This is a genomic window from Novosphingobium sp. ERW19 (assembly GCF_012641315.1).
Taxonomy (GTDB): Bacteria; Pseudomonadota; Alphaproteobacteria; order Sphingomonadales; family Sphingomonadaceae; genus Novosphingobium.
The window spans coordinates 222,088-278,991 of sequence record NZ_JABAIC010000003.1 but is presented as its reverse complement, the minus strand read 5'-3'; the positions used below and the strand labels follow the sequence as shown (position 1 = coordinate 278,991).

Genomic DNA, 56,904 nt, shown 5'->3' with positions numbered 1-56,904 from the left:
TTCCACGTCCGGCTCGACAAGGCGGTCCAGCGGGAGGATCGCCGCAAGCAGCGCCGCAACCCAGATCACGCCCGCGCCGGTCCGCGCCAGCAACCGGGCATCGGGGCCGACTGCAAAGGGAAACAGCATCGCCACCGCCAGGAAGAACAGCAGCGGCAGAACCGCTCCGCCTCGCCCTTGGGCACCGCGCGTAAGCAGCACCAGATCGCGCACAAAGATCGGCCAAAGCTTGCGGATCACGGCTGAAAATCCAGCAATTCGATCACCTTTACCGCATCGAGAGAAAGCGGTTGGTGCGAGGCAATGATAACCGCCCCACCGGCATTGCAATGCGCCTTGATCGCCGCCTGCGCGATGCACGACCAATGGGTGTCGAGCCCGTTGAGCGGCTCGTCGAGCAGCCAGATCGGCGCCCCGCTTGCCGCCACGCGGGCCAGCGCCGCCCGCTTGCGCTGTCCGGTGGAAAGATAGCGCACCGGCACGTCGAGCAGGTCGGCCAGCCCGAAGTCTGCATCGCCCTGTGGCGCGCGGTCGATCCGCTGCCAGAAGGCCAGCGCCTTTTCCAGCGGTTCGTGCCCGTCCAGCGCCAGCCGCTCGTCCGAAAGCGCAAGGGCGCCATGCCGCTCCACCGAACCCATGAACGGCCGCAGCAGACCTGCCAGAATGCGGATCAGGCTCGATTTGCCGATTCCGTTAGGCCCGGCCAGATGTACCACCTCGCCCGCAGCCATGGCAAACGACAGCCCCCGGAACAGAAGCCGGTCCCCGCGCCTGCAGGCAATATCCGTGGCGACGAGACCGCACTCTTGCATGGAAAGACGCGATAGGGGAAACGGCGGCAACTGCCAAGGATGCCAAAGGACCAAGCATGACCGTCGCCCGCCTTACCGATGCCGAACGCGATTCGCTGCTGGCCGAACTCCCGGAGTGGCAATTGCGTGAAGACGGCCGCGCCATTGTGCGCACCTTCCGCTTTGCCGATTTCTCGGAAAGCTGGGCCTTCATGAACCGCGTCGCCCTCTACGCCGAAAAGGCCGACCACCACCCCGAATGGTTCAACGTCTACAACCGCGTCGAGGTGACGCTGACGACGCACGATGCCGATGGCCTCTCGGCACGGGATGCCGCCATGGCGCGGGTGATGGAAGGTTTTCTCTAAGCAGGCCCTACTTCCCCAACGGACGCCCGCCAGACCGCATCTGCTTGCGCAAAGCCCCCGGCATCCAGCGGGAGGCGAATGCGAGCCGCCGCGCAGTCTTGCCGACGAGCGTATGCACCCTGTCGCCATGCACCGCCGCCCACGCTGCCTCGGCCACCTCGCTTACCGGCGTGATTTCCAGCCCTGCGCCGCGCACGCGGGTGCGGATATCCTCGTTGCTGGCGCGATTAGGCGCATGGTCCAGCAAGGGCGTCTCGATGAAGGAGGGCATGAGGCTGCGCACCTTGATGCCGTACTCGGCCCATTCACCGTCCAGCGATTCGGTCAGCGCCCTCACTCCGAACTTCGTCGCGGAATAGACCGAGGCCCCGGGTGAACCATAGATCCCTGCCGCACTGGCGGTGTTGAGCAGGCAAGAGCCCGGCGCGCTCGCCCGCAGCCACGGAAACGCCGCCTGCGCGCCGAAGATCACCCCTTTGAGATTGATGTCGAGCGTGCGTTCGATCTCCTCAGGCGTCAGATCGACAATGCCGCCGCCGATGGGGATGCCTGCGTTGTTGAAGACGACGTCGATCGGGCCGCCAGCCGCTTTGGCACAGTCGGACAAGGCAGTATCCCAAGCCGCGCGGTCGCGCACGTCGAGACGGTGGCACGAGCTTTGCCCGGCGGGAAGCTGCGCGGCGGTTTCGGCCATGCCGGCCTCGTTGATGTCCGCGATGCCGACGAACCACCCGCCTTGTGCAAAGCGCTGCGCGACGGCACGGCCGATGCCCGATGCGCCGCCGGTGATGAAGATCGTCTTGCGTGCCATCGGCACCTCCCCCTGCTCACATTGCTGTCAGCAGGACACTACAGCGCCGGATTGTTATAGCAATGCCAGGTGAAGATCGCCGCTGCACCACGATGCGGGCGCCAGTCCCCGGCCAGAGCGCGCGTTTCCTTCTCGCTCGGCCGGCCCGCCAGGCCCAGCAGCTTGCCAAGGCCGACCTGCACGGCCAGATCGCCCGCAGGCCAGATGTCCGGGCGCCCTTCTGCAAACAGAAGGTAAATCTCGGCTGACCAGCGGCCGATCCCCTTGATCTTGATCAGCTCCGCAATCGCTTCTTCGTCATCTTCGGGCAGCGCATCGAGATCGAGCTCGCCCGACACGACCAGTTCACACAAGGACCGCGCATAGCCCTGCTTCTGGCGGGACAGGCCGCAGGCGCGCAAGGCATCGAAATCAGCGGCGAGCAAGTCGTGCGGCGGGATATCCTCTCCCAGCAGCGCTTCAAGCTTGTTCCACACCGAAGCGGCGGCAGCGACGCTGACCTGCTGGCCAACAATGGTGCGCAGCAAAGTGCCATAGCCGGTCGAGCGGATGCGTGGTTCGGGATAGCCGACCCGCTCTATCGCACCCGCCATGGCAGGGCTGCGTGCGGCGATATGATCGAGACCTTCGCGGATCGCGTCTGCCGTCAGTCCCACCCTAGTTCTCCGCAACAGTGTTTTGGCCGGATCGGCAGTTGCCAAAGCCGAAATGGCGCGATAGCAGCCCCGTCCAAAGGCGAACAGGGGGCGCGGGTCATGCGTTGATGCCCGTCGCCGCATTTGGAGAACGAACGATGCCGAAGATCGTGGTTGTCAATCGTGCGGGTGAAGAGAAGACGGTAGAGGCCGATGCCGGCCTTTCGGTGATGGAAGCCATCCGCGACAACGGGTTCGACGAGCTGCTCGCCCTGTGCGGCGGCTGCTGCTCCTGCGCCACCTGCCACGTCTATATCGACCCTGCCTTTGCCGACAAGGTTGCGCCGATGAGCGAGGACGAGAACGACCTGCTCGACAGCTCGGACCATCGCAACGAAACCTCGCGCCTGTCGTGCCAGGTGCAGATCACCGGCGATCTCGACGGTCTTCGCGTCACGATCGCGCCGGAAGACTGATCTATCCAGCCTTTGCGCCGCTTGAAGGGCCCGCCTCCAGCAGGAGCGCGGGCCTTTTTCATGTCAGCCGCACCGGTGAACGGCAATGTTGGACCACCCTTTTGCAGAAAGTGGATCGCTTCGTCGATTTTTTGGGGAACGGTTTCGCGCCTCAGGCGTACCGCGGCGCTTCTGCGCCTGCCTGGCGGCCTTTGTGGCATGCGGCAACGCATCATCCATGCGATTTGGCTAGTTACAGAGGAAATTAAATTACTCCATATCGAAAGTTATTGGCATACAATTCCATTTTGTGACAAAATGTTTCAATGCGAAATTTCTCTAGGTTTCTCATTGCGTTGTTACATGAACACCACACTAACTATCGTTTAATGTGAAACTACGTGTTTCTGGTTTGAAAGCGCAGCTTGGCCTCGTCAGACAGGCGCCTCTCTCGCATCCATACCCCGGCTGACCGCAAATGCGGCGGCATATGGACTGGGCGCGCGGGCCTGTCGCCGTTCCCCACGGCGGCAGACGTTCAGGACAAGAGGACTGCCACGTGAACATCAAGTATCTCTCCGCGCTCCGTTCGGGCGCGACCCCTCTGGCGATCGGCATGGCGCTGCTCTCCACCGCAGCCTTTGCGCAGGATGCGGCAACGACGGCTGCACCGCAGAGCGTCGACTGCAGCACCACACCGGATGATCCCAGCTGCGGCGACACCCAGGCGATCGTCGTCACCGGTTCGATCCTGCGCCGCACCGACACCGAGACCGTCTCGCCGGTCACCACGGTGACGCAGGAGAACCTTGACCAGCGCGGCATCTCGACCGTGCAGGAAGGCCTGCAATCGCTGGCGGCCAACAACGGTCCGGCGCTGACCAACTCGTTCACCGCCAACGGCGCGTTCGCGGCCGGTGCCTCGGCGATCTCGCTGCGCGGCCTTTCGACCAACTCGACGCTCGTGCTGTTCGACGGCATGCGGGCGGCCTATTACCCGCTGGCCGATGACGGTTCGCGCAACTTCGTCGATCTCAACACCATTCCGGACGACATTGTCGACCGCGTGCAGATCCTGCGTGACGGCGCCTCGGCGGCTTATGGTGCCGACGCCATCGCAGGCGTGGTCAACATCATCACCAAGCGCGAATTCAAGGGCGTGCGCGCCCGTGGCGAAGCCGGCCTTTCCGATCGCGGCGATGCCTCGCAGTATCGCCTGTCGCTGACCGCCGGCGTGGGCGACATCGACGAGAACGGCTACAATGCCTACGTCTCCGGGTTCTACTACAAGAGCAACAAGCTCATGAACCGCGACCGTCCCTATCCGTTCAACACGGATGACCTGCGCGGCGTGTGTTCGCCCGATGGCGAGTGCGGCAGCGACGACCGCATCAATTCACCCACCGCCACCAGCTTTACCGGTGCCGGCGGCCCGCTTGTCGTGCGTCCTTACGATCCCACCAACACCACTGCACTCGGCCGCTTCCAGTTGCTCAACAACGTCGGCTGCGACAGTGCTTACACACTGACGGCTGCGCAGCTTGCCGCCAGCGCGGCAGCCCCCTTGCAGACCTGCACCGTAGACCTCACCCGCAAGTACGGCGTGATCCAGCCGGAAATCGAGCGCTGGGGCGTCTCTGCCCGCGTCACGGCGGCCCTCAGCGACAGCATCGAAGGCTATGCCGAATTCAACTTCCTGCAGAGCAAATCGGCCTACACAGGCCTGCCCGAAGCGATCTCGCGCAATGCTAACGCTGGTATCCTGTTCCCAGGCTTCTCAACGTCGAACAATGCAGCCAGCCGCGCGCCCGGTTCGTTCGCGCTGACCCTGCCGGTCTATGTCTGCGCCAACGGTGTGGGCGACGCTAGCGGCCTCAACACGGGCTGCAACGCCACCAACGGCACGCTCAACCCGAACAACCCGTTCGCCGGTGCCGGACAGCTTGCCCGCATCCAGGGCCGTCTGTTCGACCAGCCCACCTACAATGAAACCCGCAACCGGGCCTATCGCGGTGCGATCGGCATCAAGGGCGACCTGACCGACAACATCAACTTCGACTTCGGCGCGACGGCGATGCACGACGACCTGCGTCGTACGCAGAAGGGCTATGTCTACATAGCCAACCTGCTGACGGCCATCGCGCGTGGCACGTACAACTTCGTTGACCCGACGCAGAACACGCAGGAGCAGAATGACTTCCTGCGTCCAACCCAGATCCTGAACGCCACCTCCGATCAGGTCCAGTTCCAGGGCACGCTCGGTGCGGATCTGTTCGAACTTCCGGGCGGCAAGTTGCAGGTCGCAGTGGGCGCAGGCGCCCGTTACGAAGCGGTCGACGCGCCTTCGGGCAACCCCGACTACTTCGGTCCGACGCAGCGCTACTTCACCCTCAATGCCTTCGGCACCAAGGGCAGCCGCTGGGTCTATTCGGGCTTTGCCGAAATCAACGCGCCGGTCCTCGACAAGGTCGAAATCAACCTTGCCGGGCGCTATGACAAGTACTCGAGCGGCCAGAACGCATTCAGCCCCAAGGCTGGTATCAAGTTCAAGCCGATCGACGAACTGCTGATCCGCGGCACCTGGTCGAAGGGTTTCCGTATCCCGTCGTTCGGTGAGGCCAACGCCCTGCCGACCACGGGCTTCGTGACCAACGGCGCGGGTATCTTCAACGATGCCTATCTGGCGCAGTACGGCTGCAACACCGGTGCAACCACCGATGACAATCCGAACGGGTACAGCACCTGCCCGACCTACATCCGCTCCGGTTCCTACGGCCAGACCACGCTGGCCTCGCCGAACCTGAAGCCGGAACGGTCGCGCAGCTTCACCGCTGGGTTCGTGTTCGAACCGGTCCGCAACTTCACGCTGTCGGTCGACTACTACAACATCAAGAAGACCGGCGTGATCACGCAGCCTTCCAATTCACCTGCGCTAGAGGCCTACTACACCGGACAACCGATCCCGGCGGGCTACACCGTGATCGCCGATGCAGTCAGCCCCGACTTCCCGAACGCGACGCCGCGCCTCGCCTTCATCCAGTCGCAGCTGATCAACGCGAACACGCAGACCGTCTCAGGCCTCGATTTCCAGATCGACGGCCGGATCAACCTGACCGACAATATCCGCTTCACCAGCCATCTCGAGGCAAGCTACATCATCAAGCTGGAATCGGACCTGACCAACAGCGGCGGTGGCTTGGAGCGCTATGACGGTACGCTGGGCAACTTCAACCTGACCGCAGGTTCGGGTACGCCGAAGTGGCACGGCTACTGGCTGAATGGCCTGCAGTTCGATGACAACCTGGAGATCAACACCACAGTCAACTACTTTGGTGGCTACAACCTCTCGGCGATGGATCAGGGCGATCTCTACAAGGACTGCGGCCAGAACCCCGGCTACAGCCCCTCGGGCTGCGACGTGCCGCGCTACATCACGTTCGACCTGCAGACGCGCTTCAAGGTCAACGACCGCTTCACGCTGTCGCTCACCGCGCTGAACCTGTTCGACAAGATGCCGCCGGTCGACGTCGTGACCTATGGCGCGCACCTCTACAACCCGATCCAGGGCGGCCAGGGCATTCTGGGCCGTTACTTCAAGGTTGGTTTCCAGGCTGATTTCTAAAGGTCTGGTGCCACGTGTCCGACTTGGGGGCAGCATCGCAAGATGCTGCCCCTTTTTTTGCTCCCGAAGGGCACGCGCAAGAACGCCCCCGCTTTCGCGGAGGCGTTTTCGAAGTCGGCGCTAATGGAATTAGAGGCGCAGGCCTGCGGTTTCGTCGAGGCCGGCCATCAGGTTCAGCGATTGCACTGCCGCGCCACTGGCGCCCTTGCCCAAGTTGTCCAGTACGGCAACCAAGCGGGCCTGTTCGCCGTCGGCGCTGCCCATGACGTGAAGGGCAAGACCGTCCCATGGCTCCATCGCAGCGCGCAGCAGCATCTCGCCGTCGGCAGGAAGATCCTGCGCCACGGTCACCACCTGCGAGCCGTCATAGAACTGCGTGAGAGCAGCGCGCAGCAATTCGGCTGGCACGTTGCCGGGCATGACGCCCAGCGGCAGCGGAATCTCGACGACCATGCCGCGATGGGCATTGACCACGGCCGGGCTGAACAGCGGGGCGATGGCCGTGCCGGTGTAGCGCTGCATTTCGGGGATGTGCTTGTGGCCGAAGGTCAGTCCATAGCCGCGCCAGGCGATGTCGGTGTCCTGCTCGAACCGGCCGATCAGCGCCTTGCCGCCGCCGGAGTAACCCGTGACCGCGTTGCAGCTGTAGGGCCATGCGGCGGGCAGGAGACCATTGTGGACGAGCGGCGCCAGCAGGCCGATGAAGCCGGTCGGATAGCAGCCGGGGTTCGAAACGCGCTTGGCTTCCGCAACCGTCTCGCGCCCGACGATCTCGGGAAAACCGTAGGTCCAGCCCTCGGCCACGCGGTGTGCGGTCGAAGCGTCGATCACCTTGGTGCGATCATTGCGGATCATCGCCACGGCATCGCGTGCAGCGTCATCGGGCAGGCACAGGATCACCACGTCGGCATCATTGATCGCCTCGGCGCGCGCGGCATCGTCCTTGCGGCGCGCATCGTCGAGCGCAATCAGGGTGAATTCGCTGCGGCCCGCAAGCCGCTCGGCGATTTCGAGGCCAGTGGTGCCGGCGGCCCCGTCGATGAAGACTGACGTGGTCATGCGGAAGCCTCCAACTGGCTCATCTCGACATAGCCGACGAGCAGATCGGATCGGGCCTGCCCCCAGGCCCAGCCGCCTGCCATGTCGAGAACGTCGAACACTTCGCCGGCCGCCAGCGCGCGCAGTTCCGCCGCATCCTGCTTGCCCGCCGCGCGAAGCACCGTTTCGGCCTTCACGCCATGCGCCATCGGCACCGCATAGTGCGGCACGAAGTATTTTCCGGCGAGACCGATATGCGCAAGATCGCCGCGCACGGGCAGGTGCGGCTTGTCCGAACGATCAGCCGCTCGCGAAAGCTGGAGCTGGCCGGTGGGCAGTTCGGTGGAAAGAGGCATGGCTTCGACGGTCAATTCACGGTGTCCCCGCAGCAGGAAAGCCGGGCGATTAGCGGCGCCCGCGTCATCAGGCAAGCTATGGTGCACTTGTCCGCCCCTCAGCCGTAGCGTGCCTTGAGCAGGCCCCACGCCGCACGCAGGCCCAGGGCATCGCCACCCTTGGGTCGGCCGGGCTTTCCAACAGGGCGCCAGGCGAAAGTATCGAAGTGCACCCAGTCGATCCCCTCGCCGACAAACCGGTCAAGAAACAGCGCGGCAACACTGGCGCCGGCAAATCCGTTGGCCGGCGAATTCTGCAGGTCCGCGACGTCGGACTTGAGGTACTCGCGGTAGCCTTCGTGCAGGGGGAGTTGCCAGCAGGGGTCGTCGAGTTGCCGTCCTGCCTCGAGGAGTTGGGTGGCAGTTGGAGATTGCCGCGCGAACATCGCCGGGAGGTCCGGCCCCAGCGCAACGCGCGCCGCGCCGGTCAATGTGGCGAAGTCTATGACGAGTTCCGGCTTCATTTCCGTCGCGCGGGTCAGCGCGTCGCCCAGTACCAGCCGCCCCTCGGCGTCGGTGTTGGTGATCTCGACCGAGAGCCCGGCACGCGACCGGAGGATGTCGCCCGGCCGGAACGCGTTGCCGGAGATCGCGTTTTCAACCGCAGGAACAAGCACGTGCAGCCGGACCTTCAAGCCCATCGTCATGATCAGACCGGCCAGCGCCAGCGCATGCGCCGCCCCGCCCATGTCCTTCTTCATCAGCGCCATCCCCGAGGAAGGCTTGATATCGAGCCCGCCCGAATCGAAGCACACGCCCTTCCCCACGATCGCAACGCGCGGGTGCTTTGCATCGCCCCACGTCATCTCGATCAGACGCGGGGCGTGGCTGCGCGCGGCGGCACGGCCGACGGCGTGGACCATCGGGTAGTCATGCTCGAGCGCATCGCCCGAGACGACGTGAACCTCCGCGTGATGACGCTTGGCGAGCGCGCGCGCCTCGGCTTCAAGCTGAAGCGGACCCATGTCCTCGGCGGGGGTGTTGACGAGATCGCGGACCACGAGGACGGCAGTTGCCTCAGCGATCGCAGGCTCGATCAGCGCCACGTCCTTGGTCAGCAGGATGCGCGGTTCTGCGTCCTTGGCGTCCTTGCGGTAGCGGTCAAAGCGGTACTGGCCGGTGATCCAGCCGTGAAGCGCCTTCCCGGGCTCCCCGCCTGCGCGGCGATAGGTGCCGCCGGGGAGCACGTCGGCAAGCTTGGCCATGCACCACGACGACAGGTCATTGACATTGGCAACGCCCGCCACGGCGAACCAGCTATCGCCATCGGGGACGATAGCGTGTTCGTAGCCGCCGCCTTCGAACTTCTGCGCGGAAAGGGCCGCGCGCTGGCCTGCGTTAAGCCCCTTGAGGAAGTCGGCAAGGGTAGCCTTGTCGACGAGGTGGAGCGCCGTTGCCGGTTGGCCGCGATCGGGCTGGATCAGTGCTTGTCTGTCGGTCATCTTGGCCAAGGTCATGCCGCATGGCGCGGCGCGTTGCGAGAGGAATTTGCCTGATGCGAGTGCTGTTGCTGACCCCGCTGGCGCTGCTGGCCGCCTGTTCGGCAGAGAAAGCCCCTGCCCCGGCGCCGAGCACTGAGGCGGCCGTCGCCGCGCCGATGCCGCCGCAGCCGCCTGCACAGACGCCAGTTACCGCGCGCGAGGTGCACGAGGAGAACGACCTCTATGTGTTCGACTACTCCTATCCGGCAAGCGCGGGGACGGTCCCGGCCCTGAAGGCCTTGCTGGACGGCAAACTCGACGAAGCGCGCACGCGTCTGAAGGCCGAGGCGCAGGAGGGGCGCAAGGCGGCGACCGAAGGTGGCTTCCCGTTCCGCCCCTACAGCCACAGCGTGAAGTGGGAAGTGGTGACGGACCTGCCGGCGTGGCTGAGCATGTCGACCTTGGTGGGCTTCGATTCAGGCGGAGCGCACCCGAACTATATGTTCGACGCACTGCTGTGGGACCGGATTGCAGCCAAGCGGCGAGCGGCGGTGGAGCTGTTCACTTCCAAGGCAGCGCTGGCCGCAGCCCTGCGCGAGCCGTTCTGCAAGGACCTTGATCGCCAGCGTGCGAAGAAGCGCGGGGGACAGGATGGGGGCTTGCCCGAGTTCGACGAGTGCATCGATCCGACCGAACAGACGGTGATCCTCGGCTCGTCCAACGGCAAGGCGTTCAACCGCATCGGCATTCTGATCGCGCCCTACGCGGCAGGTCCCTATGTCGAAGGGGATTACGAGGTCACGTTGCCGGTGACGCAGAAGGTGCTCGATGCGGTTCGGCCCGAATTCAAGGCCGCCTTCGTCGCGGGATGAAATGGCCTCTGCGAACACCTCGCAATTTGCCGGCATTGTCGCTACATGGGTGGCATGACCGAATATCTGACTGTTGACGACCACGACGTCCTGCTGCGCGACGGCACGATCAAGCTTCATGGGCCTGCGGGCTTCGAAGGGATGCGCAAGGCTGGCCGCCTCGCCGCCGAGATCCTCGATGCACTGGCCCCGCTGGTCGTGCCCGGCGTGCGGACCGACCATCTTGACGACGTGGTCCGGCAGATGACTCTGGATGGCGGCGCCGTCCCGGCAACGCTGGGCTACCGCGGCTATACCCATTCGTGCTGCATCTCGATCAACCACGTCGTCTGCCACGGCATCCCGTCGGACAAGACGCTCAAGGACGGCGACATCGTCAATATCGACGTGACCCCGCTGCTCGATGGCTGGCATGGCGACAGCAGCCGCATGTACCTCGTCGGCGACGTGCCGTTGAAGGCAAAGCGCCTGGTCGACGTGACTTACGAGTGCCTGATGATCGGGATCGAGCAGGCCAAGCCGGGTGCGCGGCTCGGCGACATCGGCGCGGCAATCCAGGCCCATGCCGAAAAGCAGCGCTATGGCGTGGTGCGCGAGTTTTGCGGCCATGGTCTGGGCCGCCTGTTCCACGATGCGCCCGAAGTGGTCCACGCCGCGCGCGCCGGAACCGGGCCGGAACTCAAGCCGGGCATGTTCTTCACGATCGAACCGATGATCAACCTCGGCAAGCCCGGCGTGAAGATCCTCGACGATGGCTGGACGGCCGTCACGCGCGACCGCTCGCTCTCGGCGCAGTTCGAACATTCGATCGGCATCACCGAGGATGGTTGCGAGATCTTCACCGCAAGTCCGAAGGGTCTGGACAAGCCGCCCTACGCAGCTTGACCATATCAGGTCTGCCTAAAAATAAGGCAGCGCATGCGCAAAATTTGTGCATGATTTGAACAAGCTCACGCAATCTTGCGTATGGAAGCCTTGCGCATTCGATTCAAATCTTGCCGAGCCCCTGATTTTACGGCTTTCGCGTTGCAGCGCGATGGCCTAGTGCTTGCCCTCAGCGCGTGGCACGATTCTTGTAACGTCGTTGCCACACACGGGATGAATTGCCGAAACGCCGCCCTTGGCGCTTCGGCCCGCGTTGCAGGGGTCTGAACGACGTGAAAAAGGTCGAAGCGATCATCAAGCCCTTCAAGCTCGATGAAGTGAAGGAAGCGCTGCACGAAATCGGCGTATCGGGCATCACGGTGACCGAAGCCAAGGGCTTTGGCCGCCAGAAGGGCCATACCGAACTCTATCGCGGTGCCGAATACGTCGTCGATTTCCTGCCCAAGGTGAAGCTCGAGGTCGTCGTGGGCGACGCGCTGGTTGACCGCGTGGTCGAAGCGATCGCCGCCGCAGCGCAGACCGGCCGCATCGGCGATGGCAAGATCTTCGTGATCCCGATCGAGAGCGCCCTGCGCATCCGCACCGGTGAGCGCAACGACGACGCTATCTGATTACAACACCAGAACAAGTTTGATGCCGCGACGGGCCTGACCCGCCGGGCAGCATAGCGGGGGTGGGCCTGTGGACGGGCAAGCCTCCAGACGACAACCACCCCAGATACCCTCCGGAGCTCTCCACCGGAGGCAATGAAGAAGAAGGACCAGCGATGGCAACTGCAAAGGACATCCTCGCCCGCATCAAGGACGAGGAAATCGAATGGGTCGACCTGCGCTTCACTGACCCGAAGGGCAAGTGGCAGCACCTGACCATGGTCTCGACCGTTCTCGGCGAAGACGAACTGGAAGACGGCCTGATGTTCGACGGTTCGTCGATCGAAGGCTGGAAGGCCATCAACGAGTCGGACATGATCCTCAAGCCCGACCTCGACTCGGTCTATGTCGATCCGTTCTCGGCCTCGCCGATGCTGATCATCTGCTGCGACATCGTTGAGCCGTCGACCGGCGAACTCTACGCCCGCGACCCGCGTTCGACCGCCAAGCGCGCAGAAGCCTTCGTCAAGTCGGCCGGTTTCGGTGACACCGTCTACGTCGGTCCGGAAGCCGAGTTCTTCCTGTTCGACGACGTCAAGTTCTATGACGGCTATGACGGCAACGGCTTCAAGATCGACGACATCGAGCTGCCGACCAACTCGGCCAAGGACTACGAAGGCGGCAACCTCGGCCACCGTCCGCGCGCCAAGGGCGGTTACTTCCCGGTCGCTCCGGTCGACAGCTGCGTCGACATCCGCGGCGAGATGGTCCGCACGATGATCGAAATGGGCCTGCCCTGCGACAAGCACCACCACGAAGTGGCCTCGGCGCAGCACGAACTCGGCCTGACCTTCGGCACGCTGGTGCAGACGGCTGACCGCATGCAGGTCTACAAGTACGTCGTGCAGCAGGTCGCCCATGCCTATGGCAAGACCGCCACGTTCATGCCGAAGCCGATCAAGACCGACAACGGTTCGGGCATGCACACCCACATCTCTATCTGGGACGGTGGCAAGCCGCTCTTCGCAGGCAACGGCTATGCCGGTCTGTCGGAAATGTGCCTGTACTTCATCGGCGGCGTGATCAAGCACGCCAAGGCGCTGAACGCCTTCACCAACCCGACCACCAACAGCTACAAGCGTCTGGTGCCGGGCTATGAAGCCCCCGTGCTGCTCGCCTACTCGGCCCGCAACCGTTCGGCCTCGTGCCGCATCCCTTACGGCGCTGGCGCCAAGGCGAAGCGCGTCGAGTTCCGCTTCCCCGACGCGATGGCCAACCCCTACCTGTGCTATGCAGCGCTGCTGATGGCTGGCCTCGACGGGATCAAGAACAAGATCCACCCTGGCGAAGCCATGGACAAGAACCTGTACGACCTGCCGCCGGCAGAACTCGCCCAGGTCCCGACCGTTTGCGGCAGCTTGCGTGAAGCGCTGGAAAGCCTCGAAGCCGACTACGACTTCCTGCTCCAGGGTGGCGTGTTCACCAAGGACCAGATCGATGCGTACATCGAACTGAAGTGGCCGGAAGTGATGCGTTGGGAAACCACGCCGTCGGCCGTCGAATTCGACATGTACTACTCGCTCTGATCCACAAGATCAGCGAGAAGCCGAAAAGGGGCGTCCGGGAAACCGGGCGCCCTTTTGGTTTTAAAGGCCGCCTGCAGCGGGAAACGCCCGAGATTGTGATTTTATCCACAGGCGCCGGAGATTTTGCGACGAAGCGAGACGAGCTGTGATTGCCGCAGGATGAACGGAGGGCGCCAAGACTCCTCGAATCCCCCGAAATCCTTAGTGATGCTGCCCATGATAAAGAACGCGGTCGCAGCATTCCTGGCATTCTTCGCAGTCGTCGCCCTGCCGACCGCTGCCCAGGCCCGCCTTCAGTGCGTGACCTACGCCCGCCAGATTTCGGACGTCCAGATCAGCGGCAACGCCCGTGACTGGTGGAACAACGCCGCAGGGACCTATGAACGCGGCCAGCAGCCGAAGGCAGGCGCCGTCCTCGCCTTCAATGGTACGCGCGCGATGCCCTATGGCCACGTCGCCGTCGTCCGCAAGGTGGTTGACGATCGCCACATCCTGATCGACCACGCCAACTGGTCGGGCCCGGGCATGGTCGAAAAGGGCGTGATGGCGGTTGACGTTTCGGCCGCTGGCGACTGGAGCGAAGTGCGCGTGTGGTACGCGCCGACCAAGTCGGTCGGCCTGCGCGCCAGCCCGGCCCATGGCTTCATCTATCCCCGCACCATGACGGCGGACGCTTCGGGCGCCACTTCGGCCAAGGGCTGAAGCCGCACTAGCCGCACCTTTGCCACCGACAAGGCGGCAATTGCATTTGCAAGTCACGCGGCGGGCCTGCACTCTTCCCTGAAAGGAGAGCTGCCCATGCCGTTCCGCCATACCATTATCGCCTCGGCACTTTGCCTCATCGCGACGCCAGCAGCAGCTGCCGATCCGATGACCGACGCGCAGGTAGAGGAGCTTTCCGCGGCAATTTTCAACGACATCATCGCCGGCAAGCCCGCGGTGGCTATCGACAAGGCCGACCAGCTGATTGCTGCGTTCAACGTCCGCCAGGCAAAGCGCGCACTCGCGTGTGCAGAATCGCACGAGCAGGCCGAAGCGCTGGCGAAGAAGAACGATGCCGAAGTGACGTTGGAGCTGACGATCGTCGGCCCGGCATGGTGCGACGGATACTTCTACAAGGGCTATGCGCTGATCGATCTTGGCCGTGGGCGCGAAGCGCTGCCGTGGCTGCAACTGGCGCATGACCGAGCCCCGCTCAACGCGCACTACACCAACGAACTGGCGGAATGGTTCAAGGCGCAACGCGATTGGCAGCGTTCGTTCGGACTGTTCGAAGAAGCGCTGAAGTCAGCCGACACCGCACCGGAGGGCCAGCGCGCGCCATACAAGGCGCGGGCACTGCGTGGCATGGGCTTCAACAAGATCGAGATGGGCCAGCTCGACGATGCCGAAAGGCTGTTCAACGAGTCCCTGACCTACCAGCCCGACAGCCCGGCGGCAGCCAACGAGCTCAAGTACATTAAGCAGATGCGCGGCGAGCCCAATACCTGATCAGGCAGTACGGCGGTTTTCCATTGCTGCTGGCTCCAGCAGGGCGCGCGCTTCCTCCAGCGGCATGGCCTGCCAGAACAGGTGGCCCTGGATCATCTGGCAGCCGGCAGCCTGAACCAGCGCGCGCTGCATCGGCGTTTCGACGCCTTCGGCCACGACTTTCATGCGCAAGGTGTGCCCCAGAGAAACGATCGCGCGCAGGATCGAGTGCGCATCAAGATCGGCTTCGATGTTCTGCACGAACGAACGATCGATCTTGATCCGGTCAAACTGGAACGAGCGGAGGTAACTGAGCGACGAGTAGCCGATCCCGAAGTCATCGAGGGCGATGCGGAAGCCGCGATACTTCAACCCTTTGAGCACGTCGACCACATGCTCGCTGCGATCCAGCATGACCCCTTCGGTCACTTCGAGCACGAACCGGCGCGGATCGGCCCCGGTTTCGCGGACCAGTCGGTCGATCTCCGGCAGGAAATCGCTCGCCATGATCTGCAGCGGCGACAAGTTCACCGAGATGTCGCAATCCGGCCAGTCGCGGCAATCCTCGAAGACCCGGCGCAGGACCCATTGCCCCAGCGGCATCATCAGACCTGCCTGCTCGGCAATCGGCACGAACAGGCCCGGACGGATCGGTCCGCGCTCGGGATGCGACCAGCGCAGCAGCGCCTCGAAGCCCTCCACTGCACCATCCGTGGCGTTCACGATCGGTTGATAGGCCAGCGCGAGTTCGTCGCGATTGATCGCGCGACGCAGCTCCATCTCCATGTCGCGCCGCAGCTTGACCGAAGCATCCATGTCGCGCGTGAACCTGCGGTAGCGCGCCCGGCCCCGCTGCTTTGCCCGATAGAGCGCGATGTCGGCACGCCGCAGCAGCTCGCCGGGATCCTCGCTCTGCTCCGGCCCCCAGCTTATCCCGCAAGACAGGCTGACTTCGAGATTGTTGCCCGAAATCACGAACGGTTCGAGGGCCAGCGCCATCAATTGCCGCCCAAGCATGTCGGCTGCGGCGCGCCCGCCCGTGGAGCGCCGCAACAGCACGAATTCGTCGCCCCCGAAGCGGGACAGGAAATCGCCCGGTGGAAGCGAACGGCGCAAGCGCAGGGCCACCTGCCGCACCAGCTCATCGCCGACATGGTGGCCAAGCGTATCATTCACGACCTTGAAGCGGTCGATATCCAGATAGGCGATGAAAACGTCGCCCAGCTCCGGCCGCTCGATACAGGCCGACAGTTCCTGTCGCAGCCGCTGCATGAAATGGGCGCGATTCGGCAGTCCCGACATCGCATCGTGCAAGGCGTTGTGCTGCGCCTGCGCTTCACTGGCAATGAGTTCGCTGGTCGTCCGCCGCATCCGGCGCACGATGATCGCGCCGCCGGCCACGACACCCATGAAGAACAGGATATAGACTGCAAGCAGCGGAGCCGTCTGGCGCAGGATCGCCGGACCCGGGGGCTTTGCGATCCACGAAAACCATCCGATGCGCTCGCCCTCCAGGTTCGTGACCTCGAGCGAGTTGCGCTTGGCGTCCTCATCCGGCGTCTGGTCGAACCGGACATCGTCGAGCAACAGCGCCGACTGGAGATCGGCAATCATGCGCGCATCGACCTGGCGCACTAGGACAATGTAATCCGGGGGACCCTTGAGCAACGAGGCCGTCACGTCCGGGACTATCGAGGCCGCCGCTATGAGTGCGGGCTGCTTGTCAAAATTGTCCATCGAAGCTGCGGCGCGGCCGATCGGCAGGCCCTTGTCAGTGTACGGCCAGCGTACATCGCCCAACTGCCGCCATTCGCCGACTTTCTCTGATCCCGGATCGTCCTTCAGGGATTGTCCGATCAAGCCTGCAACCTTTGACCCGATCTGTTGGTAGCGGCAGTCTTGCGTGATCTTGCCGGCCTTCCAGCAGCGCACCAGCGTGCCGTCGAACCTGACATGGTAAATCCGGTCGATGCGATGGCTGCCCCAGAAGTAGCCCGCCAGGTAGTTGCGCGCCCAAGCCTCGGCGTCGGACGAGTTGAGCTTTACAACGGCCTCGTCCCACATGATCTGAAGCCGATCGGCTTCCATGATCTGGCGCTCGCTCCGCTCGATAAAGCGATGGACCAGCCGCTGCTCTTCCTGGCGGGTGAAAACATCGGCAATGTTGGTCGAATTGACGAAAGCCGCAACCAGCGCGGTTGTCAGCGCGACAAGCGCGAGAAAGGTGCCCACGACGATCCATACGGCGCCGCGTGCCCCGGTGTGGCGATGCCGCGGCGCGGCGCGACTGAGGGTAGGTACCGTCCCCATCCGACCTTCTCTAGAGGCCGCTTCCGAAGAAATCGTTATCAATCCGGAAGTTCGTTCTCGTAGACGCCATCGGAAGCGCTATTCGGAACCCGGCGCGAATTGGCGGGTTGGGATATCAGGCGGGCGCGGGCGGGAGGAACGCAGCGGAGATCGTCACATGCTTCTCACCATTGCCTTGATTCTCTTTGTCCTTTGGGCGCTTGGCGTGTTCGCCTTCAAGGTTACCGCAGCCTTCATTCATGTCGTCCTGGTCATCGCCATCCTGATCGGGCTGGTCCACCTCTTTCGCGGGCGCAGGATTTGACGCGGCAATATGACATGATCCGGCAGGCCTGACCGGTTGCGGAATGCAACGCACGCACCTACTTTTCCGAAGGCAAAGGGCCGGACGATCGGTTCGGCCCGCTCACTTCGGGAGAGACGGCAATGCGCGAGAGGCTGCAGCACTACATCGACGGCAAATGGGTCGACAGCGAAGGTGGCACGCGCCACGAAGTGATCAACCCGGCAACCGAAGAGCCGATTTGCGCAATCACGCTAGGGACGCAGGCCGATGTCGACAAGGCAGTGGCCGCTGCACAGCGTGCGTTCAAGACCTTCAGCAAGACCACGCGTGAAGAGCGCCTTGCCCTGATGGATCGCATCGTCGCCGAGTTCAAGAAGCGCGCACCCGACCTTGCCGTTGCGATGGCCGAGGAAATGGGCGCTCCGGTCAGCTTTGCCGGCACGGCACAGGTCGGCGCGGGAATCGGCGGATTTCTGGGCACGATGGCTGCGCTCAAGAACTTCAACTTCATGGAAGACAACGGCGCCTACAAGGTCGCTTACGAGCCGATCGGCGTTGTCGGCATGATTACCCCGTGGAACTGGCCGCTCAATCAGATCGCGCTGAAGGTTGCACCTGCGCTGGCGGCAGGCAACACGATGATTCTGAAGCCTTCCGAAGAGTGCCCCACCAATGCGGCCATCTTTGCCGAGATCCTTGACGCGGCAGGCGTTCCGCCCGGCGTCTTCAACCTCATTCAGGGCGATGGGCCGGGCGTAGGCACGGCAATCAGTTCGCACCCCGGTATCGACATGGTCAGCTTCACGGGTTCCACCCGCGCCGGCATTCTCGTCGCCAAGGCAGCCGCCGACACGGTCAAGCGCGTGCATCAGGAGCTTGGCGGCAAGTCGCCCAACCTCGTCCTGCCCGACGCCGATTTTGCCAAGTATCTCCCGTCGACCGCTTCGGGCCCGTTGGTCAACACCGGCCAGTCGTGCATCTCGCCGACCCGCATCCTTGTGCCCAAGGAGCGCGAGGCCGAAGCCGCAGCGTTCGTTTCGGCGATGTATTCCGCAACGCCAGTCGGCGATCCGCTGCAGGAAGGCCAGCACCTTGGCCCGGTGGTGAACAAGGCGCAGTTCGACAAGATCCGCGGGCTGATCCAGTCCGCCATCGACGAAGGCGCGAAGCTCGAGACCGGTGGGCCCGACCTGCCTGCGAACGTCAACCGTGGCTACTACATCAAGCCGACCGTGTTCTCCGGCGTCACGCCGGACATGCGCATCGCGCAGGAGGAGATCTTCGGCCCCGTTGCCACGATCATGACCTACGACGATCTCGAACAGGCCATCGAGATTGCCAATGACACCGCCTATGGCCTTTCGGCCTGCATCACCGGTGACCCGGCCAAGGCGGCGGAAGTGGCCCCTGCCCTGCGCGCCGGCATGGTCGCGATCAACAACTGGGGTCCGACGCCGGGCGCTCCGTTCGGCGGCTACAAGCAGTCGGGCAATGGCCGCGAAGGTGGCCTCTACGGCCTGAAGGACTTCATGGAAATGAAAGCGATCAGCGGTTTGCCGGCCTGATCCACCACAATAAACGAAAAGCTGGAGGGGCTGCTCGCAAGAGTGGCCCCTTTCGCTTTGTGGGTATCAGTAGTCCTTGCTGACCTTGAGGTTGAGGCTTTCGTCGCCAATCGTCGAAACCGTACCCAGCAGGGCTAGCCAGCGGGTTATCCGAAATTCGACGGATGTCGCGTTGTAGCCCGCGCCATCGGTCACGAGTTCGACGAAGAAGCGGCGTCCGATGTACTTGCCCACGGCAATACTGGTCCCCGATCCCACTGTCGGGTCGGCGCCGACAATACGCAGACGGTCGAGGCCAATCGCGGCACGCAGCTTGTTGATCGGGTCAAGCCCGCCACCACCGCGCAAACTGGCCAGGGCCGAAGCCAGTTGCACAGCTTCGGGCGCGGAAATCTGCGAGATCGAGCTGCCGAACAGAATGCGGCTGAGCAGTTCCTCCTCCGGCAGCGAGGGTGTCGACGAGAATGCGATGATCGGCTTGTTGCCGGTGCCGGTGATCGAAATCTTGGCGTTGATATTGTTGGCATCGCCCTCGGCGATGATGTCCAGTTGCGGGTCTACCGGGACTTCACCGGTAAAGCGGATGCGCCCGCGCGTCAGTTCAAAGCGCTTGCCGGCAAATTCATAGCCACCTCGCACCAGATCGGCGGTGCCGATGATCTGCGGCGCGGCGGTCGTGCCGCGCAGGCGAATATCGGCGCCCCACTCGCTTTCAAGACCAAGCCCGCGCACATCGATGCGATTGGCGCCCGATGCGTCGATCAGGAAGCGCCAGGGCGCTGCGGCAGCCCTGGCCGGGGCGGCATCGGCAGGGGCATTGATCTGGCGCGTGGCGATGACCGGCAGTTCCTGCACCGCGCTCGCCCGGCCCAGTGCCCAGCGCGCACTTTCGATCCGCACCCGGCCGGCAATGGTTCCGCCCACGCCATTGCTGACGATGCGCAAGGGCCCGGTGACGGTCGCCGCCATGTCATCGCGCGAGATCAGTTGCGCGTTACGTGCAGAGAGCTTGAGATCGATCGTCGGACCATGTTCGGATAGTTCCGCAAGCCCGATCGTGCCACTTCCGCTGACCCTGCCGCCATTGGTGGTTACCCCGGAGAAACTCGCCAGCTGCAGCCGGGAATCGGTAAAGGTGCCCGTCACTTCGACCTGCCGGAGATCGGTGCCGGTAAGCGTGCTCTGCACACGCAACCCTTTCGAGGCGACCGCGCCCTGCAGTACCGGCGCGGTAATGGAACCCGAGATATCGGCCCGCACGCCCAATGGCCCGGTAAGATCGAAAATCTCCACGCCTGACAGGCGCCAGAGCGATTCCGCTGGTCCGGAATAGCGGAGCTGCCCGGCAAGCCGTCCGCTCTCGAGCCGGTCCATGAAACCGCCGCCGCGCGGCAAACCATTGACCACGGCCTGCAGACGACCGCGAATGTCATTGCCCTCGCGGATCACGGTTCGCATCTGCAAGGTTTCCGGATCGAGCTTGGCGACAAGCGCCAGATCGACGGGACGCGAGGTGAGGACCAGCCCCGAGCGCGACAGGCCCCGCACCATCAGCGCAGCATTGCCCGAAGGCGCGCCTTGCCCGTCATTGTTGTATTCAACGATGCCGGAAGCGACGCCGCCTAGGCCAAGATCGGCCACGACGATGTCCGCCACTGAAAGCGGCATGCGCGATAGCAGAAGACGCAATTGCGTCGGCCCGCCCAGAACGTGGCCTTCGGCAATCAGGATACCGCGCCCGAAGCCGATCTGGGTGGGGGAAAGACGCCAGCCGTCACCCTCACGCGTCAGGATCGCACGGCGCGGCATGCTGACTTGGCGCCCGGCGTATTCGCCCGAAACATAGGTCACGATCTGGTCGGGCGAGAAGGCAGCAGTGCCTTGCAGCGCGAACTGCGTACCTCTCCGGCCCGAGACCGAAGCGGTTACCGAACCACTCCCGTCCTGCAGATAGGCCGAGGCGGCAAGCTTGCCGATGAAGACCTTGCCCATGCCGATACCTTCGGCAAGCAGCGTGCCCTCGATGGTCGAATGCCCATCCTTGATCAGGCCGGTTGCGTCGATCTTGGCGTTACCGATGGACAAGGGCCGCGCCCCGCCGAACCGCGCATTGCGGGCGATGACGTTGGCATCGAAGCCTTGTCCGCCTGCACGCGGGCTGAGCAGCACCGTACCATTAAGTCCGCCGCCTGCCAGCGCGATCTGTCCGGCGACGCCGTCATTGCCAAGCGTGACACCGCCGGTCACGTCCGTCTGCCATACCCGGAACTGCTGGATGTCTATCCGGGTGCCCTGCCCAGGTGGCATGAACAGGCCCAGTGTCCCGGTGAACGGCCCCAGCGTGGAATCGCCTGCCGTCTCGAAACGGAACCCGTCCGCAATGGGCGAGAGCGCCACGCGCACGTCTTTCAAACCAGCAGCAGGAAGCGGGCTCGCGAACACCAGCACGGCGTTCGGACCTTCGTTGGTCATCGCCGCCTGCACGGTGAACGCCCCGTAATCGGCATGACGGCCACTGCCGGTCAGCGATGCCGCGCCGCCCGGCAGCACTTTGCCATCCAGCGCCATCTGCAGCTTGGCCGAAGTTATCCGAGCCTTGCGGAACGTCACTGGAATGCGCTCCCCCAGCGCAAGGCCGCCGGTGAAGCGCACGCCACCGCCGGTGAGCGTCTGCAATGTCGCGTTGTCGATCCGCGTCATACGCCCGGCAAGGTTTGCCTGCAGGGTCCACGGCACGCCATTGCCGATCTTGAACAGGATCTTCGCCGTGCCGTCGACTGCGCCAAGGTTCTGAATCGCGAATCCTCGAGCCACCACCGGCCCTGCCAGGGCATAGCCGCCGCGCGCCATGTCGCCGCTCAGCGCAAGGCGCGCGGCCAGGCCCTTCATCGTCAGCGCAAGATTGTCCGAAGTCAGGCGATTGCCGGCAAACACGAGATCACCATTGACGCGCGCACCGGGGAAGCGCGGATCGATCATGGCATTGCCGGTGACGACCCGCTGCGCGCTGACATTCAACGGCAGTACAAACCGCTTGCCGTCCCATGTCGCCGTGCCGGACGAGCGCAGGCCCTGCGCATCGAGAGTGCCGAGCCGCAGCCGCTGCACCGCCACTTGATGTTCGATGGCAAGATCGGAGAACGCACCATCAAGCGTTGCGTCGATCGCCACCCCAGCAAGCTGCGGGGCAGAAACCAGCCGTTCGGGCCTGAGCACCAATGCCCTGACCTTCAGATCTTCAGCCTCGTTGTTCGCAAGATCAAGCTTGCCCTCAGCCCGGACCTTGAAGGCATCACCTGCGGCGCGCAGCGTGCCGATAAAGGTCTTGTCGGCAAAGGTTCCGTCATACAGCAGCGAGAGCGTCTGCCCGACCGCTTGCCCCGCCGTGCCCTTGAGCATCTCGCCCGGCCAGACCTGGCCACCAAGGCTGTAGGCACCAGCGCGATTTGCGAGTTGAAACGCGGCCAACCGTTCCTCGCCAATGGTCGCGTAAGCCACGCCGTCCCAGCGCGTCCAACCGCCCTTGCCGCCAACACGCGCACGAATGTCGCTATCCGCGCCCAGCATCTTGGCCATCATGCCGTCGCGTGGCGCGTCGTAGGCAAGCTGGAGATCGAACTTGTTGCGATCAGGCTCGCTGTCGAGCCTGAACACCACGCGATCGCCCGCGACCTTTCCGTTGACGTCGACGATGGCGTGGCCCCCGCGGATATCCGCCTTGGCAAGCACATCGACGCGGCGCTTCTGCCCTGCCATGGCCGGAGATACCGTGAGGTTGTCGATGACCAGTCTATCAACACGGATGTCGAAGTTCGGGAGAATCGGCGCGTCAGGATCTTCGCTGGGCCGCAGCCGGGGCGCCCGGCGCAGCACGCCGCGATGCAAGGCAAGCAACCGCACGTCGAGCCCGGTCTTCAGCCAGGCAAGCGGTCGCCAGTCCAGTTCAGCTTCGGGCACGGTCAGGAAAACGCCTTCCGGATCGCTCACCCTGATGTCGCGCAGCTTCGCGGCTCCGTAGATGGACCCGTCGATCCGCCCGATCTCGATCCTGAGACCCGAACCTGGCGTGATGGCGGCAATGCGGTCCGCAAGCAGCCGGTGGCCGAGCGAGGAATCGAGAATGACCAAAGCAGCCAGCACCAGCGCGATGCCCGCCACGAACAGGATTGCCAGCCGCCGCGCCGCGCCGCGCACGAAACGCGACCTGCGCGATCGTATCGGCTTTGCCGGCTCGGCTGCAGGCTGGTCTGGCAGAGGCACTTCGTCCGCCATCAGAACGCCTGACCCAACGCGACATAGACGCCGATGCGGCTGTCGCCCTTCGACGGATTGAGCGGCGTTCCCAGATCGATGCGGATCGGGCCGAAGTTTGTTTCATAGCGCAGGCCGATGCCCGCGCCCACCTTGATGTCCCGCAAGCGCGGCGTCGTCGTCGTGTCCACTGCACCGGCATCAACAAACGGCACCAGGCTTACCGCGCCGCCCAGCAGTCCGGTTTTCACGCGCGCTTCAAGCGAGAATTCGCTCAAGGCGCGGCCTCCGCTCGGCTCGCCCGCCGTGTCGCGCGGGCCGATGAGCTGGAAGCCATAACCTCGCACCGACCCACCGCCGCCGGCATAAAACCGGCGCGACGGCGCGATGTTGGTGATCTCGGTTCCTAGGATCGTGCCGAACCGCACGCGCCCTGCCACCACCAGCTTCTCGCCCACCGGTTGGTAATAGCTGGCATCGAGCTGCGCCTTGCCGTAGCTCGACTTCACGCCATTCTGCACCGAGATTTCCGGAGAGACGCGCAGGCCCACGCGGAAACCGCGCGTCGGATCGAGCAGGTCGTCACTGCCGTCATAGGCTGCCCGCATCGGCAATGCGCCGATGAAATAGGTCTTGCGCGCCTGGCGGGCGAGGATCGCCGCAGCATCGCGTTCTCCCGTGGCAAGGATCTCGAGGCCTGCCGAGAACACCCATGGCTTCTGGAACAGCAGCGTCTGCTGCCGCTCAAGCCCGGCGGTAAACGAAACCGTCCGCGCCTCGAAAGCGCTGCTCGTCTGGTTGCGCGCATAGAGATCGGCATTGAGCACGAGATCGCGCGTCAGGAAATTGTTGCGGCGGAAGGTCAGGCCGGCAAGCTGCTCCTGCGTGCCTGCAACCCCGCGTACGCGCACCATGCCTTCGGGCGGGAAGAAGTTGCGGTGCTCCCAGCTGGCCTCGACACGGAAGCCCTCCCCGCTCGAATAACCGATCAGCCCGGCAATGGTCCTCAAAGGCGCAGGGGTGAGCGTTACATCGACGTCAACCGTTCCTGGCGTCTGCCCGTCAGGCTTTGCCACCTCACGAGCCTCGACCGTCAGCGAGGAAACCAGCCCGGTCGCCAGAATCGCCTGCCGCAGATCGTCGACTTCCGACCGTTTGAAGCGTTCACCCGGATCGAAGCGCGCAATCCGCTGCAGATGCTTGGCACTCAGGAAGCGATCGCGCGAGGAGTTGATCTTGCCGAACTGATAGACCCCGCCCGGCGTCACAGGCACCGTCAGATCGCCCTCGCGCCGTTCATGGTCGATCAGCAGGTCAGGGTCACCCAGCTTGGCGAAGGCATAGCCTGTCTCGCCCAGCGCCGTCTGCAACGAGAGGCGCTCGGCCACGATCCTGTCGCCGTTGATCGCGTCGCCGGGCTGGATCTTGAATGCCCCGCGCAGGGCCTCGTAATCGGGACCTGTCGACGAAAGCTCGCCCAGCGCAATCTGGCCGACCTTGTATTGTGGCCCCGGTTGCACGTCGAAGCGCACGATCACCTTCTCGACATCGATCGGCCCTGCAGCTTCGCCCTCGGCGCGATCACCAAGTCCCCCGAGGGTCTGGTAGATCTGCGCATCGTAATAGCCGTAGACGCGCATGACCTCGGCCAGCGTCTCGCGATCGGTCCGGGCGCGCCGGACGATCTGGGCAAGGTTGTCCTCGTCGTCGTCGAAGGATTTGAGGCTCGACAAGCCGGCAAACCGTTCGACGATGTCGCCTGCATCGGCAATGGCGTCCGTGCCGCGCGGGAACGCGACCTCCACCTGCTTACCCACGCGCGATACATCGGCATCGGCCAGCCGGACGCTGGCGGGCGCGTCACCCTCTTCCTGCCCCGGCAGGGCGTCGACCGCCGCATCGGTGGACTGCTCGGCCACGTCGATATCGGGATCGGGCGTGAGAGGCTGAATATCGGGAATTTCACTCCCGTCCGGCCACGGAATGGTCATGCCGGGAAGGTCCGGCATGGCGGTATCGGTCTCGATCTGCTCGATCACGGTCGCAGGCGGCGCACCCGTGCGCGCGGCTTCGGTATCAAGCGCCCAGGCATCCGCATTGTCGAGCGCGGAATCGGGGATCAGCGCCTCAAGCTCCTGATCCGCATCGCGCGATTGGGCAAAAGCCTGCACCGGCAGGGCCAGCAGCAGGACCGCCGCCAGGATGCGCGCCAGCGAAAGGTCAGGTGTGGGCGTAGCGCTCCTGCGCGCCATGAACCCCATCCTTGAGGCTGCCTTCGATGCCGCTTCGGGCAAGCTCGGCATCGGCCCCCTGCCGTGCAGCGACGGCGCGCTCGATGGCGCTGGCCTGTTCAGCAGGTTCGAACCGTTCCCAGCCATCGCGGCCCAGTTTCTCCATCGGGCGGAAGCGCACCTTGTATTGCATGCGCTCCGATCCTTCGACCCAGTAGCCGAGATAGACATACGGCAGGCCGACCTGGCCTGCTCGCTGGATATGGTCGAGGATGATGAAAGTGCCAAGCCCGGACCGCGTCTCGTGTTGTGGATCGTAGAAACTGTAAATCATCGAGAGGCCATCGCCCTGCTCGTCGGTCAGACAGGCCCCTACCAGTCTGCCCTGCGAACCGTCGGTGGTCGGCTCCCTGTATTCGATCACGTAACTCTTGACCGGGGTGTGTTCCACCATGTCCGCGAAGTCCATCTCGTCCATGGCTGCCATCCCCCCGCCCGGGTGACGCACGGCGAGATAACGCTGCAACAGCTCGAACTGTTCCGGAGTTGACCAAGGTTTGCACACACTTACGACAAGATCGCGGTTGCGCTTCCAGATCCGCTTCTGCGTTGACGAGGCGGTGAACGAACCGGCCACCACCCGCACCGAGATGCACGCTGTGCATTCGACGCAGCTGGGACGGTAGGCAACGGTCTGGCTGCGACGGAAGCCGATGCGGCCCAGCGCATCATTCAATTCATCCGCATTGGGGCCTTTTAGCTCGGTGAACACCTTCCGTTCGCTTCGCCCCGGCAGGTACGGACACGGCGCGGGGCTGGTTACGAAAAAGCGCGGGAAACGGACGGGCGCGGTCACGGCGGGGCTGATGCTCCTGAGGCCGGACTATCCGGCGTGTCAGCAACAAACATGCCTCAGCCGGGCAAATCCTAAAAGCCCGTTAACTACCTTTTCCTGCACAAATCCGCGCCATTTCCCGACCGGAATGGCGATTTGACCAAGGCCGACAGCACGAGTCCCCGGTCAGGACAGTCCTCGCTGCAAAAGTTAACGCCGCCCGCCGCAGCTGCGCAAGGTCAGCCCAGTTCGACCTGCTCGAGATCGTAGCCCTTGGCACGCAGCCCTGCGACCAGCCTGTCGATCTGCTCGCGGTCCCGCGCCTCGCACTCGATCTCTGCCGTGAGCCCCTTGGCGGGCAGCGAGGTGAAGATGCGCTGGTGCCAGACTTCGAGGATGTTGACCTGATGCCGGTTGAACTCCTCGACCACCTTGAACAGCGCGCCCGGGCGATCCTGCAAGGTGATGCGCAGGCGACCAAGTCGGCCGGACCGTGCCAGATCGCGCAGCAGCACGTTGGCCAGCAGGCGCGTATCGATATTGCCGCCGCACAGCACGATGCCGACCTTGCGCCCGGCAAACCGCTTCTTGTGCGTCATCACGGCGGCCAGTCCGGCTGCGCCGGCGCCTTCGACAACGGTCTTTTCGATCTGCAGCAGCACCGCAACGGCGCTTTCCAGCGCGGCTTCGCTGACCAGCACGACATCATCGACGATGCTTGCCAGAACCTTCGAGGTAAATTCGCCCGGCTCCTTCACCGCGATGCCTTCGGCCAGCGTATCGCCACCGCAAGGCAGATCGAGATGCTTGAGCTTGGCATACATCGACGGGAACAGTTGCGCCTGCACGCCGACCAGCCCGATGCCCGGCTTGATCCCGCGCGCGGCAGTGCCCATGCCCGAAAGCAGGCCGCCGCCGCCGATCGGAACCACCAGCGTTTCGATTTCCGGCGCGTCTTCCAGCATTTCCAGCGCGACGGTGCCCTGCCCGGCCGCGACACGCGGATCGTCGAACGGGTGAACGAAGGTCAGGCCCAGTTCGCCTTCCAGCTTGCGCGCATGCGCGTAGGCTTCATCGAAAGTTTCACCCTCGAGCACGACCTTGCCGCCCACGGATTCGGTCTGCATCACCTTCACCGTCGGCGTCGTGCGCGGCATGACGATGGTGACGGGCATTCCCAGACGCGTGCCATGATAGCTCAGGCCCTGGGCGTGGTTCCCGGCCGAAGCCGCGATCACCCCGCGCGAACGCTGCTCCTCGGTCAGCTGCAACAGCGCATTGAGCGCACCGCGCTCCTTGTATGCGGCCGTGAACTGCAGGTTCTCGAACTTGAGCCAGATGTCGGCCCCGGTGATGTTGCTGAGCGTCTTGCTGTAGAGCGTGGGCGTCCGCACTACCTGGCCCGAAATTCGCTCCGCCGCCGCACGAACATCGGCGAGGGTCAGCAGGGATGATCCCTGGGTTTCGGGCTTGAGCGCTACGTTTTCCATGGCCGCGCCCTAACGGAAAGCGGCCTCCAAGAAAACCTCAAGCTTTGGCGGAATCGGACCCCAACTCTGTCAGCCAGCGAAAACCGGCCACTGGAATCATGGCAACGAGGATCGCCGCGCTGTCTGCCACCCAGTCACGCCAGTCCGAGTCGCGGTGAAGGAAGGGGATCAACTGCACCACTTCGATGCCGGCCCCGACAACCGAAAGCCACACCGTGGCACGCAGCAGCGATGCCCTCGGCCAGCCCACGCCAGCGAGCAGCGAGAGCGTGAAGAACGCCAGCATATGCGCGAACTTGTCGCCAAGATTATCGATCGGCAGGCTCGGCGGCTTGGGCAAGACTGCCATGACCAGCGCGAACACGAACGCTGGCCAGAAGGCAAGCCGGGCGACGCGGGAGAGGAGGTCCATCAGGCGCTGCATCGCCAACAGCTATGCTTTGCCCTCGCCCGGCAGGCAAGCAGCCACTCTCGCTCAGCCACTGGCGCTCAGCATCTGGCACTCAGCATCTGGCACTCGGCAGCAAACCGGATATGAATGCGTATCATGAGCGACCAGACACCAGCATCGACCGGGGCAGCAACTGCCCCCGCAAACGTTTCCTTCCTTGGCCTTGGCGTGATGGGCGGCGCGATGGCTCGGCATCTCGGCCAGGCGGGACACACCCTCACGATCTACAACCGCACCACCGCGCGTGCCGAAGCCTGGGCGGCGGCCAATCCCGGCATTTCCGTCCGCATTGCCACCAGCCCTGCCGAGGCTGCTGAAGGCGCCGACGCCGTCATCACTTGCGTCGGCAACGACGATGATCTTGCCGATGTCGTGCTCAGCCCCAACGGCGTGTTCTCGACCCTGAAGCGCGGTGCGCTCTACATCGATCACACCACTGTCTCGGCCCGCATCGCCCGTCAGATTGCGGTCGAGGGGCGCGATAAGGAGCTGCTCTGCGTCGATGCCCCCGTGACCGGCGGGCAATCGGGTGCCGAAGCGGGCACGCTTGCCATCATGTGCGGCGGCAGCGCCAAGGCGGTCGATGCCGCGCGGCCCATCCTTGCAGCTTATGCCAAGCGCGTCGTCCATGTCGGCAAGTCGGGTGCCGGGCAGACCGCCAAGATGGCCAACCAGATGTGCATCGCGGGCACGCTTGCCGGCCTGTCCGAAGCGATCCGCTTTGCCCAGATCGCCCATCTCGATCTCGAAAAGGTGTTCGAGGCGATCTCCGGCGGCGCTGCGCAGTCGTGGCAGATGGACAACCGTTTCCACACCATGGCCAAGGACGAATTCGACTTCGGCTTTGCCGTCGACTGGATGCGCAAGGATCTCGGCCTCGCCATGGACGAGGCGCGGAACCTTGGCGCCAGCGTGCCGGTCACGGCGCTGGTCGACCAGTTCTACGTCGACGTGCAGGCCATGGGCCATGGGCGTGAAGATACCTCGGCGCTGATCCGTCGCCTCCCGCGCCGGGCCAAGAAAGCATGAAGCGCCTCACGCTCGCCGCTCTTCTTCTTGCCACAGCTCCATCCGCCTATGCCGACACCCTGATCGACAACGTGCGCGGCACCACGATTGGCGCCGATGGCAAGCCGGAGCAATTCACCGGCCTCCTGTTCGACAGCACAGGCATCGTCACGCGGGTGATCCACGCCGGGGCCAAGAAGCCCAAGCCGCGCAAGGAATACCAGTACCACATCGACGGCAAGGGCCGGGTCATGCTTCCGGGCATGATCGATGCGCACGTCCACGTGATGGACATTGGCTTTGCTGCGTTGAGCCTCGACCTTTCCGACACCACCTCGCTTGCCGACGCTCTCAACCGGATTGCCAAGTTCAGCGCCGAACACCCCGATCGGCCGTGGATCATCGGACGTGGCTGGAATCAGGAAAAGTGGCAGCTTGGCCGTTTCCCCACCGCTGCCGAACTTGACGCGGTTACTGGCGGCAGGCCGGTCTGGCTGCAGCGCGTGGATGGTCACGCTGGCTGGGCCAACAGTGCGGCGCTCAAGGCTGCAGGTGTCACGGCTGCAACCAGCGACCCGGCAGGCGGCAGCATCGATCGTGCCCCCGATGGTGCCCCGCGCGGCGTGCTTGTCGATGCCGCGATGGAGCTGATCGAGGCAAAGGTCCCCGCACCGCGCCCCGAAGACCGCGATCTGGCGTTCGCCAATGCCCAGCAGATCCTGTTCAAGCGCGGCGTCACCGCCGTGGCCGACATGGGCACCGGGATCGAGGACTGGCAGGCCTACCGCCGCGCGGGCGATGCCAACAAGCTCTATGTCCGGATCATGGCCTATGCCCGCGGACCTGAGCAGATGGTTCTGATCGGCGGCCCCGGCCCCTCGCCGTGGCTCTATCAGGACCGCCTGCGCCTCAACGGCGTGAAGCTCTATGTCGATGGCGCGCTCGGGTCGCGCGGCGCCTGGCTCAAGGCGCCCTATGCCGATGCACCCGCCACGCGTGGTCTCCCGCAACTGAACCAGACCCAGCTCGGCAACCTGATGAGCCGTGCGGCGATGGACAACTTCCAGGTTGCGATCCACGCCATCGGTGATCAGGCCAACGCCACCGTCATCGGCGCAATCGCCGACCTTTCCGAAACCTACAAGGGCGACCGGCGCTGGCGCATCGAACATGCCCAGATCGTCGATCCGAAGGACATCGCCCGTTTCGCGGCGAGCGGCGCCATCGCCTCGATGCAACCGATCCACCAGACGTCCGACCGCGTGATGGCGCAAGCGCGGCTCGGCCCTGATCGCCTGGCCGGCGCGTATCCGTGGAAGTCGCTCAAGGCCGCCGGCGTGCGCCTTGCCTTCGGGTCTGACGCTCCGGTCGAACTGGCGGACCCGTGGGCCGGGCTTGCCGCAGCCGTCAGCCGTCAAGGGGTGGACGATCAACCCCCGGGTGGCTGGCAACCACAGGAGCGCGTGACGCCTGCCGAAGCGCTGGCGGCCTACACCGCCGACGCGGCCTATGCAGGATTTGCCGAAAGAAAGTTCGGCCGCCTTGCGCCCGGACTTCGCGCGGACTTCGTGCTGGTCGATACCGATCCGCTCACCGCAAATCCTGCACAGCTCAGGGCGACGAAAGTCGTGGAAACGTGGATCGGCGGGGGCATGGTCTGGTCTGCCGAAAAAGGGCTGGAAACCGAAACGCCTTCAAAACGTTAGGGTGGCGACGCGGAAGGCTTGGGGGGCGCTCTTTCCGGATGCTGCCCAACGGCTGCGTCGCGGAACCCGCCCTCTCACCCAAGGTTTCGCGAGTCCCGATGGGCTCTGATTGCCGATTAGCGAAACGGGGGCCTGACCGCCCCCGTTTCTTTCTGTCAGGGCAGGAGAGGCGGTGTCTCGCCCGCGGCCAAGGCCGCAGCTTCAGCTTCTTCCTCGGCCCTGCGCTTTGCATCGGCCTTTTCGGTGAAGCGCATGAGCAGCAGCGTTCCCTCGAACAGGATCAGCAGCGGAATCGCCAGCATCAGCTGCGAAACGACGTCAGGCGGCGTCGCCACCGTTGCAACGGCAAAGATCACCACGATCGCATAGCGCCGCGCCTTGACCAACTGGTCGCGGCTGACGATCCCTGCGCGGTTCAGCAGCATCAGCAGCACTGGCAGCAGGAAGCTGATCCCGAAGGCGAGGATGAACTGCATGACCAGGCTCAGATAATCGCCCGTGCCCGGCAGCGCCTCAAGTTGCAGGCCACCCTTGTTGCCCTCAAAGCCCAGAAACCATTTGAACGCGGTCGGCATCACCACGAAGTAGGCAAGACTCGCCCCCGCCGTGAACAGCACCGGCGTTGCCAAAAGGAAAGGCAGGAACGCCCGCTTCTCGCGCGCATAGAGGCCCGGTGCGACGAACGCCCAGAGCTGGTTGGCGATCACCGGGAAGCTGACGAAGAACGCCGCGAACATCGAAACCTTCAGCTCAACGAAGAACGCCTCGTAAAGCTTGGTGTAGATCAGTTTGCCCTGCCCCGGCGGGAAGGCATGGACCAGTGGTTGCGCCAGCAGCGCGAAAATGTCGTCGGCAAAGTAGAAGCTGACCGCAAAGGCAATCGCCAGCGCATAGACACAGCGCAGCAGCCGGGTGCGCAATTCCAGCAAGTGATCGAGCAGCGGGGCCTGCGTCTCGTCGATGTCCGAGATCATGGCAGCGGCGCTTCCGGTCTGGCGGTCTTTTCCTCAGGCGGCATCGGCCCGATCATCACCGGATCGGCGGGCGCATCAGAAGGCAGCGGATTGGGGAACGGATCGTTCTGATCCTCGGCGGCAGCCACGGTCTGGCCTTGCGCGGCGGCGGCGGCTTCCTGGGCCGCGGTCTCGCGCATGATCCGCTCGTTCTGTTCCTTCCACTTGCGCTCCATCTCCTCCATTTCCGCCTCGCGGATCATGGTCTCGATGCCGGACTTGAAGTGGTTGGAGACGCGCCGCATCTTCGCCACCCACCGCCCTGCGGTACGCAGCGCCATCGGCAGGTCCTTCGGGCCGATCACCACGATCGCCACGATGACCAGCACCAGAAGTTCGGACGCGCCGATGTCGAACACGGCCCTGTCGCCTTGTCTTACAGGAGCTTACTGAGCCTGATCGGTCGAGGTCGGCGCAGGCGCCGGTGCCGGAGGCGGCACCTGCTGCTGCTGGATCTGCGCAGGCGGCGGCGTGACCGGCTTGTTGTCCTCGTCGTTCATGCCCTGCTTGAAGCTTTTGATGCCCTTGCCGAAATCGCCCATCATTTCGGAAATGCGGCCACGGCCGAACAGGACCAGCACGACCAGCGCAAGCACGATCAGGTGCGGAAGGGAAAGACCACCCATGTCACTAACTCCTTTGCGTTCCCTAGATAGGGACCGCGCGCCCCACATGCCAGTTTTTCCGTCGCGTCAGTCGGCGTCTTCCCCGCCTGACGGATCAATCGCCCCCGTGTCCCCATCCTCGCCGCCCGTCAAGACGGCAAACGCCTCTTCGACCGGATCGAGCAGCCCGGCAGCGCGCAATTCCTCGATTCCGGGCAGGTCGCGCCGCGAACTCAGGCCGAAGTGCGTGAGAAATTCCGGAGTCGTCGCATAGATCGTCGGCCGCCCGGGCACCTCGCGCCGCCCGGCGATGCGAACCCAGCCCGCCTCCAGCAGCACATCCAGCGTGCCCTTGGCCGTCTGCACGCCGCGAATCGCCTCGATCTCGGCACGGCTGACGGGTTCGTGATAGGCAACGATCGCCAGCGCCTCGGTCGCCGCCCGGGAAAGCCGACGCGGCTCTTCCTTTTCGCGGCGCAACAGATGGGCAAGATCGGCTGCCGTCTGGAAGTGCCAGCGCCCGCCGCGCTCGACGAGATTGATCCCGCGCTCGGCATAGGTCTGCGCCAGCGTTGCCAGCGTATCGCCCACCGCCGCGCCGCCCAGATGCGCAGAGATTTCCAGCGCGGTCATCGGCTGCTCGGCGGCGAACAGCGTTGCTTCCACCGCACGTTCCAGATCGTCGGGCTGCCCACTCATGCCGCTCGTCCTGAGCTTGCCAAAGGGGTGGCCCTCAGCATCAACGGCCCGAACGCTGCATCCTGCGCCAGTTCGGCGCGGCCCTGCTTGGCCAGCTCCAGCGCCGCGAGAAAGCTCGAGGCCAGGGCAGACTTGCGCAAGGCAGGATCGGCCTCCAGCGGCAGGAAAGCCCGCAGGTCGGTCCATTCCACCGCGATGCCCAGCATCTGCGACACCCGCGCCAGCGCGGCGTCAAGCGTCACCACCGCCCGCTCGCGCACCATGTGAACCACGGGCTGGCTGCGCAGCTTGATCGCCCCGTAGGCCTGGATCAGCGAGAACAGATCGGACTTCCACAGCGCCCTTCGGTCGACGCGGAGGCCCTCGGGACTGCCCCGCAGGAACACGTCGCGGCCGGTGCGGTCCCGCCCCATCAGCCGCGCGCCTGCCTCGCGCATCGCGCCCAGGCGCTGCAGCCGCAACTGCAGCTTGAGCGCCAGTTCCTCGGGACTCGGCTGCACCTCGGGATCGCGCGGCAGCAGCAGCAATGACTTGAGATAAGCCAGCCACGCCGCCATCACCAGATAGTCCGCCGCCAGCTCCAGCTTCAGCGCCTTGGCACGATCGATGTAGTCGAGATACTGGCCGACCAGCTCAAGGATCGAGATCGTGCGCAGATCCACCTTCTGCCGTCGCGCCAGTTCCAGCAGCAGGTCAAGCGGCCCTTCCCAGCCATCAAGCTCGAGATAGAGCGCCGCGTCGCCGGTTGGTGCAGTGGCAATGCCGTCCCAGACCTCGTCTCCGTCAAACAGCGCGGGGGCGACGTCGCCTGCCATCACGCAAGTTCCAGCAGCCGGTCACGAGTGGCAAGGAGCGCAGTCTGGGCCGAGATATCCGCAGGTCCATCGAACGCTGCCGTGCCCTGCAAGGCGCGCTCCAGCCGCTCTGCCGTCGTCGCACTCATCGGCGCGAGACCTGCGGCAATGCCGATCATGTCGTCCATCTTCGCCCAGCAATTGAGCGCAAGGTCGCACCCCGCCGCCTGCGCGCGCACGGCCCGTTCGGGCACCGTGCCGCCCAGCGCCTGCATATCGAGATCATCGGTCAGCAGCAGTCCGTCAAAGCCGATCGCCTTGCGGATCACCTCGCCTATCACGAAAGACGAAAGCGTTGCCGGGTTCTCGGCATCCCACGCGGTGAACCGCAGATGCCCGGTCATCGCAATCGGCGCATCCTTCAGCGCGCGGAACGGCGCGAGGTCCAGTTCCAGCTCCTCGGCACTCGCCGTAACAACCGGAGTTTCCTTGTGGCTGTCGACCATCGACCGGCCATGGCCCGGCATGTGCTTGACCACCCCTGCGACCCCTGCCCGCGCCAGTCCGTCAAGCGTTGCCCGGCCCAGCGCTGCCACGCGCATCGGCTCGGAACCCAATGCACGGTCGCCGATCACGTCATGCGCGCCGGGCTGGCGCACGTCGAGCAGCGGCAGGCAATCGACGCTGACGCCCACCTCGGCCAGATCGAGCCCCAGCGCATGGCCATTGGCCCGCGCCGCCTCGATCGCGCTGGCAGGAGCCACGTCGTAAAGCCGGTCAAAGCGCTCGCCCGGCGGGTAAGCCGCCCAGACCGGAGGCTTCATCCGCGCAACGCGCCCGCCTTCCTGATCGATGCAGATGAAGGTACGGTCCCGCCCGTGCAGCGCGCGCAGGTCATCGGTAAGCGCACGAACCTGCGCCCGGCTTTCGACGTTGCGCCCGAACAGGATGTATCCCGCCGGGTCCGCATCGCGAAAGAAGGCGCGCTCGTCATCGGTCAGGGTCAGGCCCGAAAGCCCGAAGATCGCTGGCAGCATGGCTTTGAACTTGCGGTTTTCAGGCACTTTGACAACCCTTCCCGGCGCACTCACCGGGGATAATTCACCGGCTTGCCACCGGCATGAGTACAGGCCCGATCATGTGCGAGATGGCGCGCTCGATCCAGGCCTCGTCGGATGGCTCGGCTCCGGTCATGCTCCGCACAAGTTCAGCATTGCCAAATGTGATGAGCGCGGACCCGATCAGGCTGAAATAGGCCACCTCGGGTCCTGCCCCGGCCAGCCGCCCCTGCCTTGCCAGCGCTTCGAAAAGCGGGGCAAGCAGTTCCCAGACTGGGCGTCCGAATGTATCGACAAGCCATTCGTGGCGCTCGGACGCGACGGAGAATTCCTGCAACATCAGCCGCGTCAGGCGTGGCTCCTCGGCGAAGGTGCGCAGGAAACCGGGCAACACGCGCTGGGCGGCGGCAACCGCATCGATCAGCGTATCTCCCGACAGATTCTCTCGCAGATGGGCCTCACCCTTGCGCGCAAAGGCGTCCAGCACTTGCCGCCATAACATGAGCTTGGTGGGGAAGTAGTAGGCCAGATGCCCCTGCTCGATCCCAGCAGCCGCGGCAATCGCCCGCGTGCTGGCGGCGGCAAACCCGACCTCGGAAAACACCCGCAACGCTGCCTCGAGCACGACGCGGCGGTTCTCCTCGCCATCATAGCGGGCAGGTTTGAGGATCCGGTTCTGCGCATTGTGCTTCATGGCCCTTGGCATGGCCGGTGGCGGGCAGGTTGGCAAGGCATGTTTGTCGCTTGACAAATATCCTTGTCGAACGACAAACAAAGCGGAGCAAAAGCCGATTCATGGGAGCCAGGAATGTACCCGCTGACCACCACGCAGCACTATCCCCGCAATCAGTGGTGGGTCGCCGCCTACTCGGCCGAGGTCGGGGAAGCGCTGATGATGCGCGAGATCCTGGGAGAGCGCGTGCTGCTCTATCGCACGCAAGCCGGAGAGGCGGTGGCGATGAGCGCGATCTGCCCACACCGCGCCTATCCGCTGGAACAGGGCCAGCGTGTTGGCGATGCGGTACAGTGCGGCTACCACGGTTTCACCTTTGGTCCGGATGGCACATGCCTGCGCGTGCCGAGCCAGCCAGGCGTGCCGCAAAAGTCATCGCTGCGCCGCTATCCTGTGGTCGAAACTGCTGGCCTGGTCTGGGTGTGGACCGGCGATGTTGACATGGCCAGTTCCGCCCAGCTTCCCGATCTCGCCGCGATGGGCCTTGGCCGCGACGACTGGGCGGTCGAACAGCATGCACTTGTGACGATCAATGCGCGTTACACCCTGCTGATCGAGAATCTTCTCGATCTGAGCCACGTCAGCTTCATTCACGCCACGACCATCCCGGGCGGTGAAATGGTTGCCTCGATCCCGGTGTCGGTCGAGGAAACCGCGCAAAGCATAACAGTTGTCCGCAAGGGGCAGAACCTGCCCGCCAATCCCCTGATAAAGGTGCAGTTTCCGGGTCAGGAAGATCCGGTCAACCAGGACTTCGACGCCGAATACATCTCACCCGCGCTGGTGCGGACCGGCGGCGCCATGTCCGATGCAGCCAGTGGTCGGCCGCTCGGCACGCAGAACTATATTCACCTGATCACGCCTGCATCGCCAACGCGCGTGCACTACTTCGTGAACACCGCCCGCGACTTTGCCGTGAACAACCCCGCGCTGGGCCAGATGCAGATCGCCATGGGCACCAAAATCCAGCCGGAAGACATTGCCGCAATCGAGGCAATCGAACTGGTCCTGCAATCGGACGCGACGCTGCCAACCGAAATCAGCGCCCGGGTGGACAACGGCGCTTTGAAAGTGCGCCGCCGCCTCGAAATGCAGATCAAGAGCGAGCAGGCGACCGCCTAGCGCCTGCAGAAGCGCTGGCAGGGGGACACGATCAGCGCTTCACCTGGCACTTCAGGCCACCGGCCTGCAACCGTGAGCAGAGCGCGCTGGCCGAGGCGAGATCACCGGCTACGGCCTGAAGGCGATAGACAGTGCCGATGTCGGCCTTGCCCTCGACCACGCGGTGCGAGAGGCCCTTAAGGGCTTCATGGTTGGCAATGAGCTTCTGCCAGCCGGCTTCCGCCGCTGCATTGGACGAAAACGCGCCAACCTGCACGCCGACGCCACCGGTTGCCGCGGCCTGTGTGGGCTTTGGCGCCGGCGTCGCACCAGCGCTCGGCTTGGCCGAAGGCGTAGGCGACGGAGCGACCGCCGGGGTTGGCGAGGCGGAACCGGCAAGGTTGGCGACGGGCTTCTCACCCTCGCTGACCTTGAAGCTGGAATCGCCGGTGCCTTCGAAAGTCTTGCCGCCGGGGTCCTTGGGCGCGACCTTGTAGGGTTCGCGGCTTGCCTCGATCAGGCTTCCGTCGGCTCCGGCAGGCCCCGCCGTGCGGTTGCTGGCATACCAGATCCCGCCGACCAGCGCCGCAAGCACCACAAGGCCCATCACGGCAAAGCCGATCAGGCGACCGTTGCCGCTGTCCTCGTCCTCACCGTCAATATCGTCAGCGCTTTCGAGCCAAGGCAGGCGCTCCTCGTCACCCAGGGCAAGGCGGTCCGCTGCGGGTTCTGCCATCTCGGCAGAGACATCGAACGGTTTGCCCGGCTCTTCGTCCCACGAATTCTGCCCGTTTTCCCCGTTCATGCCAGACTCGTTCATGAGTGCCCTGCCCCGATTGACGTCAAAGTTCTTGCGCTGCCTCAACGCCCAATAGCGCCAGACCGTTACGAATTACCTGCCCGATTTGTTGGGCGAGGAAAAGGCGGGCTGCGGTCATTGCGGAGTCTTGTGCCACAATGAAGCGCTTCTCGGGCCGGTCATTGCCCAGATTGTAGTAGGAGTGGAACGCCGAGGCGAGATCGTGGAGGAAGAAGGCGATGCGGTGCGGTTCGCGCGCAACGGCAGCGGCTTCGACCGTGCGCGGGAATTGTGCCGCCAGCTTGACCAGCGCCAGCTCCTCCTCGCCCATCAGCGACAGGTTTTCTCCTGACGGCGCAAAGCCTTCGTCGGCGCCCTTGCGAAGGTTCCTGCAGATGCGCGCGTGGGCATACTGCACGTAGAACACCGGGTTGTCCTTGCTGGCTTCGACCACCTTGTCGAAATCGAAGTCCATCTGCGCGTCGGGTTTGCGGGTGAGCATGGTGAAGCGCACCACGTCCTTGCCGACCATCTCGACAACATCGGCCAGCGTGACGAAGTTGCCGGAACGCTTGGACATCTTGAAGGGCTGGCCGCCCTTCATCAGCTGCACCATCTGCACGAGCTTGACCTCGAACGGCTTGGGCGCTCCGCCCTCGGCGCTGGTCAGCGCGGCGACGGCGGCCTTGATCCGGTTGACCGTGCCGGCATGGTCAGCCCCCCAGATATCGACGAGGGCATCGGCACTCTGCGCCTTCTGGAAGTGATAGGCGAGGTCGGCCCCGAAGTACGTCCACGCACCGTTCGACTTCTTGATTGGACGGTCCTGATCGTCACCGAACCTGGTCGAGCGGAACAGCGGCAGTTCGACCGGCTCCCAGTCGTCCAGCGTCTTGCCCTTGGGCGCTTCGAGAATGCCATCATAGACCAGATCATGCGCACGCAGCCATGCTTCGGCCGCGTCCACCTTGCCCGAGGCCTGAAGCTCCGCTTCGGATGAGAAAAGGTCGTGATGGATGCCGAGGGTCGCAAGATCGGCGCGGATCATGTCCATCATTGCCGCCACGGCGCGGGTGCGGAACAGGATTAGCCAGTCCGCTTCGGGCGCGCCAACGTACTTGTCGCCAAACTCCTCGGCCAGCGCCTTGCCCACCGGGACAAGGTAATCACCGGGGTAGAGGCCTTCGGGAATCTCGATGCTTTCACCCAGCGCCTCGCGGTAGCGCATGTGCACCGAGCGGGCGAGGACATCGACCTGCGCGCCGGCATCGTTGACGTAGTATTCCTTGGTGACCTTGTGCCCGCTGAACACGAGCAGATCCGCCAGCGCATCGCCAACCACCGCGCCACGGCAGTGGCCCATGTGCATCGGCCCGGTGGGATTGGCCGAGACATATTCGACGTTGACGACCTTGCCGCCGCCCATGGTCGAGCGGCCATAGTCCGCCCCCGCCGCAGCGATCAGCGCGAGTTCGCCGCGCCAGGCATCGTCTGTCAGCCGCAGGTTGATGAAGCCAGGCCCGGCGATCTCGGCAGAGACGACGCGCGGCTCCTTCTCGAGTTCGGCAACGAGTGCCGTCGCCAAAGCGCGCGGATTGGTGCCCGCAGGCTTGGCCAGGACCATTGCGGCGTTGGTGGCCAGATCGCCGTGGGAAGGATCGCGCGGCGGCTCGCACGTCACCGCGCCTCGGTTCAGGCCGGCGGGGAGAGTCCCTGCGGTTTCGAGCGCGGTCAGCGCGGTGTCGATTACCGAGGCGAAGTCGGCGTGGAGGTTGATCCGGGCGTCAGTCATGGGCGGGCGGTTAGCCCAATCGAGGACAAAGCGAAAGGGCATCGATTTGCCTGCCGTTCAGCGCGCCGAGTTGCCGCTCTGCCCCCGAGACTTGGCCGAGAGTTGGGGGAGAGTTGCCCCTCTGCCCCCGAGAGTTGGAGACTTACTTGCGGACGTTGTACTGCAGCTGCGCCTCGGTCAGCTGGAAGCCGACGAGCAGTTCGAAGTTGGCCTTGGCCAAGGCAGCCTTGACCTCGGGCTGCGACAGCGGATCGACCGCGGCGTCTTCGTCGCCGGCGCGACGCTTGCGCGAGATGCGCTTGACGATGTCTTCAGGCAGCGATGCCTCGGCCTTGTCCACATCGGCGCCGGCCTGCGCCCGCCCGGTGGCGCGGTCCTGCCCGTCGGCGAAATCGATCACGACCTTGCCCACGCGCTTGGCGACGACGATGTTGCCGCCGCGCATGACGGTGGAGAAATAGGGCAGTTCCACACGGCGTGCGCCGACTTTGCTCGACCGACGGGCAAGTACGTCGAAGCTGGCGACGGAGTGCAGCTTCGAACCATCGGTGCACTGGGCGCGCAGGTTGGTGATGGTCGCCTCGATATCTATAGCCGCCGAATCGGTGCGGGACGGATCGCTGAATACCGTGACGTCGCCCGTGTAGTCAGGAATGCCGACGCGCGGGCAAGGATCGCGCAGCGCCGTGACGCCTACCGCGTCATCAACGACGAGTTCCCCTTTCTTGCCGCCGCAGGCCGAAAGCGCGAGGGCTGCCACGAGCGGGGCGCCCAGAATTGCGATACGGCGGGCACTTGCGTTCATGGGCACTCGATCCTCGATACTTGCAGCGTCTGATCGACCGGAAACCGAACTCCAGCCAACATTTCGGCCACCTCTACCCACCCCGGCCGCTTTCGGCAATGGCGGTAGGGCGCGGTTGCTGCTAAGGGCCGCAGGATGAACGCCAGCTTGCCAGATGTCGCTGCCGAAACGGCCCCGTTACGCCTTCTGATTGCCGCCCCGCGCGGCTTCTGCGCCGGGGTTGACCGGGCGATCGAGATCGTTGAGCGCGCGCTGCAGCGCTATGGCGCGCCGGTCTATGTCCGGCACGAGATCGTGCACAACCGCTTCGTCGTGGACGGCCTCAAGGCCAAGGGCGCGATCTTCGTCGAGGAGCTGGACCAGGTGCCCGATGGCGCACCGGTGGTGTTCTCGGCCCATGGCGTGCCCAAGGTCGTGCCGCAGGACGCAACCGCGCGCGGGCTCGACTGGCTGGATGCCACTTGCCCGCTGGTGTCCAAGGTACATCGCCAGGCCGAGCGGCAGGTGGAGGCCGGGCGGCACATCCTGTTCGTGGGCCACAAGGGCCATCCCGAAGTGATCGGCACGATGGGCCAGGTTCCGGAAGGCGCAATCTCGCTGGTCGAAACCGTGGAAGACGTCGCCAAGCTGGCGTTCGCGGCTGACACGCCGCTGGCATTCCTGACGCAGACGACGCTGTCGGTGGACGATACTGCCGAGATCGTGGCCGCCCTGCGCGCCAAGTTCCCGCAGATCACGGGCCCCAAGGCCGAGGACATCTGCTATGCGACTTCCAACCGGCAGGAAGCGGTCAAGGCGATTGCCGGCGAATGCGATCTGCTGCTGGTGATCGGCGCGCCGAACAGCTCCAACTCGCTGCGTCTGGTCGAAGTGGCCGAGCGCATGGGCACGCGCTCGCGCCTGATCCAGCGCGCGAACGAGATCGATCCTGCATGGCTCGATGGCGTGAACACGCTGGGGCTCACTGCCGGAGCTTCCGCGCCTGAAGTGCTGGTGCGCGAGGTTGTTGCCAAGGTCGGTGAATTGCGATCCATCACGGAAGAAACGGTGACCACCGCCGAGGAAAAGATGGTGTTCAAGCTGCCGCGCCAGCTGCTCGACTAAGGCGCAAGGAACATGGCGGTCTATACCCAGATCGGCGCGGAAGAAATGGCCGCGCTTGTCAACGAATTCGACGTGGGCGCGCTGGTTTCGGCGAAGGGCATTGCCGAGGGCGTCTCCAACTCCAACTGGCTGCTGGAAACCACCGGCAAGGACGGAGGCGGTGCGCGCTTCATCCTGACGATGTACGAATTCCGCATCGAGCTGGAGGACCTGCCCTACTTCCTCTCGCTGCTCGATCATCTGGCCGCCAAGGGCTGCCCGGTGCCGCGCACGATCCATGATCGCGAGGGCGCGCTGTTCCGGCGGCGAGGTGAAAAGGCGCTGGCCCTGATCGAGTTCCTCCCCGGCATTTCGGTGAGCGAGCCGACCGTGGGGCAGGCCCGCGCGGTGGGAGCCGCTCTGGCGCAGATGCATGCAGCTTCGGCGGATTTTGCCGGCTCGCGCGCGAACGGCATGGGCCTTGCCGAATGGCAGCGGCTGTTCGACGCTTGTGGTCCTGACGGGCTGGCGGCGATCGATCCGGAACTGGCGGGGCTGGTGGCCGAGCACATGCCGAAAATCGCCGCAGGTTGGCCACGGGACCTGCCCCGCGCGGTGATCCATGCCGATCTGTTCCCCGACAACGTGCTGATGCTGGGCGACACGGTTACCGGGCTGATCGACTTCTACTTCGCCTGCAACGACCTGATGGCCTACGACGTGGCGGTGACCCACGCGGCGTGGTGCTTCGACGCGACGGGCCGGAACTTCAGCGCCGAGCTCTCGAAGGCGCTGCTAGATGGGTACGAAGCGGTGCGGCCGCTTTCGGCAGAGGAGCGCAGCGCCCTGCCCTTGCTGGCGCAGGGGGCGGCAATGCGCTTTACCTCGAGCCGCGCCTACGACTGGCTCAACACGCCTGCCGATGCGCTGGTCGTGCGCAAGGACCCGATGGCCTTTGCCCGGCGGCTGCAGTTCTATGCCGCAAATCCCGCCATATTCGACAAGGGGGTCTTCGCGTGAAGCACGTCGAGATCTTCACCGACGGCGCGTGCAAGGGCAATCCCGGCAAGGGCGGTTGGGGTGCGCTGCTGCGCATGGGCGAGCATGAGAAGGAAATGGCCGGCTCCGAAAAGGAGACGACCAACAACCGCATGGAACTGATGGGCGCGATCATGGCGCTGCAGGCCTTGAAGCAGCCCTGCCGGGTGACGCTCCACACCGACAGCAAGTACGTGCTCGACGGCATCACCAAGTGGGTGTTCGGTTGGCAGAAGAAGGGCTGGAAGACGGCCGATAACAAGCCGGTAAAGAACGAGGACCTGTGGCGCGCGCTGGTGGAAGCCGTACGCCCGCACAAGATCGAATGGGTCTGGGTCAAGGGCCACGACGGCCACCCCGAGAACGAGCGGGTGGACAAGCTCGCCAGCGACGCGGCAGTGGCGGCCTGAAGGTTCCACGGGAACGCACCATACCGTTTGCCCGCCCCCGGCATCTGGCACGCGCGCTGCGGCCTTCGCGTTACCCGAGGCTGGACGCCATTCTGCTTCTGTCCGCAACGTGGCCAGTGATGATCTCGAAAGCACGGGCCGCCTGTCCAATGACCATGCCGATACCATTGATGGTGCGGCAGCCCCGCTGTCTGGCCAGGCGCAGCAATTCCGTCTCGGGTGGGAAGTAGATGATGTCGGCGACCCAATGCCGTGCTTCGACGGCCGCTTCGCCAATCGGCATGCCTGGTTTGCCGTTCATGCCGATGGGCGTGGCGTTGACGATACCGTCGGCAACCGCCGTCTCGACCGCATCGGGAGTACGGGCGATGATCCGGGCCGAGGTGAAGCGTGACGCCAGATCCTCGGCCAGAAGCCTTGCGCGGTCCTCATCCACATCGACCAGTTGCAGCGTGCCGACGCCCAGCGAGAGCAGGGCATTGGCGACGGCGGCCCCTGCCCCCCCTGCGCCTAGCTGGACCACGTTGCCCAGAGCGACGCCGGGCAATCCCTCGGCAACGGAATCCCGGAAGCCGGCCATGTCGGTATTGAAGCCGTAGAGCTTGCCATTGCGGATGGACACGGTGTTGACTGCGCCCACGGAAACCGCAGTCTCGTCAAGTTCGTCAAGCAGCGAGACGACGGCCTGCTTGAACGGATAGGTCACATTGAAACCGCTGTAGCCCTGATCCTGCAGGCGCTTCAGGACCAGCGGGAGATCGCTGTCAGCCCATCCCCGCGCGGAAAAATCGTAAAGATCATAGCGCAAGGCCATGCCCTGAGCCTGTGCTTCCTTCTCGTGCAGCTCGGGCGAGCGCGAAGCGAGGATCGAACGTCCAAGAAGGCCGGAAAGGATCATTTGTGCCTTCGAAAAGTGTCCCGGCACCACGGGGATGCCGGGACATAGGGTGGATCAGAAGTTTACGCGGGCGCCAAGGTAGAACGAGCGCCCGATCGGATCGTAGAGCGCAACGTCCGTTCCGTTCTGCGAGCTCGCCACGAAGGGCAGGCCGCGGTCGAACAGGTTGTTCACGCCAGCGCGGAATTCGATCGACTTGTTGACGCGGACGGTGCCGAACATGTCCCACAGCGCATAGGCACCCACGCCGACCTGGGCAGTCGCCGGTGTCAGGACCGAGGTCGTGTCCTTCATCGCGCTCTGGTAGCGCCAGCGCAGGCCCAGCGTGGTGGCGTCAGAACGGTAGCCGAAGCTGGTGACCGACTTCCATTTCGGCGTTGCGCGCGGCGGAAGGCTGCTGACGCCTGCCGCACCGTTGCTGATGCCGGTGTAATCAAGTTCTGCCGCACCGGGGATCAGCTGCAGCTTGTACTTGTGCAGCCAGCCCACGGCAGCGTTGACGAACAGACGACCGCTGTCGCCACGCAGGATCGGTGAGGGCACCGTCCAGTTCACTTGCGCCTCGACGCCATCAGTCTTGACCAAGCCGAGGTTGAGGAACGGCGTGGCGACGTTGACCAGCTGACCCGAGTTGTCACGCGAGAGCAGGCCGCAATAGAGGTTGGTCTTGTCGTAGCTGGGGTTCGAGCCATCGAGGTTGAAGCACTTCGACAGCACCGTCAGGCCCGGCACCGTCGAGATCACGTTCTTGACCGAGATGTTGTAGTAATCGACCGACAGCGTGAAGTCGGACAACAGCCCGCTCTGGAATGGCGAGTTGAGCACGAAGCCGAAATTGTAGGTATCGGCACGCTCGGGCGTGAGGTTGGTGTTGCCCGAAACGAGCTGACCGGTGGCTGTGGTCGGGAAGGTGTAGCTGGAGATTGCTGCCTGCGGGATGCCCTGCGCCACGCAGAGATCGGCCACCTTTGCACCGTTCGCCCCGGTGCGGGCGGTGGAGCGGACGTCGCACGGATCACCGAGCGCACCCGGGGGCGTGCCGATCACCAGCTGGTTGCCCTGCTGCGGCGAGAACAGCTCGCCGATGTTGGGCGCACGCACCGCGCGCTGGTAGCTACCACGGAACAGCAGCGGTTCCACCGGCTTCCAGCGGGCATCGACTTCATAGCTGGTAACGCCGCCGGTGACCGAATAGTCCGAGTAACGGATCGCGCCGCCGATGCCGAATTCCTGGATGAACGGCTTGTCGGCGATCAGCGGAACGTCAACCTGCGCAGCAAATTCCTTCACGGAGATGCGACCCGAGGCGGGCTGCGAGGCAATCACGGATTCAATGTTCTGGGCGCGAAGATCGCTGTCGGGAATGTAGTTGTAGTTGTTCTTGCGATACCCGGCGACGAAAGCGATCTGGGCTGGCCCGGCGCCGAGATCGAACAGCTTGCCGTTGACCTGCAGCTGGGCCTGCGTCTGCGAGAGCTTCTCCTTCGAGAAGGCGGTCTTGGTGATGTAATCGACGCAAGCCTGCGACAGCGAGCGGGCGTTGGCATCGCCGAAGATATTGAAGCCGCCGGTGCACAGCGAACGACCGCCGTCTGCTGCGTTCAGGAGGGTCTGGACGCGGCTCTTGACCACGGCATCGTTGAGCTGCTGGTCATGAACCGACTGGTCGTAGGAAGCATAGAGATCGAACGACCAGCCCGAGGTGATGTCCCCCTTCACGCCGGCCATGTACTGCTGGACGACGTAGTTCTCGTCCCAGTTCTTGTAGGGCACGCCAACGTAGCGGCCGTTCCAGGTGAACGGTGCGTTCGGGTTCGGACGCGAGGCGAGAATCGTTGCCAGGTCCTGCGGAATGAACGGGTTGGTGACCGGGATGGTAGTCAGCGAACCGAACTGGGTAAGGCTGCCGCCCGATGCAGTCTTGACCGAAAGGTCGACGTACATGAACTGGCCATAGGCGGTCAGGCCGGGGGTCAGTTCGTAGTCCGCCTTGACGAAAGCGGTCTTGCGCTTGAGGCCGTTGGCGAAATCGATCTGCTGGCCAACCGGCATGCGCACATTGTTGCCGACGATCAGATAACCGTTCGAGCCGTTCGGACCCTTGTAGTTGCGCGCGCCGGTCTGGGTGAACAGCGTACGGTCGTTGTTGAAGCCGAGGTTCAGCAACTGGAAGTTGGCGGGCAGATTGGTGACGCCATAGCCCGCGAATACGGCCGAGACGACCGCCGCGTCAGGAGCATTGGTCGCGCTCGGCACGAAGGTGCCGTTGCCGATGAACGATGACGGGGTCTTGTCGAAGAAGAAGTCGCGCGTCGAGCCGTTCACCTGGTCCTGATGAGCATAGCTGAAGGCGGCCATGACATGGCCGCGGTCTTCGGCAAAGCTGGAGCCAAAGGCGAGCGAGCCGTTGAACTTGTAGGCATCGCCGCGGTCGCTGATTGCGTTCTGCACGTCCATACGCACGCCGTCGAATGCACGCTGGGTCTTGAAGTTGACTACGCCCGAAATCGCGTCGGAACCATAGATTGCCGAAGCGCCGCCGGTGATGATGTCGACCCCGCCCATGATGGATTCGGGCAGGATGTTGATGTCGACGTTGCCGTTGATGTCGGACAGCGGCAGGCGCTTGCCATCAAGCAGCACGAGGTTGCGGTTCGTGCCGAGGCCGTGGAGGTTGACCGACGCGCGGCCACCCGTGCCCTGCCCGCCGGTGTTGGCATTGCCTGCCGTGGTGAAGCTTGGAAACTGGTTCAGCGCGTCCTGCAGGTTGACCTGCCCGGTCTCCTTGAGCGCGGTCTCGCCAACCGAGACGATCGGGCTGACGGCGGTGTTGTTCGGGCGCGCGATCAGCGAGCCGGTAACAACGATCTCCTTGGCATCGACCGGCGCTTCAGCAGCCTGATCGCCTGCACCATTCTGGGCCGCTTCCTGTGCGAGCGCAGGCGCGGAGAGCGCAGCAGCTACGGTCAACAGGGACGCGGAAAACGCAAGGCGAGTGCCCCTCAAATTCATGGTCATCCTCCTCCAGGGGCAGCTGGATTCGCCGCCCTTCACCGGGGGTCCATTTATGTTACGAACTAGTCCCTGTCAAATAACTTGTGACTGGTTAGTTACACTTTGTGTCGTTCAACCAGAAAGGCAGCGGCCGCGCAGATCAGCAAGGGCACGCAGTATGCCGCGAAAAGTGCAGGTAATGGTGCGTTTGCCGCCATGAGATAGCCGCCGAGCATCGGGCCGATCACGGCACCGCCACGGCCGACGCCGATGGCCCAGCCCACGCCGGTTGCGCGCACCTCTCCGGGGTAGGCGCCTGCCGCAATCGGCCAGACGCCGTTATATCCGCCCTGCAGCAGGACCCCGATCAGGAAGGCGACGACCAGCGTGAGCCATACCGGCATCGTGACAGACCCGAACACGACCATCGCCACGCCTGCCCCGGTCAGCATTGCCGGAACGAGCTTTCCCAGTGGTACGCGCAAGGCAAGAAAACTCATTGCCATGGTGCCCACGAACGCACCGAGATTGTAGAGCGCGCCCGCATAGATACCGTTGGTTTCCGAAAGCCCCGCCGCGATGGCGAGCTTGGGGATCCAGCTGACGATGAAATAAAGCACCATCAGCCCGAAGAACACCGCGCACCACAGCGCGACGGTCCGCGCGCGCAGTTGGTCGGCGAAAAGGTGGCCGACCTTGCCCGCCGATCCTCGCCCTTCTCCGGCACTGGGCTGCCCATGCGGGAGAACCAGCCACGCTGCCGGGAGCAGTGCAACAGTGAGCAGTGCAGCGCCCAGAAGCATGGCCTGCCAGCCATGGATCGGAAGCGCCTGTGCCACGATCAGTCCGGTAAACACGGCCGCAAACGGATACCCCGCCTGGACCACGCCGACCGCGAGATTGCGTTGCGTGGGCGGCGCACTTTCGGCAGCCAGCGCCGCCATCGCCGCAAGGACCGTGCCGATTCCCGACCCGACAATCACGCGCATCGCAAAGAGCACAGGCACGCTTGGCGCGAAACTGCTGGCAAACATGCCGAGCGACATCAGGCACAGCGCGGCAAGGATGACAGCGCGCCGCCCCAGCCGGTCCGCAAGCGGAGCGATGAACATTCCGCCGATCGCCATCCCGATCAGCCCGGCGCTGAACAGGTTGCCCATCGTTGCGGAATCGATGGCCCATTCCGCCTGCAAGCGGGGCGCGATGAACGACAGGATCGTGACGTCAACCCCATCCGCCATATTGATCGCAAAGCACAGCGCGACGATTCCGAGCGCCTTTCGTGTCCACGATTCAGGGCCATCCGCGCTCTCGGCGCCAGTGGGGGGAAGTGCCATTCGTCCTCTCCTTTTGGCGCAAGGGCAGACGTCCGGCCGATCCATGGGTGAGCAGCAAAGTGCTGCCCAGCAGGTCAGTCCTTTTTCGTCACCCAGGCCAGAATGATGTCCGCCACCTGCCCGGCCCGACGCTCGATTGCATCGGGGCTGGTCATGTCCACCCCGAAGTTGTGCGCGAAGGTGAACTGGTTGGAGACGTTGTAGAAACTCAATGCGGTCAGGTTGAGGTGGAGGTCGACCGGGTCGATGCCCTCACGGAACACACCCTCCGCCTGCCCACGCGCGATGATGCTCTCGAGAATGCCGATGACCTTGCGGTTGCCCTGCGGCAGGCCCTCGATCTGCTTGAGATGTTCGGCGCGATGGATGTTCTCGTTCATCACCAGCCGCACCAATTCGGGATGGCGCGCGTGATAGCGCACGTCATGCTCGATCAGGCGGCGCAGGGCATCGCTGGCACTGCCGCTCTCGATGTCGACTTCGGCCTCGCTCTCGCGCACGCGGGCATAGGCGCGCTGAAGCACCGCACGGTAGAGCTCGTCCTTGCCCTCGAAATAGTAGTAGATCTTGCGCTTGGTCGCCTTGCCCGCAATTTCGTCGATCCGCGCCCCGGCGAGGCCCTTTTCCACGAACTCGTTGGTCGCGATGTCGATGATCTGGTTGATCGCCTGCTCGCGGCTTTCCGCGCGGCTACGGCGGGCCGGCTTCGCGCTCTGCTCTGCGGTGGCATCTGTTTCGGGCAAGGTGGCATTCTCCGCGACTGGCGTCGGGTGCAGCAGCTTCGCCTGAAGCGCCCGCCCCGTATCGCGCGATGCTAGCGCCATTTCCGACTGCGGTCTGCCCATGACGCGGCGCGCGCGCGGGTTTTCCCCACCCGTCACCGCCGCTCCGGCCGCCGCATCGGAATTTCCTTTCACAATCCTCCCCTTGCGCCCAAACCGCATTTGTGTAACGAACTAGTCCCTAACATTTAGATATGTCAACCTCGCAAGAGTCGGGGCGCCGGAGAGCCTGAAGCCGCCATGAAGACGTCAATCGCCACGGTTTCGATCAGCGGCACGCTCGATGCCAAGCTGCAGGCCATCGCTGCTGCCGGATATGACGGGGTCGAAATCTTCGAGAACGACCTGCTCTCCACACACTTCTCGGCGCGCGACATCTCGAGCATGATGGCCGACCTCGGCCTTGCCTGCACCATGTTCCAGCCGTTCCGCGATCTCGACGGCTTGCCCGAACCGCAGCGCACCCGCGCCTTCGATCGGCTCGAGCGCAAATTCGATGTCATGCAAGAGCTTGGCACCGACCTCCTCCTGCTCTGCTCAAGCTGCTCACCGATTGCTTCAGCCGACAGAGCCATGACCATCGCCGACCTTCACGAGGCAGGAGAGCGCGCTGCGGCGCGCGGCCTGCGCATCGGCTACGAGGCGCTGGCGTGGGGGCGCCATGTCAACGATCACCGCGATGCCTGGAGCATCGTTCGCGATGTTGACCACCCCTCGATCGGCCTGGTCCTCGACAGCTTCCACTCGCTTTCGCGCCGTATACCCTCCTCCAGCATCGGCGATATCCGCGCCGACAAGCTGTTCATCGTGCAAGTGGCCGACGCACCGGTGCTCGACATGGACCTGCTGCAGTGGAGCCGCCATTTCCGCTCGATGCCCGGCCAGGGCGATTTTCCGCTGGACGAGTGGGCCGATGCCATCCGCAAGATCGGCTACCAGGGCTACTGGAGCCTCGAGATCTTCAACGACCGCTTTCGCGCCGGTTCGGCGAGCGGTGTGGCGCTGGATGGCTATCGCTCGCTCCGCCTCCTTGAAGGCGGCATCACCAAGAAGTCCGCCTCTGCGTCGGCACTGCCTGCGCGCGTGAGCACAACGGGCATCGAGTTTATCGAATTTGCCGCAAGCCACGAAGAAGCCGAAGCGCTGGGCGCGATGCTCCGTCCCCTCGGCTTCCGGCCCGCCGCGCGGCATCGCAGCAAGGATGTCACCCGCTGGACGCAAGGCGGGGCGAGCATCGTCGTCAACTGCGAACCCGAAGGCCTCGCACACAGCTTCGATATGGTCCACGGCGCTGCCGTTTGCGCACTGGGTCTAACGGTGCCCGACGTTTCCGCCGCCCTCGCCCGCGCCGATTTCCTGCGCATCCCGCGGTTCGAGCAGGCAGTCGGCCCCGATGAGTGGCCCATCCCGAGCGTGCGCGGCGTTGGCGGCAGCCTGATCTACCTCGTCGACAAAGCCAGCCGAGAGGCAATGTGGGCACATGAGTTCCCCCACGCGCTCGAACCCGAAGCCGCGCCGCTGCTGACTGGCATCGACCACATCGCACAGACCATGCAGTACGAGGAATTCCTCAGCTGGCTGCTATTCTACGTCGCCCTGCTCGATGTCGAGAAGACACCGCAGCTGGAGATCGCCGATCCGATGGGACTCGTGCAGAGCCAGGCTGTGGAGAATGCCGACCGTTCGGTGCGCTTCACGCTCAACGGTTCTCTCGCCAGCCAGTCGCTCACTTCGCGCTTCGTTCAGAACTACTTCGGCGCAGGCGTACAGCACATCGCTTTTGCCACCACGGATGTCTTCGCCGTGGCCGAAGCCGCCCAGGCCGATGGTCTGCCGATGCTGGAAATCCCGCGCAACTATTACGACGACCTTGGAGCACGCTGGGGCCTCGATCCCGCTCTGATCGAGCGGATGGCCCGGCTCGGCATACTATACGACTACGACGGCGAAGCGGAATACTTCCAGTTCTACAGCCGCGCCTTTGCCCGCCGCGTGTTCTTCGAAGTGGTCGAGCGCCGTGGATACGCGGGATACGGTGCAGCCAATGCACCGATCCGCCTTGCCGCACAAGCCCGGCACAAACCCGAATATCTTGGTTGAGGACTCCGATGCGCCCGATCGCCCTACTCGCCGCTCTCTCGCTCATTGCACCAGTCAGCGCTCAAGCCACGGAACCTTTGCTTGCATTCGCGTTCGAGGAAACGGTGACGCTCGATGCCGACGTGCCTGTTGGCCAGACCTCGCTTGGCACGCGCAACATCGTACCCATCACCGGGGGCACGTTCGAGGGGCCCGGTATCCGCGGCACAATCATGGGCGGGGGCTGGGACTGGCAATTGCGGCGGGCCGATGGCTGCCTGCAGATCAAGGCGGACTATATGTTGCGCACCGATGATGGGGCAGTCATCAATGTCGTCAACACCGGCGTCAGCTGTCGCGCCAAGGACCCCAAGGCGGTTGTCCGCACCCACCCCGTCTTCGAGGCACCGCAGGGCAAATATGACTGGCTCTCGCAAGGCTGCTTCATCGGCACGCTCGATCCGGTGAGCCTCCCCGGCGGCAAGCGCGCGGTGCGGATCCGCTTCTACCGCGTCACCTGATCGCCCAACGACAACAAGATCAAGGAGAGGACAAGATGGCCCGTTTCACCCCGCTGCTGGCGCTCGCCTGCGCCACTCTCGTCACCGCTCCCGCCTGTGCGAAGGCGCCCAGCGAGCGCCAGGTCCCGGTCAACCCCGAGCCCTCGATGGCCGACAAGTTCCCGCAAGTGCCCGTCGCCTTCCCCGGCGGGGTCAAGGCGTGGCGCGACGTGACCTATCAGGTCAATCCCGGCTACCGCCCGCAGATCGTCGACATCTATGTGCCCGCCGGCAAGGGCCCGCATCCGCTGGTGCTTTACATCCATGGCGGTGGCTGGATGGGCGGCCACACCCGCCAGTCTGGCGCCTTCGACGACTTCCCGAAGATGCTGGCCGCCTTCGCCGCCGAAGGCTTTACCGTGGCCAGCGTCGAATACCGCCTCTCGGGCGAAGCCACCTTCCCGGCGCAAGCGAAAGACGTCTTCGCCGCCGTGCGCTTCCTTCGCCAGAACGCCGCGCAGTATCACATTGACCCGGCCCGCGTCGGTGTGTTCGGCGGTTCTGCAGGCGGTCATCTCGCAGCGCTTGCCGGCCTTGCCTGTACTGGTGGCAAGATCGACGCCACGCTGGATCCCGCTTCGGCCGAGGACGCCTGCGTTCAGGCCACCGCCGCATGGTACGGAATCTACGATTTCGCCACGATGCCGCGCATCACCCAGAAGGATTCCGCCGAACAGCGCCTGCTCGGCTGCAAGGACGGGGCGTGTGCTCCCGAGGCAATCCGCGCCGCCAGCCCGATCACGTACGTCGATGCGAAGGATCCGCCGTTTCTCCTGCTTCACGGTGTTGACGACAAGGTCGTGCCCGTCGCGCAGTCGCACCAACTCGAGGCCGCGCTGAAGTCTGCCGGCGTGCCGGTCAGCGCAACCTACTACTCGGCCACCGACCACAGCTTCATGGGCCAGACGCCCGACGACACCCGCAAAACTTCGCTCAAGGCGATGAACGCCACCTTCGATTTCTTCCACGACAAGCTGGGAGTGGCGCGCAAGTGATCCGCAAGCTGATCGCGGCGCTGCTCCTCGCCGCAGCACCTCCGGCTCTGGCCGAACCAATCGCCGTCGACGGGGGGCAGATCGAAGGCGTCACCCTTGCCTCCGGCGTCGAGGCCTGGCTTGGCGTGCCCTTTGCCGCGCCCCCCTTGCGTGACCTGCGCTGGAAGGCGCCGCAGCCGGTGCAGCCGTGGCAAGGCGTTCTCCACGCTGATCGCTTCGCCCCGGAATGCCTGCAACCCTTGCGCGGCGCATTGCAAAACCACTACTTCGGCAACGAAGCGACCAGCGAGGATTGCCTCTACCTCAATATCTGGGCGCCTAAGAACGCGGCCAAGGCTCCGGTCGTGGTGTGGATTTACGGCGGCGGATTCAATATCGGCTCGGCTTCGATGGCCAACTACTCCGGCGAGCCACTGGCGCGCGATGGAGTGGTCCGGGTCAACCTGGCCTACCGCGTCGGTGCGCTGGGTTTCCTGGCCCATCCAGGCCTTACCGCCGAAGCCGGGGCTTCGGGCAACTATGGCTTAATGGACCAGATCGCGGCGCTGCAATGGGTTCAGCGCAACATCGCCAGGTTCGGCGGCGATCCTGCCAATGTCACGATTGTCGGCCAATCGGCCGGGGCGATGTCAGTCTCGTTGCTGCAGGCGTCGCCGCTGGCCAAGGGCCTCTTCGCGAAGGCCGTGGCGATGAGCGGCAGCGCCTTTGGCGGGATGCTCGGCCCGGTGTCGCTGGCCAAGGCCGAAGAACAAGGCCTTGCCCTGCAGCAGGAATTGGGAGCGGCCTCGCTCGCCGAAATGCGCGCCCTGCCCGGTGACCGCTTTGTCGCCGCGACGACACGGCGCGATCCCGTCGTCCGCGATGGCAAGGTCGTCACCGGCTCCAACGAAGAGGTTTTCGCCGCACGTCAGCAGTCCGACATCCCTGTACTGATCGGCTACACCCGCGACGAGAGCTTTCGTCCCTTCGCACCTGCGGAGAACAGCCTTGGCCTCGCTACGGCTGTGCGCGAACGCTATCCTGCGAGCGCCGATGCAATCCTGAAGGCATATGCTGCAAGCGGTCCGCGCGCCGCCACCGACATCGCGCGCGATGGCACGGTCGGCCTGCAGATGGGCGACTGGGCGCTGGCACAGCGCAAGTCCGGCACCGCGCCTGCCTACGCTTACCTGTTCACGCGCCGGCAGCCTTATGCGCCGGGAATCGTCTTCAGCGATCACGATCCGGCCACGGCCGGTGCTTACCACACCGGCGACGTGCCCTATTGGCTGCGCACGCGCGATGCCCTGAACCTGTTCCGCGCCACCCGCATCTGGGAACCGGCCGACCAGTCTCTCGAGAACGAAATGGCCGGCGCGCTGCTGTCCTTCGCCCGCACCGGCGTGCCACTTAGCGCCACGATCGGCGCCTGGCCTGCCTTCAACCCGGACCGCCCGCAACTGGTCTGGCTGGGGGAAAAATCGTCGGTGGTGACCTGGCCGCATCTAGCGGACTTCACCTTGCTGCGGGGCGGCAAGACGCCAACCCGCCCGGCAACCTCTCGGCCAAGGGACTGATGCGCCCATTCTTCCGGTTGTTCTGCGCGGCAATCGCGGCACTGCTCGCCTCCGCCCCGGCGCGGGCGCAGCCTGCTGACTGCAGCGCGGATGCAGAACTCACCTATGTGTGCGGCCTGCAGAAGCCGGAGGATTTGCTGGCCCTGCCCGGCACCTCATGGCTGGTCGTGAGCGGATTTGCCAAAGGCGGCGGCCTGAAGCTTGTCGACGCCCGGGCACGATCCTACCGGCAATGGTACACCGGCGACGAAAGCCAGCTTGCCCACGACGCGGAAGCCTTCCCCGATTGCCCGGGCCCGCCGGACCCCGCCTTGTTCAACACCCGCGGTCTGTCATTGCGCCCCTTGGCGGTCGGCCATTTCCGCCTGCTTGTGGTCAACCACGGCGGGCGGGAATCGATCGAGGCATTCGATGTTTTGATCGAGCAGGGCAAGGAGCCCAACCTGCAATGGCGCGGTTGTGCGGCCATGCCTGAAGGACAGGTCGGCAACAGCGTGGCGCAGTTCGCGGATGGGACAATGCTGGTCACTGTCCTTACGCGGCCCGGCACCTCCATTGGCGATTTCATGCTCGGTCGCAGGACTGGCGCCGTCTGGCAGCGTAGTCCCGGCGAACGGAATTTCCGGCTCCTGCCCGGCACGGACCTTCCCGGCAACAACGGCATAGAGATCGATCCCGACCAGCGCCGCTTCTATGTCGTGTCCTTCGGATGGCACGCCGTGGTCGTCTTTGACCGCAAAGACACCCGCCGCCCCCTCGCCCGCATCACTGCGCCCGATTTCATGCCCGATAACATTCACTGGACCGGCGGACGCCTCCTGCTTGCCGGAATGCGGCTAGACGAACCGGCCTGCGGCGGCTTGCGCAAGGTCGTGAACGGAGAGGCAGACCCTATGCTCTGCAAGCGAGGCTGGGTCGTCGGCGAGGTCGACGCAAGCGCCGGACGCATTGCCACTTTCGCCTATGGCACTCCGCGCCAGTACTTCAACGGCCTGTCGGCAGCCGCCTTGGTGGGACAAGAACTCTGGCTCGGTTCCTTCCAGAGCGAACGGTTGGGATTCACAGAAAGGTCCCAGGGCCCGAGATAGATGTGAGCTGTTTTTACGACAGCCAGCCTGACCGCTTCACATCTTGCAATGGCCCATTTGCAGCTTGCCGACGATTTTCCTTGGGAAAGCACCTTCAAAAAGGTGGTGCCGCTTACGTGACTCGAACACGTGACCCCATCATTACGAATGATGTGCTCTACCAACTGAGCTAAAGCGGCGTGCCTCTTGGGCAGGGGCGCCGTTTAGCCAGCACCTGGGTGCTAGGCAACCCTTTTTCGCCGGTGCCGGATCGATTCAAGTTGCCCGGTCGGCGCTCCATTCGCTGACAGCCGAAACCATGGCGTTGGCGATGTGCGCAACATCCTCCTCGCTAGCGATGAGTGGGGGCGTGGTGTACAGGATATCGCGGAACGGACGAAGCCAGACACCGCTTGAAATGCAGCTTGCGGACAGGCGATCGGCGGGCGCAGGACCATCCAGCTGGATCACGCCGATGGCACCGCGCACACGCACGTCCCTTACCCCAGGCAAAGCGCGGGCAGGTTCGAGCAACGTCTGGAGTTGCCGACCGATCGCGCTGGCTTGAGCCAGACGCGGCTCCTGTTCGAAAAGATCAAGCGAAGCATTGGCGGCAGCGCAACCCAGGGCATTGCCCATGTAGGTCGGCCCATGCATCAGCGCATGCATCGGATCGTCGGACAGGAAACCTTCGTGAATGCGCCGACTTGCGATCGTGGCGGCAAGCGGCAGGGTCCCGCCGGTCAAGGCCTTCGACAATGTGACAATGTCAGGCTGCACGCCGGCGATCTCACAGGCGAACATCGCATCGCCAAGTCGCCCGAGCCCCACGAAGATCTCATCGAAAATCAGCAGGAGTTCGTGCGCATCGGCAAGGCGACGCAGCGCCTGCAATGTAAACGGATCGTGAAACACCATGCCGCCCGCGCCCTGCACCAAGGGCTCGACAACAATGCCGGCAAGATCATGGCCATGACGATCTAGCAGTTCGCCAAGCGCAGCCTCTTCCGCAGGATTTGTTGGGAGGTTGACCACGATCTGATCGAGCAATGCCCCCTTGAACAGGCTGTGCATGCCTTCATCCGGATCGCAAACGCTCATCGTTGCAAAAGTGTCGCCGTGATAGCCGCCTTTGAAGCAGAGGAACTTCACTCGGCGCCGTCCGCGATTGAGCCAATATTGCGAAGCCATCTTCATTGCGACTTCGACTGCGACCGAGCCGGAATCGCTGAAGAACACGTGGTCCAGATCGCCGGGCAGCAATGCAGCGAGCCGCCGCGCGAGAGTATAGGCCTGCTCGTGGGCCAGACCGCCGAGCATGACATGGGGCAGCGTTTCTAGCTGGCGGCGCACCGCTTCTTCGATGTGGGGATGGCGGTAGCCATGGACGCAGGCCCACCAGCTGGAAATGCCGTCTATCAGTTCCCTTCCGTCGGACAGACGAAGTCGAGTACCGGCCGCCGAAGCCACCGGAAGCGGCGCTCTGGCAGTTTGCATCTGGGTGTACGGGAGCCACACATGCTTCCGACCCGTGTCGAACCAGTCTGGGGCGGTCATGTGACTGTCCTTGTCCTCTTGAGTCTGTGCTGAGGGGCCGCTCGGAAGGGCCAGCGTCCGATCGCCTCCCATGGCCC

General features: G+C 64.3%; 51 protein-coding genes and 1 tRNA gene (2 of these 52 cut by a window edge). 22 read left to right on the top strand and 30 right to left on the bottom strand.

The genetic code is table 11. The features are described from left to right. Both ccmB and ccmA read right to left on the bottom strand, forming a co-directional pair. Positions 1-240 carry the 5' portion of a heme exporter protein CcmB gene (gene ccmB, locus HGI46_RS07395; RefSeq protein ID WP_346766688.1) on the bottom strand. The gene continues 423 nt to the left of window position 1, outside the view, so 240 of the gene's 663 nt are visible here — the first part of the coding sequence; its start codon is at positions 238-240; its stop codon lies off the left edge, out of view. Further along, on the bottom strand, positions 237-812 hold the full coding sequence (gene ccmA, locus HGI46_RS07390) for a heme ABC exporter ATP-binding protein CcmA (protein ID WP_168903663.1): 576 nt from the start codon (positions 810-812) through the stop codon (positions 237-239). The genes ccmB and ccmA overlap by 4 nt, the downstream gene beginning before the upstream one ends. Positions 813-868: 56 nt before the next feature. Between ccmA and HGI46_RS07385 the strand changes: the two genes are divergently transcribed. Further along, entirely contained in the window at positions 869-1,159 is a 291-nt protein-coding gene (locus HGI46_RS07385) for a 4a-hydroxytetrahydrobiopterin dehydratase (RefSeq protein ID WP_168903662.1), read from the top strand. Positions 1,160-1,166: 7 nt separating this feature from the next. On the opposite strand, the gene HGI46_RS07380 is transcribed toward HGI46_RS07385, so the two are convergent. Both HGI46_RS07380 and HGI46_RS07375 read right to left on the bottom strand, forming a co-directional pair. Further along, on the bottom strand, positions 1,167-1,970 hold the full coding sequence (locus HGI46_RS07380) for an SDR family oxidoreductase (RefSeq protein ID WP_168903661.1): 804 nt from the start codon (positions 1,968-1,970) through the stop codon (positions 1,167-1,169). A gap of 38 nt (positions 1,971-2,008) precedes the next feature. Next, positions 2,009-2,626: a DNA-3-methyladenine glycosylase 2 family protein gene (locus HGI46_RS07375; protein ID WP_168903660.1), complete on the bottom strand. Its 618-nt coding sequence runs from the start codon at positions 2,624-2,626 to the stop codon at positions 2,009-2,011. A 137-nt stretch (positions 2,627-2,763) separates the two neighbouring features. Between HGI46_RS07375 and HGI46_RS07370 the strand changes: the two genes are divergently transcribed. Then, on the top strand, positions 2,764-3,081 hold the full coding sequence (locus HGI46_RS07370; protein WP_039334168.1) for a 2Fe-2S iron-sulfur cluster-binding protein: 318 nt from the start codon (positions 2,764-2,766) through the stop codon (positions 3,079-3,081). Positions 3,082-3,619: 538 nt separating this feature from the next. Beyond that, positions 3,620-6,682: a TonB-dependent receptor gene (locus HGI46_RS07365; protein ID WP_346766687.1), complete on the top strand. Its 3,063-nt coding sequence runs from the start codon at positions 3,620-3,622 to the stop codon at positions 6,680-6,682. Between the two features lie 129 nt (positions 6,683-6,811). On the opposite strand, the gene argC is transcribed toward HGI46_RS07365, so the two are convergent. The 3 genes from argC to HGI46_RS07350 form a co-directional block, all read right to left on the bottom strand. Next, positions 6,812-7,741: an N-acetyl-gamma-glutamyl-phosphate reductase gene (gene argC / locus HGI46_RS07360; RefSeq protein WP_168903659.1), complete on the bottom strand. Its 930-nt coding sequence runs from the start codon at positions 7,739-7,741 to the stop codon at positions 6,812-6,814. After that, a complete protein-coding gene (locus tag HGI46_RS07355) occupies positions 7,738-8,076 on the bottom strand; it encodes an SH3 domain-containing protein (RefSeq protein WP_162896163.1) in 339 nt (112 codons plus the stop codon). Before HGI46_RS07355 ends, argC begins: the two co-directional genes overlap by 4 nt. Positions 8,077-8,174: 98 nt before the next feature. After that, entirely contained in the window at positions 8,175-9,557 is a 1,383-nt protein-coding gene (locus tag HGI46_RS07350) for a leucyl aminopeptidase family protein (RefSeq protein ID WP_168903658.1), read from the bottom strand. A gap of 53 nt (positions 9,558-9,610) precedes the next feature. On the opposite strand from HGI46_RS07350, the gene HGI46_RS07345 reads away from it, so the two are divergent. The 6 genes from HGI46_RS07345 (at position 9,611) to HGI46_RS07320 (ending at position 14,960) form a co-directional block, all read left to right on the top strand. Further along, the gene (locus HGI46_RS07345) at positions 9,611-10,408 is read left to right on the top strand and encodes a DUF4163 domain-containing protein (RefSeq protein ID WP_168903657.1); all 798 of its coding nucleotides are present in this window, start codon (positions 9,611-9,613) and stop codon (positions 10,406-10,408) included. Between the two features lie 54 nt (positions 10,409-10,462). Beyond that, the gene (gene map / locus HGI46_RS07340) at positions 10,463-11,293 is read left to right on the top strand and encodes a type I methionyl aminopeptidase (RefSeq protein WP_206065591.1); all 831 of its coding nucleotides are present in this window, start codon (positions 10,463-10,465) and stop codon (positions 11,291-11,293) included. Positions 11,294-11,565: 272 nt separating this feature from the next. Beyond that, the gene (locus tag HGI46_RS07335; protein ID WP_039334174.1) at positions 11,566-11,904 is read left to right on the top strand and encodes a P-II family nitrogen regulator; all 339 of its coding nucleotides are present in this window, start codon (positions 11,566-11,568) and stop codon (positions 11,902-11,904) included. Between the two features lie 155 nt (positions 11,905-12,059). Beyond that, positions 12,060-13,469, top strand: a complete 1,410-nt coding sequence (gene glnA / locus HGI46_RS07330) for a type I glutamate--ammonia ligase (RefSeq protein ID WP_168903655.1) — start codon at positions 12,060-12,062, stop codon at positions 13,467-13,469. Positions 13,470-13,685: 216 nt separating this feature from the next. Then, positions 13,686-14,171: a CHAP domain-containing protein gene (locus HGI46_RS07325; protein ID WP_118074692.1), complete on the top strand. Its 486-nt coding sequence runs from the start codon at positions 13,686-13,688 to the stop codon at positions 14,169-14,171. 96 nt (positions 14,172-14,267) lie between these two features. Continuing rightward, positions 14,268-14,960: a tetratricopeptide repeat protein gene (locus HGI46_RS07320; protein WP_168903654.1), complete on the top strand. Its 693-nt coding sequence runs from the start codon at positions 14,268-14,270 to the stop codon at positions 14,958-14,960. On the opposite strand, the gene HGI46_RS07315 is transcribed toward HGI46_RS07320, so the two are convergent. Next, positions 14,961-17,249, bottom strand: a complete 2,289-nt coding sequence (locus HGI46_RS07315) for a bifunctional diguanylate cyclase/phosphodiesterase (RefSeq protein WP_168903653.1) — start codon at positions 17,247-17,249, stop codon at positions 14,961-14,963. 157 nt (positions 17,250-17,406) lie between these two features. On the opposite strand from HGI46_RS07315, the gene HGI46_RS07310 reads away from it, so the two are divergent. Both HGI46_RS07310 and HGI46_RS07305 read left to right on the top strand, forming a co-directional pair. Further along, on the top strand, positions 17,407-17,553 hold the full coding sequence (locus HGI46_RS07310) for a lmo0937 family membrane protein (RefSeq protein ID WP_168903652.1): 147 nt from the start codon (positions 17,407-17,409) through the stop codon (positions 17,551-17,553). A 122-nt stretch (positions 17,554-17,675) separates the two neighbouring features. Then, positions 17,676-19,100 (top strand): aldehyde dehydrogenase family protein, encoded by a 1,425-nt coding sequence (locus HGI46_RS07305; RefSeq protein ID WP_168903651.1) that lies wholly within the window; start codon positions 17,676-17,678, stop codon positions 19,098-19,100. Between the two features lie 66 nt (positions 19,101-19,166). On the opposite strand, the gene HGI46_RS07300 is transcribed toward HGI46_RS07305, so the two are convergent. The 5 genes from HGI46_RS07300 to HGI46_RS07280 all read right to left on the bottom strand — a co-directional run bounded on the left by HGI46_RS07300 (position 19,167) and on the right by HGI46_RS07280 (position 28,331). Further along, positions 19,167-23,372, bottom strand: coding sequence for a translocation/assembly module TamB domain-containing protein (locus HGI46_RS07300; RefSeq protein WP_168903650.1), 4,206 nt, complete (start codon positions 23,370-23,372; stop codon positions 19,167-19,169). Next, a complete protein-coding gene (locus HGI46_RS07295) occupies positions 23,372-25,603 on the bottom strand; it encodes a BamA/TamA family outer membrane protein (protein WP_168903649.1) in 2,232 nt (743 codons plus the stop codon). The genes HGI46_RS07300 and HGI46_RS07295 overlap by 1 nt, the downstream gene beginning before the upstream one ends. Further along, positions 25,572-26,438 (bottom strand): arginyltransferase, encoded by an 867-nt coding sequence (locus HGI46_RS07290; RefSeq protein WP_168903648.1) that lies wholly within the window; start codon positions 26,436-26,438, stop codon positions 25,572-25,574. The genes HGI46_RS07295 and HGI46_RS07290 overlap by 32 nt, the downstream gene beginning before the upstream one ends. Before the next feature lie 218 nt (positions 26,439-26,656). Further along, positions 26,657-27,907 (bottom strand): threonine ammonia-lyase, encoded by a 1,251-nt coding sequence (locus HGI46_RS07285; RefSeq protein WP_118073367.1) that lies wholly within the window; start codon positions 27,905-27,907, stop codon positions 26,657-26,659. A gap of 37 nt (positions 27,908-27,944) precedes the next feature. Beyond that, entirely contained in the window at positions 27,945-28,331 is a 387-nt protein-coding gene (locus HGI46_RS07280; RefSeq protein ID WP_168903838.1) for a hypothetical protein, read from the bottom strand. Between the two features lie 123 nt (positions 28,332-28,454). On the opposite strand from HGI46_RS07280, the gene HGI46_RS07275 reads away from it, so the two are divergent. Together HGI46_RS07275 and HGI46_RS07270 are read left to right on the top strand one after the other, a co-directional pair. Beyond that, positions 28,455-29,387: an NAD(P)-dependent oxidoreductase gene (locus HGI46_RS07275; RefSeq protein WP_168903647.1), complete on the top strand. Its 933-nt coding sequence runs from the start codon at positions 28,455-28,457 to the stop codon at positions 29,385-29,387. After that, positions 29,384-31,072, top strand: coding sequence for an amidohydrolase (locus HGI46_RS07270; RefSeq protein WP_168903646.1), 1,689 nt, complete (start codon positions 29,384-29,386; stop codon positions 31,070-31,072). The genes HGI46_RS07275 and HGI46_RS07270 overlap by 4 nt, the downstream gene beginning before the upstream one ends. A gap of 155 nt (positions 31,073-31,227) precedes the next feature. Here the strand turns inward: HGI46_RS07270 and tatC are convergent, their stop codons facing one another. The 7 genes from tatC to HGI46_RS07235 form a co-directional block, all read right to left on the bottom strand. Next, complete coding sequence (tatC, locus tag HGI46_RS07265) at positions 31,228-32,046, bottom strand: twin-arginine translocase subunit TatC (RefSeq protein WP_118073364.1); 819 nt, start codon at positions 32,044-32,046, stop codon at positions 31,228-31,230. After that, positions 32,043-32,444: a Sec-independent protein translocase protein TatB gene (tatB, locus tag HGI46_RS07260; RefSeq protein WP_118073363.1), complete on the bottom strand. Its 402-nt coding sequence runs from the start codon at positions 32,442-32,444 to the stop codon at positions 32,043-32,045. Before tatB ends, tatC begins: the two co-directional genes overlap by 4 nt. 27 nt (positions 32,445-32,471) lie before the next feature. Then, positions 32,472-32,711, bottom strand: coding sequence for a twin-arginine translocase TatA/TatE family subunit (locus tag HGI46_RS07255; RefSeq protein WP_168903645.1), 240 nt, complete (start codon positions 32,709-32,711; stop codon positions 32,472-32,474). Between the two features lie 66 nt (positions 32,712-32,777). After that, entirely contained in the window at positions 32,778-33,389 is a 612-nt protein-coding gene (gene scpB / locus HGI46_RS07250) for an SMC-Scp complex subunit ScpB (protein WP_168903644.1), read from the bottom strand. Next, positions 33,386-34,204: a ScpA family protein gene (locus HGI46_RS07245; protein WP_168903643.1), complete on the bottom strand. Its 819-nt coding sequence runs from the start codon at positions 34,202-34,204 to the stop codon at positions 33,386-33,388. Before HGI46_RS07245 ends, scpB begins: the two co-directional genes overlap by 4 nt. Further along, complete coding sequence (gene nagZ / locus HGI46_RS07240) at positions 34,204-35,220, bottom strand: beta-N-acetylhexosaminidase (RefSeq protein WP_168903837.1); 1,017 nt, start codon at positions 35,218-35,220, stop codon at positions 34,204-34,206. The genes HGI46_RS07245 and nagZ overlap by 1 nt, the downstream gene beginning before the upstream one ends. 64 nt (positions 35,221-35,284) lie before the next feature. Beyond that, positions 35,285-35,935 carry a TetR family transcriptional regulator gene (locus HGI46_RS07235; protein ID WP_168903642.1) on the bottom strand — a complete coding sequence of 217 codons (651 nt, stop codon included), beginning with the start codon at positions 35,933-35,935 and terminating at the stop codon, positions 35,285-35,287. 114 nt (positions 35,936-36,049) lie between these two features. Between HGI46_RS07235 and HGI46_RS07230 the strand changes: the two genes are divergently transcribed. Continuing rightward, on the top strand, positions 36,050-37,096 hold the full coding sequence (locus HGI46_RS07230) for an aromatic ring-hydroxylating dioxygenase subunit alpha (protein WP_168903641.1): 1,047 nt from the start codon (positions 36,050-36,052) through the stop codon (positions 37,094-37,096). A gap of 31 nt (positions 37,097-37,127) precedes the next feature. On the opposite strand, the gene HGI46_RS07225 is transcribed toward HGI46_RS07230, so the two are convergent. The 3 genes from HGI46_RS07225 to HGI46_RS07215 all read right to left on the bottom strand — a co-directional run bounded on the left by HGI46_RS07225 (position 37,128) and on the right by HGI46_RS07215 (position 40,471). Beyond that, on the bottom strand, positions 37,128-37,895 hold the full coding sequence (locus HGI46_RS07225) for an SPOR domain-containing protein (protein WP_240946630.1): 768 nt from the start codon (positions 37,893-37,895) through the stop codon (positions 37,128-37,130). 22 nt (positions 37,896-37,917) lie between these two features. After that, on the bottom strand, positions 37,918-39,666 hold the full coding sequence (gene argS / locus HGI46_RS07220) for an arginine--tRNA ligase (RefSeq protein WP_168903639.1): 1,749 nt from the start codon (positions 39,664-39,666) through the stop codon (positions 37,918-37,920). 142 nt (positions 39,667-39,808) lie between these two features. After that, the gene (locus HGI46_RS07215; protein WP_118073356.1) at positions 39,809-40,471 is read right to left on the bottom strand and encodes a hypothetical protein; all 663 of its coding nucleotides are present in this window, start codon (positions 40,469-40,471) and stop codon (positions 39,809-39,811) included. Between the two features lie 135 nt (positions 40,472-40,606). Between HGI46_RS07215 and ispH the strand changes: the two genes are divergently transcribed. The 3 genes from ispH to rnhA are packed head-to-tail and all read left to right on the top strand — an operon-like array spanning position 40,607 to position 43,002. Then, positions 40,607-41,575, top strand: a complete 969-nt coding sequence (ispH, locus tag HGI46_RS07210; RefSeq protein ID WP_118073355.1) for a 4-hydroxy-3-methylbut-2-enyl diphosphate reductase — start codon at positions 40,607-40,609, stop codon at positions 41,573-41,575. A gap of 12 nt (positions 41,576-41,587) precedes the next feature. Further along, complete coding sequence (gene thrB, locus HGI46_RS07205) at positions 41,588-42,574, top strand: homoserine kinase (protein ID WP_168903638.1); 987 nt, start codon at positions 41,588-41,590, stop codon at positions 42,572-42,574. Next, a complete protein-coding gene (gene rnhA / locus HGI46_RS07200) occupies positions 42,571-43,002 on the top strand; it encodes a ribonuclease HI (RefSeq protein WP_118073353.1) in 432 nt (143 codons plus the stop codon). Before thrB ends, rnhA begins: the two co-directional genes overlap by 4 nt. Before the next feature lie 70 nt (positions 43,003-43,072). On the opposite strand, the gene HGI46_RS07195 is transcribed toward rnhA, so the two are convergent. From HGI46_RS07195 to HGI46_RS07180, 4 genes are all read right to left on the bottom strand, one after another. After that, positions 43,073-43,900 (bottom strand): shikimate dehydrogenase, encoded by an 828-nt coding sequence (locus HGI46_RS07195; protein ID WP_118073352.1) that lies wholly within the window; start codon positions 43,898-43,900, stop codon positions 43,073-43,075. Between the two features lie 54 nt (positions 43,901-43,954). After that, positions 43,955-46,870: a TonB-dependent receptor gene (locus HGI46_RS07190; protein WP_240946629.1), complete on the bottom strand. Its 2,916-nt coding sequence runs from the start codon at positions 46,868-46,870 to the stop codon at positions 43,955-43,957. A gap of 140 nt (positions 46,871-47,010) precedes the next feature. Then, on the bottom strand, positions 47,011-48,231 hold the full coding sequence (locus HGI46_RS07185; RefSeq protein ID WP_168903636.1) for an MFS transporter: 1,221 nt from the start codon (positions 48,229-48,231) through the stop codon (positions 47,011-47,013). A gap of 74 nt (positions 48,232-48,305) precedes the next feature. After that, on the bottom strand, positions 48,306-49,148 hold the full coding sequence (locus HGI46_RS07180; protein WP_346766686.1) for a TetR/AcrR family transcriptional regulator: 843 nt from the start codon (positions 49,146-49,148) through the stop codon (positions 48,306-48,308). Positions 49,149-49,253: 105 nt separating this feature from the next. Between HGI46_RS07180 and HGI46_RS07175 the strand changes: the two genes are divergently transcribed. Genes HGI46_RS07175 through HGI46_RS07155 form a run of 5 tightly spaced genes read left to right on the top strand, consistent with a single transcriptional unit; the run spans position 49,254 to position 55,291 of the window. Next, positions 49,254-51,113: a sugar phosphate isomerase/epimerase and 4-hydroxyphenylpyruvate domain-containing protein gene (locus HGI46_RS07175; protein WP_168903635.1), complete on the top strand. Its 1,860-nt coding sequence runs from the start codon at positions 49,254-49,256 to the stop codon at positions 51,111-51,113. 8 nt (positions 51,114-51,121) lie between these two features. Beyond that, positions 51,122-51,613, top strand: a complete 492-nt coding sequence (locus HGI46_RS07170) for a DUF3237 domain-containing protein (protein ID WP_168903634.1) — start codon at positions 51,122-51,124, stop codon at positions 51,611-51,613. A gap of 35 nt (positions 51,614-51,648) precedes the next feature. Continuing rightward, positions 51,649-52,647 carry an alpha/beta hydrolase gene (locus HGI46_RS07165; protein WP_168903633.1) on the top strand — a complete coding sequence of 333 codons (999 nt, stop codon included), beginning with the start codon at positions 51,649-51,651 and terminating at the stop codon, positions 52,645-52,647. After that, positions 52,644-54,203: a carboxylesterase family protein gene (locus tag HGI46_RS07160; protein ID WP_168903632.1), complete on the top strand. Its 1,560-nt coding sequence runs from the start codon at positions 52,644-52,646 to the stop codon at positions 54,201-54,203. The genes HGI46_RS07165 and HGI46_RS07160 overlap by 4 nt, the downstream gene beginning before the upstream one ends. Then, positions 54,203-55,291 carry a hypothetical protein gene (locus HGI46_RS07155; protein ID WP_168903631.1) on the top strand — a complete coding sequence of 363 codons (1,089 nt, stop codon included), beginning with the start codon at positions 54,203-54,205 and terminating at the stop codon, positions 55,289-55,291. The genes HGI46_RS07160 and HGI46_RS07155 overlap by 1 nt, the downstream gene beginning before the upstream one ends. Before the next feature lie 103 nt (positions 55,292-55,394). Here the strand turns inward: HGI46_RS07155 and HGI46_RS07150 are convergent. The 3 genes from HGI46_RS07150 to HGI46_RS07140 all read right to left on the bottom strand — a co-directional run. Beyond that, a tRNA-Thr gene (locus HGI46_RS07150) sits at positions 55,395-55,470 on the bottom strand. Between the two features lie 76 nt (positions 55,471-55,546). Then, entirely contained in the window at positions 55,547-56,827 is a 1,281-nt protein-coding gene (locus HGI46_RS07145) for an adenosylmethionine--8-amino-7-oxononanoate transaminase (protein ID WP_168903630.1), read from the bottom strand. Then, a protein-coding gene (locus tag HGI46_RS07140; RefSeq protein WP_168903835.1) for a 2'-5' RNA ligase family protein crosses the window boundary here: on the bottom strand, positions 56,824-56,904 show its final stretch. 483 nt of this gene lie beyond the right edge of the window; only the last 81 of its 564 coding nucleotides appear in the window; its start codon lies off the right edge, out of view — the gene reads right to left on this strand; its stop codon occupies positions 56,824-56,826. The genes HGI46_RS07145 and HGI46_RS07140 overlap by 4 nt, the downstream gene beginning before the upstream one ends.

Bases quoted from the DNA above. Each gene is read 5' to 3' on its own strand.
- HGI46_RS07320 (WP_168903654.1), top strand. From the start codon at position 14,268: ATGCCGTTCCGCCATACCATTATCGCCTCGGCACTTTGCCTCATCGCG.
- argS (WP_168903639.1), bottom strand. From the start codon at position 39,666: ATGACTGACGCCCGGATCAACCTCCACGCCGACTTCGCCTCGGTAATC.
- HGI46_RS07145 (WP_168903630.1), bottom strand. From the start codon at position 56,827: ATGACCGCCCCAGACTGGTTCGACACGGGTCGGAAGCATGTGTGGCTC.
- HGI46_RS07355 (WP_162896163.1), bottom strand. From the start codon at position 8,076: ATGCCTCTTTCCACCGAACTGCCCACCGGCCAGCTCCAGCTTTCGCGA.
- nagZ (WP_168903837.1), bottom strand. From the start codon at position 35,220: ATGCTGCCAGCGATCTTCGGGCTTTCGGGCCTGACCCTGACCGATGAC.
- HGI46_RS07185 (WP_168903636.1), bottom strand. From the start codon at position 48,231: ATGGCACTTCCCCCCACTGGCGCCGAGAGCGCGGATGGCCCTGAATCG.
- HGI46_RS07170 (WP_168903634.1), top strand. From the start codon at position 51,122: ATGCGCCCGATCGCCCTACTCGCCGCTCTCTCGCTCATTGCACCAGTC.
- HGI46_RS07325 (WP_118074692.1), top strand. From the start codon at position 13,686: ATGATAAAGAACGCGGTCGCAGCATTCCTGGCATTCTTCGCAGTCGTC.
- scpB (WP_168903644.1), bottom strand. From the start codon at position 33,389: ATGAGTGGGCAGCCCGACGATCTGGAACGTGCGGTGGAAGCAACGCTG.
- HGI46_RS07245 (WP_168903643.1), bottom strand. From the start codon at position 34,204: ATGGCAGGCGACGTCGCCCCCGCGCTGTTTGACGGAGACGAGGTCTGG.
- ispH (WP_118073355.1), top strand. From the start codon at position 40,607: ATGAACGCCAGCTTGCCAGATGTCGCTGCCGAAACGGCCCCGTTACGC.
- HGI46_RS07195 (WP_118073352.1), bottom strand. From the start codon at position 43,900: ATGATCCTTTCCGGCCTTCTTGGACGTTCGATCCTCGCTTCGCGCTCG.
- tatC (WP_118073364.1), bottom strand. From the start codon at position 32,046: ATGATCTCGGACATCGACGAGACGCAGGCCCCGCTGCTCGATCACTTG.
- HGI46_RS07215 (WP_118073356.1), bottom strand. From the start codon at position 40,471: ATGAACGCAAGTGCCCGCCGTATCGCAATTCTGGGCGCCCCGCTCGTG.
- HGI46_RS07300 (WP_168903650.1), bottom strand. From the start codon at position 23,372: ATGGCGGACGAAGTGCCTCTGCCAGACCAGCCTGCAGCCGAGCCGGCA.
- HGI46_RS07235 (WP_168903642.1), bottom strand. From the start codon at position 35,935: ATGAAGCACAATGCGCAGAACCGGATCCTCAAACCTGCCCGCTATGAT.
- argC (WP_168903659.1), bottom strand. From the start codon at position 7,741: ATGACCACGTCAGTCTTCATCGACGGGGCCGCCGGCACCACTGGCCTC.
- HGI46_RS07295 (WP_168903649.1), bottom strand. From the start codon at position 25,603: ATGGCGCGCAGGAGCGCTACGCCCACACCTGACCTTTCGCTGGCGCGC.
- HGI46_RS07385 (WP_168903662.1), top strand. From the start codon at position 869: ATGACCGTCGCCCGCCTTACCGATGCCGAACGCGATTCGCTGCTGGCC.
- ccmA (WP_168903663.1), bottom strand. From the start codon at position 812: ATGCAAGAGTGCGGTCTCGTCGCCACGGATATTGCCTGCAGGCGCGGG.
- HGI46_RS07275 (WP_168903647.1), top strand. From the start codon at position 28,455: ATGAGCGACCAGACACCAGCATCGACCGGGGCAGCAACTGCCCCCGCA.
- HGI46_RS07350 (WP_168903658.1), bottom strand. From the start codon at position 9,557: ATGACCGACAGACAAGCACTGATCCAGCCCGATCGCGGCCAACCGGCA.
- HGI46_RS07270 (WP_168903646.1), top strand. From the start codon at position 29,384: ATGAAGCGCCTCACGCTCGCCGCTCTTCTTCTTGCCACAGCTCCATCC.
- HGI46_RS07255 (WP_168903645.1), bottom strand. From the start codon at position 32,711: ATGGGTGGTCTTTCCCTTCCGCACCTGATCGTGCTTGCGCTGGTCGTG.
- HGI46_RS07310 (WP_168903652.1), top strand. From the start codon at position 17,407: ATGCTTCTCACCATTGCCTTGATTCTCTTTGTCCTTTGGGCGCTTGGC.
- HGI46_RS07280 (WP_168903838.1), bottom strand. From the start codon at position 28,331: ATGCAGCGCCTGATGGACCTCCTCTCCCGCGTCGCCCGGCTTGCCTTC.
- HGI46_RS07380 (WP_168903661.1), bottom strand. From the start codon at position 1,970: ATGGCACGCAAGACGATCTTCATCACCGGCGGCGCATCGGGCATCGGC.
- HGI46_RS07345 (WP_168903657.1), top strand. From the start codon at position 9,611: ATGCGAGTGCTGTTGCTGACCCCGCTGGCGCTGCTGGCCGCCTGTTCG.
- HGI46_RS07285 (WP_118073367.1), bottom strand. From the start codon at position 27,907: ATGGAAAACGTAGCGCTCAAGCCCGAAACCCAGGGATCATCCCTGCTG.
- thrB (WP_168903638.1), top strand. From the start codon at position 41,588: ATGGCGGTCTATACCCAGATCGGCGCGGAAGAAATGGCCGCGCTTGTC.
- HGI46_RS07230 (WP_168903641.1), top strand. From the start codon at position 36,050: ATGTACCCGCTGACCACCACGCAGCACTATCCCCGCAATCAGTGGTGG.
- map (WP_206065591.1), top strand. From the start codon at position 10,463: ATGACCGAATATCTGACTGTTGACGACCACGACGTCCTGCTGCGCGAC.
- HGI46_RS07315 (WP_168903653.1), bottom strand. From the start codon at position 17,249: ATGGGGACGGTACCTACCCTCAGTCGCGCCGCGCCGCGGCATCGCCAC.
- HGI46_RS07305 (WP_168903651.1), top strand. From the start codon at position 17,676: ATGCGCGAGAGGCTGCAGCACTACATCGACGGCAAATGGGTCGACAGC.
- HGI46_RS07225 (WP_240946630.1), bottom strand. From the start codon at position 37,895: ATGAACGAGTCTGGCATGAACGGGGAAAACGGGCAGAATTCGTGGGAC.
- HGI46_RS07370 (WP_039334168.1), top strand. From the start codon at position 2,764: ATGCCGAAGATCGTGGTTGTCAATCGTGCGGGTGAAGAGAAGACGGTA.
- HGI46_RS07175 (WP_168903635.1), top strand. From the start codon at position 49,254: ATGAAGACGTCAATCGCCACGGTTTCGATCAGCGGCACGCTCGATGCC.
- HGI46_RS07165 (WP_168903633.1), top strand. From the start codon at position 51,649: ATGGCCCGTTTCACCCCGCTGCTGGCGCTCGCCTGCGCCACTCTCGTC.
- HGI46_RS07155 (WP_168903631.1), top strand. From the start codon at position 54,203: ATGCGCCCATTCTTCCGGTTGTTCTGCGCGGCAATCGCGGCACTGCTC.
- glnA (WP_168903655.1), top strand. From the start codon at position 12,060: ATGGCAACTGCAAAGGACATCCTCGCCCGCATCAAGGACGAGGAAATC.